The sequence below is a fragment of the Pseudoalteromonas holothuriae genome, from assembly GCF_945859825.1.
Lineage (GTDB): Bacteria > Pseudomonadota > Gammaproteobacteria > Enterobacterales > Alteromonadaceae > Pseudoalteromonas > Pseudoalteromonas holothuriae.
Genome location: NZ_CAMAPC010000007.1, coordinates 115,344 through 173,014 on the forward strand (window position 1 = coordinate 115,344; position 57,671 = coordinate 173,014).

General features: G+C 40.4%; 45 protein-coding genes (2 of these 45 cut by a window edge). 26 read left to right on the forward strand and 19 right to left on the reverse strand.

What is annotated here, in order from left to right; translation table 11 throughout:
* Nucleotides 1-1,346: the 3' portion of a 16S rRNA (cytosine(1407)-C(5))-methyltransferase RsmF gene (rsmF, locus tag OCI93_RS11105; RefSeq protein ID WP_261626421.1), read on the forward strand. Its footprint begins 94 nt before the window's first position; 1,346 of the gene's 1,440 nt are visible here — the last part of the coding sequence; its start codon lies off the left edge, out of view; it ends in the stop codon at nucleotides 1,344-1,346.
* A 252-nt stretch (nucleotides 1,347-1,598) separates the two neighbouring features.
* Here the strand turns inward: rsmF and OCI93_RS11110 are convergent, their stop codons facing one another.
* From OCI93_RS11110 to OCI93_RS11120, 3 genes are read right to left on the reverse strand one after another with little or no spacing between them, the layout of a single operon-like run.
* Nucleotides 1,599-3,101, reverse strand: coding sequence for an aldehyde dehydrogenase (NADP(+)) (locus OCI93_RS11110; RefSeq protein ID WP_261626422.1), 1,503 nt, complete (start codon nucleotides 3,099-3,101; stop codon nucleotides 1,599-1,601).
* A 23-nt stretch (nucleotides 3,102-3,124) separates the two neighbouring features.
* Nucleotides 3,125-4,126 carry a 4-hydroxyproline epimerase gene (locus tag OCI93_RS11115; RefSeq protein WP_261626423.1) on the reverse strand — a complete coding sequence of 334 codons (1,002 nt, stop codon included), beginning with the start codon at nucleotides 4,124-4,126 and terminating at the stop codon, nucleotides 3,125-3,127.
* Nucleotides 4,127-4,130: 4 nt separating this feature from the next.
* The gene (locus OCI93_RS11120) at nucleotides 4,131-5,042 is read right to left on the reverse strand and encodes a dihydrodipicolinate synthase family protein (RefSeq protein WP_261592960.1); all 912 of its coding nucleotides are present in this window, start codon (nucleotides 5,040-5,042) and stop codon (nucleotides 4,131-4,133) included.
* 252 nt (nucleotides 5,043-5,294) lie between these two features.
* Between OCI93_RS11120 and OCI93_RS11125 the strand changes: the two genes are divergently transcribed.
* The 4 genes from OCI93_RS11125 to map all read left to right on the forward strand — a co-directional run bounded on the left by OCI93_RS11125 (nucleotide 5,295) and on the right by map (nucleotide 8,830).
* Nucleotides 5,295-6,536: an NAD(P)/FAD-dependent oxidoreductase gene (locus OCI93_RS11125; protein ID WP_261592959.1), complete on the forward strand. Its 1,242-nt coding sequence runs from the start codon at nucleotides 5,295-5,297 to the stop codon at nucleotides 6,534-6,536.
* Nucleotides 6,537-6,544: 8 nt separating this feature from the next.
* Complete coding sequence (locus tag OCI93_RS11130) at nucleotides 6,545-7,768, forward strand: M24 family metallopeptidase (protein ID WP_261592958.1); 1,224 nt, start codon at nucleotides 6,545-6,547, stop codon at nucleotides 7,766-7,768.
* Nucleotides 7,769-7,833: 65 nt separating this feature from the next.
* A complete protein-coding gene (locus OCI93_RS11135; RefSeq protein ID WP_261592957.1) occupies nucleotides 7,834-8,046 on the forward strand; it encodes a ParD-like family protein in 213 nt (70 codons plus the stop codon).
* On the forward strand, nucleotides 8,039-8,830 hold the full coding sequence (gene map, locus OCI93_RS11140; RefSeq protein WP_261626424.1) for a type I methionyl aminopeptidase: 792 nt from the start codon (nucleotides 8,039-8,041) through the stop codon (nucleotides 8,828-8,830). The genes OCI93_RS11135 and map overlap by 8 nt, the downstream gene beginning before the upstream one ends.
* Before the next feature lie 86 nt (nucleotides 8,831-8,916).
* Here map and OCI93_RS11145 read toward each other — a convergent pair whose 3' ends face one another.
* Entirely contained in the window at nucleotides 8,917-11,580 is a 2,664-nt protein-coding gene (locus OCI93_RS11145; RefSeq protein ID WP_261592955.1) for a TonB-dependent receptor plug domain-containing protein, read from the reverse strand.
* A gap of 703 nt (nucleotides 11,581-12,283) precedes the next feature.
* Between OCI93_RS11145 and OCI93_RS11150 the strand changes: the two genes are divergently transcribed.
* The 3 genes from OCI93_RS11150 to OCI93_RS11160 all read left to right on the forward strand — a co-directional run bounded on the left by OCI93_RS11150 (nucleotide 12,284) and on the right by OCI93_RS11160 (nucleotide 17,931).
* On the forward strand, nucleotides 12,284-14,812 hold the full coding sequence (locus tag OCI93_RS11150; protein ID WP_410007631.1) for a TonB-dependent receptor plug domain-containing protein: 2,529 nt from the start codon (nucleotides 12,284-12,286) through the stop codon (nucleotides 14,810-14,812).
* Nucleotides 14,813-15,399: 587 nt separating this feature from the next.
* Nucleotides 15,400-17,436, forward strand: coding sequence for an LruC domain-containing protein (locus OCI93_RS11155; RefSeq protein ID WP_261626425.1), 2,037 nt, complete (start codon nucleotides 15,400-15,402; stop codon nucleotides 17,434-17,436).
* A 9-nt stretch (nucleotides 17,437-17,445) separates the two neighbouring features.
* Nucleotides 17,446-17,931, forward strand: a complete 486-nt coding sequence (locus OCI93_RS11160) for a hypothetical protein (RefSeq protein ID WP_261626426.1) — start codon at nucleotides 17,446-17,448, stop codon at nucleotides 17,929-17,931.
* A 305-nt stretch (nucleotides 17,932-18,236) separates the two neighbouring features.
* Here the strand turns inward: OCI93_RS11160 and OCI93_RS11165 are convergent, their stop codons facing one another.
* The 4 genes from OCI93_RS11165 to OCI93_RS11180 form a co-directional block, all read right to left on the reverse strand.
* Nucleotides 18,237-19,046, reverse strand: a complete 810-nt coding sequence (locus tag OCI93_RS11165; protein ID WP_261626427.1) for an ISAs1 family transposase — start codon at nucleotides 19,044-19,046, stop codon at nucleotides 18,237-18,239.
* Nucleotides 19,025-19,315, reverse strand: a complete 291-nt coding sequence (locus tag OCI93_RS11170; protein ID WP_261626428.1) for a transposase family protein — start codon at nucleotides 19,313-19,315, stop codon at nucleotides 19,025-19,027. Before OCI93_RS11170 ends, OCI93_RS11165 begins: the two co-directional genes overlap by 22 nt.
* 272 nt (nucleotides 19,316-19,587) lie before the next feature.
* Nucleotides 19,588-19,782, reverse strand: a complete 195-nt coding sequence (locus tag OCI93_RS11175) for a hypothetical protein (protein ID WP_261592950.1) — start codon at nucleotides 19,780-19,782, stop codon at nucleotides 19,588-19,590.
* A gap of 1,303 nt (nucleotides 19,783-21,085) precedes the next feature.
* On the reverse strand, nucleotides 21,086-22,102 hold the full coding sequence (locus tag OCI93_RS11180) for a transposase (RefSeq protein ID WP_261626429.1): 1,017 nt from the start codon (nucleotides 22,100-22,102) through the stop codon (nucleotides 21,086-21,088).
* Between the two features lie 384 nt (nucleotides 22,103-22,486).
* On the opposite strand from OCI93_RS11180, the gene OCI93_RS11185 reads away from it, so the two are divergent.
* Nucleotides 22,487-22,660: a hypothetical protein gene (locus OCI93_RS11185; protein ID WP_261592948.1), complete on the forward strand. Its 174-nt coding sequence runs from the start codon at nucleotides 22,487-22,489 to the stop codon at nucleotides 22,658-22,660.
* A 939-nt stretch (nucleotides 22,661-23,599) separates the two neighbouring features.
* On the opposite strand, the gene OCI93_RS11190 is transcribed toward OCI93_RS11185, so the two are convergent.
* From OCI93_RS11190 to OCI93_RS11205, 4 genes are all read right to left on the reverse strand, one after another.
* Nucleotides 23,600-23,800, reverse strand: coding sequence for a hypothetical protein (locus OCI93_RS11190; RefSeq protein ID WP_261626430.1), 201 nt, complete (start codon nucleotides 23,798-23,800; stop codon nucleotides 23,600-23,602).
* A gap of 168 nt (nucleotides 23,801-23,968) precedes the next feature.
* Nucleotides 23,969-24,184, reverse strand: coding sequence for a TIGR02450 family Trp-rich protein (locus OCI93_RS11195; RefSeq protein ID WP_261592946.1), 216 nt, complete (start codon nucleotides 24,182-24,184; stop codon nucleotides 23,969-23,971).
* A 103-nt stretch (nucleotides 24,185-24,287) separates the two neighbouring features.
* Nucleotides 24,288-24,764 (reverse strand): GreA/GreB family elongation factor, encoded by a 477-nt coding sequence (locus OCI93_RS11200; RefSeq protein WP_261592945.1) that lies wholly within the window; start codon nucleotides 24,762-24,764, stop codon nucleotides 24,288-24,290.
* 16 nt (nucleotides 24,765-24,780) lie between these two features.
* Nucleotides 24,781-25,224, reverse strand: coding sequence for a hypothetical protein (locus tag OCI93_RS11205; protein WP_261626431.1), 444 nt, complete (start codon nucleotides 25,222-25,224; stop codon nucleotides 24,781-24,783).
* A gap of 312 nt (nucleotides 25,225-25,536) precedes the next feature.
* Here OCI93_RS11205 and ccoN point away from each other — a divergent pair, with 312 nt between their 5' ends.
* From ccoN to OCI93_RS11290, 17 genes are all read left to right on the forward strand, one after another.
* The gene (ccoN, locus tag OCI93_RS11210) at nucleotides 25,537-26,970 is read left to right on the forward strand and encodes a cytochrome-c oxidase, cbb3-type subunit I (protein WP_261592943.1); all 1,434 of its coding nucleotides are present in this window, start codon (nucleotides 25,537-25,539) and stop codon (nucleotides 26,968-26,970) included.
* A 12-nt stretch (nucleotides 26,971-26,982) separates the two neighbouring features.
* Nucleotides 26,983-27,603, forward strand: a complete 621-nt coding sequence (ccoO, locus tag OCI93_RS11215; RefSeq protein WP_261592942.1) for a cytochrome-c oxidase, cbb3-type subunit II — start codon at nucleotides 26,983-26,985, stop codon at nucleotides 27,601-27,603.
* A 5-nt stretch (nucleotides 27,604-27,608) separates the two neighbouring features.
* Nucleotides 27,609-27,794 carry a cbb3-type cytochrome oxidase subunit 3 gene (locus tag OCI93_RS11220; RefSeq protein ID WP_261592941.1) on the forward strand — a complete coding sequence of 62 codons (186 nt, stop codon included), beginning with the start codon at nucleotides 27,609-27,611 and terminating at the stop codon, nucleotides 27,792-27,794.
* On the forward strand, nucleotides 27,791-28,756 hold the full coding sequence (ccoP, locus tag OCI93_RS11225; RefSeq protein ID WP_261592940.1) for a cytochrome-c oxidase, cbb3-type subunit III: 966 nt from the start codon (nucleotides 27,791-27,793) through the stop codon (nucleotides 28,754-28,756). Before OCI93_RS11220 ends, ccoP begins: the two co-directional genes overlap by 4 nt.
* A gap of 116 nt (nucleotides 28,757-28,872) precedes the next feature.
* The gene (locus OCI93_RS11230) at nucleotides 28,873-29,364 is read left to right on the forward strand and encodes a FixH family protein (RefSeq protein WP_261626432.1); all 492 of its coding nucleotides are present in this window, start codon (nucleotides 28,873-28,875) and stop codon (nucleotides 29,362-29,364) included.
* A 5-nt stretch (nucleotides 29,365-29,369) separates the two neighbouring features.
* On the forward strand, nucleotides 29,370-31,745 hold the full coding sequence (locus OCI93_RS11235; RefSeq protein WP_261626433.1) for a heavy metal translocating P-type ATPase: 2,376 nt from the start codon (nucleotides 29,370-29,372) through the stop codon (nucleotides 31,743-31,745).
* Complete coding sequence (gene ccoS / locus OCI93_RS11240; protein WP_070990262.1) at nucleotides 31,742-31,915, forward strand: cbb3-type cytochrome oxidase assembly protein CcoS; 174 nt, start codon at nucleotides 31,742-31,744, stop codon at nucleotides 31,913-31,915. The genes OCI93_RS11235 and ccoS overlap by 4 nt, the downstream gene beginning before the upstream one ends.
* On the forward strand, nucleotides 31,902-32,573 hold the full coding sequence (locus OCI93_RS11245; RefSeq protein WP_261592935.1) for a sulfite exporter TauE/SafE family protein: 672 nt from the start codon (nucleotides 31,902-31,904) through the stop codon (nucleotides 32,571-32,573). Before ccoS ends, OCI93_RS11245 begins: the two co-directional genes overlap by 14 nt.
* A gap of 33 nt (nucleotides 32,574-32,606) precedes the next feature.
* Entirely contained in the window at nucleotides 32,607-33,341 is a 735-nt protein-coding gene (locus tag OCI93_RS11250) for an FNR family transcription factor (protein ID WP_261592933.1), read from the forward strand.
* Between the two features lie 101 nt (nucleotides 33,342-33,442).
* Complete coding sequence (gene uspE / locus OCI93_RS11255; protein WP_261592932.1) at nucleotides 33,443-34,366, forward strand: universal stress protein UspE; 924 nt, start codon at nucleotides 33,443-33,445, stop codon at nucleotides 34,364-34,366.
* A 160-nt stretch (nucleotides 34,367-34,526) separates the two neighbouring features.
* Nucleotides 34,527-35,198, forward strand: a complete 672-nt coding sequence (locus OCI93_RS11260; protein ID WP_261626434.1) for a response regulator transcription factor — start codon at nucleotides 34,527-34,529, stop codon at nucleotides 35,196-35,198.
* 3 nt (nucleotides 35,199-35,201) lie between these two features.
* Nucleotides 35,202-36,581 (forward strand): sensor histidine kinase, encoded by a 1,380-nt coding sequence (locus OCI93_RS11265; RefSeq protein ID WP_261592930.1) that lies wholly within the window; start codon nucleotides 35,202-35,204, stop codon nucleotides 36,579-36,581.
* Nucleotides 36,582-36,936: 355 nt separating this feature from the next.
* Complete coding sequence (locus OCI93_RS11270; RefSeq protein WP_261626435.1) at nucleotides 36,937-38,766, forward strand: DUF1800 domain-containing protein; 1,830 nt, start codon at nucleotides 36,937-36,939, stop codon at nucleotides 38,764-38,766.
* A gap of 11 nt (nucleotides 38,767-38,777) precedes the next feature.
* Nucleotides 38,778-40,133, forward strand: a complete 1,356-nt coding sequence (locus tag OCI93_RS11275; RefSeq protein ID WP_261626436.1) for a DUF1501 domain-containing protein — start codon at nucleotides 38,778-38,780, stop codon at nucleotides 40,131-40,133.
* 305 nt (nucleotides 40,134-40,438) lie between these two features.
* Nucleotides 40,439-42,520 carry a two-component system response regulator gene (locus OCI93_RS11280; RefSeq protein WP_261626437.1) on the forward strand — a complete coding sequence of 694 codons (2,082 nt, stop codon included), beginning with the start codon at nucleotides 40,439-40,441 and terminating at the stop codon, nucleotides 42,518-42,520.
* Nucleotides 42,517-47,304 (forward strand): CHASE domain-containing protein, encoded by a 4,788-nt coding sequence (locus OCI93_RS11285; RefSeq protein ID WP_261626438.1) that lies wholly within the window; start codon nucleotides 42,517-42,519, stop codon nucleotides 47,302-47,304. Before OCI93_RS11280 ends, OCI93_RS11285 begins: the two co-directional genes overlap by 4 nt.
* Entirely contained in the window at nucleotides 47,301-48,266 is a 966-nt protein-coding gene (locus OCI93_RS11290) for a diguanylate cyclase (RefSeq protein ID WP_261626439.1), read from the forward strand. Before OCI93_RS11285 ends, OCI93_RS11290 begins: the two co-directional genes overlap by 4 nt.
* A gap of 688 nt (nucleotides 48,267-48,954) precedes the next feature.
* Here the strand turns inward: OCI93_RS11290 and OCI93_RS11295 are convergent.
* The 7 genes in view from OCI93_RS11295 to OCI93_RS11325 are tightly spaced (at most 56 nt apart) and all read right to left on the reverse strand, a layout consistent with a single transcriptional unit that may run on beyond the window.
* The gene (locus OCI93_RS11295; RefSeq protein ID WP_261592923.1) at nucleotides 48,955-49,902 is read right to left on the reverse strand and encodes an alpha/beta hydrolase; all 948 of its coding nucleotides are present in this window, start codon (nucleotides 49,900-49,902) and stop codon (nucleotides 48,955-48,957) included.
* 54 nt (nucleotides 49,903-49,956) lie between these two features.
* Nucleotides 49,957-51,015, reverse strand: a complete 1,059-nt coding sequence (locus tag OCI93_RS11300) for a hypothetical protein (RefSeq protein ID WP_261592921.1) — start codon at nucleotides 51,013-51,015, stop codon at nucleotides 49,957-49,959.
* A 56-nt stretch (nucleotides 51,016-51,071) separates the two neighbouring features.
* Nucleotides 51,072-51,449, reverse strand: a complete 378-nt coding sequence (locus OCI93_RS11305; RefSeq protein WP_261592920.1) for an ACT domain-containing protein — start codon at nucleotides 51,447-51,449, stop codon at nucleotides 51,072-51,074.
* A 17-nt stretch (nucleotides 51,450-51,466) separates the two neighbouring features.
* Complete coding sequence (locus OCI93_RS11310) at nucleotides 51,467-52,639, reverse strand: dipeptidase (protein WP_261592919.1); 1,173 nt, start codon at nucleotides 52,637-52,639, stop codon at nucleotides 51,467-51,469.
* On the reverse strand, nucleotides 52,636-53,673 hold the full coding sequence (locus OCI93_RS11315; RefSeq protein WP_261626440.1) for a DUF1015 family protein: 1,038 nt from the start codon (nucleotides 53,671-53,673) through the stop codon (nucleotides 52,636-52,638). The genes OCI93_RS11310 and OCI93_RS11315 overlap by 4 nt, the downstream gene beginning before the upstream one ends.
* Before the next feature lie 29 nt (nucleotides 53,674-53,702).
* A complete protein-coding gene (locus OCI93_RS11320; protein ID WP_261626441.1) occupies nucleotides 53,703-57,011 on the reverse strand; it encodes an efflux RND transporter permease subunit in 3,309 nt (1,102 codons plus the stop codon).
* 23 nt (nucleotides 57,012-57,034) lie between these two features.
* On the reverse strand, nucleotides 57,035-57,671 hold the 3' portion of the coding sequence (locus OCI93_RS11325) for an efflux RND transporter periplasmic adaptor subunit (RefSeq protein WP_261626442.1). Its footprint extends 554 nt past the window's final position; 637 of the gene's 1,191 nt are visible here — the last part of the coding sequence; its start codon lies off the right edge, out of view; its stop codon occupies nucleotides 57,035-57,037.

The window sequence follows — 57,671 nt, forward strand, 5'->3', positions numbered from 1 at the left end:
GTCAGCGTCCTCTTCGTCGTTCAATAAGGGTTAACACCCTAAAAATGTCAGTTGATGACTTTATACAATATTGTAGTAAGAACAATTGGCATATTGAGCCGATACCATGGTGCAGCAATGGTTTTTGGCTTACCCGCTCACAAGACGAAGAACAAAACCTACCAATCGGTAATACAGATCTTCATTTAAGCGGCTGTATTTATGTACAAGAAGCCAGCTCAATGTTACCACCGCAAGCGTTAATCAATGCACTTACTACGAGTGATTGCGTACTCGATATGGCTGCCGCTCCGGGGTCAAAAACATCGCAACTGGCTGCATTAATGAATAATCAAGGACTACTAATAGCCAATGAGTTATCGTCGTCACGAGTTAAAATACTCGCCGCTAATATGAAGCGAATGGGTGTTGCAAACTGTGCCCTTTCGCATTTTAATGGCACCATCTTTGGCGACTACATGTTTGAATGCTTTGACAGTATTTTGCTTGATGCCCCTTGCTCTGGGGAAGGCACAGTTAGAAAAGATGAAAATGCCTTAAAAAACTGGTCGATTGAATCTAATATTGAGATTGCTCAGGTACAAAAGAACCTGATCCGAAGTGCGTTTTTAGCTTTAAAACCTGGCGGAACATTAGTTTACTCAACTTGCACCCTCACACCACTAGAAAATCAAGAGGTGTGTTATGCTTTATTAGAAGAGTTTGTAAACAACATTGAAATTGAACCACTCGATCGCTTATTTCCCGGCGCTGAAAAGGCGACTACGGAGCAAGGTTTCCTACACGTATGGCCACAAATTTATGATAGCGAAGGTTTTTTTATCGCTCGATTTAAAAAGTTAAGTTCAGTAGAGCACTCAGCACAAAAAGTTAAAAAAGGCGAGTTTCCTTTTTCACCAACACCGAGCAAACTTCAAGACAACTTTAATGCACATATTAAAAAGCAATTTGGCATTCAAGCACTGCAAGGTAAGCTTATGAGCCGAGATAAAGAGTTGTGGCTATTCCCTGATGCGATAGAAAAGGTTCAAAATAAAATAAAGTATTCAAGACTTGGCATACAACTAGGGACAACACATAAAAATGGCGTGCGCATTGAGCATGAATTTGCAACCGCACTTGGCAAGCTTGCTACAAAAAATACCTTTTCAATGAACCAACAACAAGCTCAAGATTACTTTCACGGCAAAGATATTCGCCTTGCGCAACCTACAACAAACACGCATGAAGTTATTTTAACGCTATGTGGTGCACCAGTAGGTTTAGGGAAGTGGCAAAAAAATAAAATTAAAAACAACTTGTCACGAGATTTAGTGAGTAATGCTCAGTTGATAACTTGGGTATAACTTGAAGATATCCTTTGTGTATTTTTAGACCAAATAAGCATATGCAATACAACCCTTTGTTTTATATTAGTTTTAAATATACTGCATATGTTTGTAGTTTTTATGAATAATTAGCTACACTTAAATTACTTTCTACTTCTCCCTAATGTATGAAGGTGTTTTTTAAGTAACGCATTGGCTCCTCAGAGCCATACCCTAAGCCCAGAGTACTCCTTTGCTCTGGGCCTTTTTTTGCTTAATTTTTAGCAACAATTAGCCAGCGCGCTGTCGGCATATTGGTCTTAAGAATCGCAACATTGCATTTAAACCAACCGACGTACTTTTGACATCTGTACTAGAGGGAAAGGGGCCCCCATGATTCATAGAAGCACACACTTCAACTCCTGTAGGCATTTGATTTTCAATGAGTCGTCCAACTTTATACTGCAATGCCTCAATAACCACGTTTTGACTTATAAAATCAGACTCTGTACCGTGAATTGACGCGGTTAGCTGCCCATCCAAATTATCTACAATTTGTGCCAGCTCAGTATCATTTTCATACGTTACTATCAATGCAGCAGGGCCAAACACTTCTTCATGCAATGAGGTGTTAGCTAAATAGGTTGTAGCATCAGTACTGAAAAGATGGGCATTCGCATGAAACTCGGCTTGTAATTGCCCATGAGCAATCAAACTGACGCCATACGTTGCTTTTAACCTTTCAATACTACACTTAAAACTGTTAACAATATTAGGACTTAGCAAAGTATCTGATTGACTCGCGTTCAACTGCTCTTTTGCAGTCTTGATAAATGCATGATTATTCGAAGGGATCAACCAAAGGCCTGGACTCGTACAAAACTGGCCATTGCCCATCAGCAACGATTGGCATAATTGCTGAGCAAGTTCACTGCCATGCAGCTCAGCATGTCTGGCAAAAATAACCTGCGGATTTATGCTACCCAGTTCGCCATAAAATGGGATTTGTTCACTACGCTTTGAAATTGTTTCCATCAATTTTTGAGCAACGGTGAAAGAACCAGTGAAACCAACGGCTTTGATTTGTGAAGCTGCTACTAACTGATGTGAAATATCATAATTTTTAGCTTGTATCATCGAAAATACGCCTTTGGGCATCTTCGTTTCTTGAATTGCTTTATCGATTGCCTTTGTCATCATCTCACTCGTTGCTGGATGTGCAGTGTGGCTTTTCATAATTACTGGACAACCAGCTGCAAGCGCTGAGGCAGTATCACCTCCCAAAGTAGAGAAAGCGTAAGGAAAATTGGATGCTCCAAACACCGCGACTACTCCAACAGGCAAATGGCTTAGCTGAGTACTCGGTTTCGCCAGTGGTATTCTTTGGGGATCTGCTTGATCATGAACATTTAGATTCAATAAACCATTGTGACTTTGTTCCAATGCTTGCGCAAATGCACGCAACTGATTAATTGTACGCCCTCGCTCCCCTTGTAATCGTGCGATTGGCAAATTAGTTTCTTCATGAGTGATATCAAGCAAGGCATCACCTAGTGCTTCAATCTCCTGTGCAATTGCAAATAAGAATGTTGCCCGCTGTGCAAAGCTTGTTTGTCGATATTCAATAAACGCTTGTGCTGAACTGCTAAGCGCATCTTCCAGCATCTGTGAAGTTGCCTCATAAATAGGCGTAGTTAAAGACTGATTTTGTCTTGGCGAAAAGCCAAAAAAGACCTGCGTACTATCGCTTTGTTGCCACTGTCCTGCAATATAACTTGCACCACTAATTTCCATGGTTCGCTCCTATAAATTTCTGTTCAAATCACTTGAAAGCCAAATGCATATGGATCACTGTCATCCACACAAATATTGCTTGTGCCCGTCACTTTTGACCACCCCCTAATACTGGGTAAAATCGCCGTTTTACCCGCTACTTCCGTTACTGCTTCAATACAACCAACGAACTGGCTACCGATATAGCTTTCATGTACAAATTGTTGCCCGACTGCAAGTAAACCTTTGGCATATAACTGTGCCATTCGAGCACTAGTACCTGTGCCACATGGAGAACGGTCTATCGCTTTATCACCATAAAATACGGCATTTGCTGCACTAGAACTGCTATGTTTTGGTTGGCCTGTCCAAAGCACATGGGATGCACCTTTAACCGTTGCATCTAAAGGGTGAACACACTCTAGAGTTTGATTTACAACCTTGCGAATCTGTGGGCTAAATTTTAAAATGTCACATGCACTCCACTTATCGATGCCAGGGAAATTCGTCTGTGGTTCAACAATAATGTAAAAATTACCACCATATGATATATCTACATTCAACAGACCAAGTTCTGGCACATCAATGATTATATTTTCATAGGCTAAATAAGCGGCTACATTGAATAACTTTACCCATTGGACTTTGTCATCTTGCAGTAAATATTCAACATCGACTCGACCTGCAGGTGTATCTAACTTGAGTTTGTGATTATGAGTGGGTTGAATTAGTCCATTTTCAAGGGCAAAAGTAACAGTCCCTATTGTGCCATGGCCACACATAGGCAAACTACCTGAAGTCTCAACAAATAGAATACTCGCGTCCCCATCAGCCGTCGTTGGTGGATAAATGAAAGAACCGGACATCATGTCATGTCCTCTAGGCTCAAACATAAGAGCTTGACGGATCCAGTCATATTCAGACATGAAATGCTGGCGCTTTTCACTCATAGTGTCACCCCGCAAATTGGGGTGACCACTGGTGATCAAGCGCACAGGGTTGCCACAAGTATGGCCGTCAATACATGCAAATGTCCCCTTGCGCATATGCTTAATCCAAATTAAATTTGCTTAAGTCGATACGGTTAGACACCGCCTCATCATACAAGCGACTGACCATCTCTTTATCATTGTGCTCCAAACTTAAACGCGGCGCACGAGTTACTTCAGAGCCTCGACCTGCTAGTTGTTCTGCATATTTAATACACTGCACTAACGTTGGAATAGTATCTAAGCGCAATAACGGCAAGAACCAACGCCATATTTCTTTTGCTTCTTCATAGCGACCTTGACGCGCAAGCTCGTAAATCGCGACAGACTCTTTTGGAAATACATTAGTAAGCCCAGAAATCCAGCCTGTAGCACCCAACATCAAGCTCTCTAGCGCAATATCATCGACACCACCGAAAATAGTGAATCGTTCACCAAAGGCGCTTTGTAACTCTGTGATACGGCGTGTATCTTCTGTTGCTTCTTTTACAGCAACAATGTTGTCCTCATTCGCCAGTACTTTCATACCCTCAAGTGATACATCAACGCCATAGGTAATGGGATTGTTGTATATCATCACTGGTAATGACATGCTGCGCGCAACTTGTTGATAGTGGTAAATGGCTTCACGTTCAGTTGAACGATAAACCATACCCGGAAGTACCATTAAACCATCAATACCGATTTGTTCTGCATCTTGGCAAAATTCAACAGCAAATTGAGTTGTTGTTTCAGCCACGCCACTTAACAAAGGGACACGACCTGCGACGACATCTTTAGCCGCTTTTAACACTTCACGTTTTTCCTCAATACGAAGTGAGCAATTTTCACCCACAGTACCTAACACGATAATGCCATGGACACCCTCGTTAATAAGTGCATCAATCATCCCTTTTGTTGTCTCAAAATTGATGCTGCCGTCATTATTAAACTGAGTGGTTACTGCTGGGTAAACCCCTTGCCAATCGATCATATTATTACTTCCTTACTGGTTTTTGTGTTTACCATTCTAGGTATATTGTATACAATAATCAATATGCAAATAAAATAATTATTTTTGTTCATGCTTAAACACTCAACAAAAAACATTCAATATATTGTTTTATAAGTGATATATCATTTTTGATATCGCTTAAATAAATACTTTAAACACTGAAAAGTACACATGCAATTTGAACATTTATTGAGTTAAATATCCCAAAATTTGATGGCGCAGGAAAAGTGCATGATAAAAAACAAACAGAAAATTGCCGTGATCGGCGCAGGTATTATCGGGCTTTGCAATGCAAAAAAGCTGCAAGATTTAGGCTACCATGTCACCCTATTTGATGATAAAGGCATAGCTGAATGTTGCTCTAAAGGTAATGCCGGCCACTTTGCTACTGAGCAGGTTTTTCCACTGGCAAATAAAAACTTGTTACCCAAACTACCAAGTATGTTGTTAAACCCTAATAGTGCACTGGCTATCCATTGGCGATACCTGTTTAAAATACTGCCTTGGTTTGGGCGCTTTGTATTCAACATGCGTAGTAAATCGTTTGATGCACACACCCAAGCAATTAGAGCGCTCAATGAAAATGCCTTATCAGCGTATGAAGATCTGCTCACTGATAGTGACTATCAATCATTGATCATTAAAAAAGGCTCTTTACTAACTTTCGAGAGAACCAAAAAGGCAGAAATAGAAAAGATCTATACTCGCTACCAAGAACAGAATATTGCGGTTCGTTGGCTTAGCAAAAAAGAACTGCATAAACTCGAACCAAACCTCAATGAACTGATCACTGATGCACTCTACTTTACTGATGTGGGTCACAGCGTGGAACCTCATAAATTATGTCTACATATTTTTGACTTGTTCAAAGCCGGTGGTGGTGAATTTTTACAAACAGCTATTAAAACCTTGTCACCTCAAACCGTCATACACGCAACAACTGATGCAGACGAAACGTATCAATTTGATAAAGTAGTTATTTGTACAGGAGCTTGGAGTAAACCCCTTGCCAAGCAGCTTGGATTTAAAGTACCGTTAGATACTGAACGGGGTTACCATGCAATGCTTAATAAGCACCATATTTTATCTCGCCCAATTGCATCCGCTGAAAGGCAATTTATTATCACCCCTATGCAGCAAGGTTTGCGTTTGGCAGGAACGGTTGAATTTGCAGGATTACATGCCCCTGAGCACACTCAGCGCGCAACTATGCTACTAGAACACGCAAAAAAGTTACTTCCTGATGTTGAAAAGTGTCAGGTGCAACATACTTGGATGGGTTGCAGGCCATCTTTACCTGATTCACTGCCTGTGATCAGTTCGCACCCAAATTGTGAAAATATATTTTTCGCGTTTGGCCACCAGCATCTAGGCCTAACTCAAGCAGCTATTACAGCAAAATTAATCGCTCAGCTATGTCAAGGCGAGTCACCCTGCCTCGATTTAACCCCATATAGAATTGATAGATTTTAGGAGTCAACATGACAACACATGGCATTGGTACACAAACACAACAACAAGCTCTCGATACACTTGGAAATATGAGCGAAAATGTGCAACCTATTAATTATAATGAATATTTACAACGTATTGCAAACGCACAATGCTATATGCAACAAAATGGTATTGCTGCAATTTACTTAAATGCCGGCACTAATCTAAAGTACTTTACCGGCATGCAATGGTATGCAAGTGAACGTATGGTTGGCGCTATTTTACCTGCTGTAGGTAACATTGAGTTCATTGCTCCGACATTTGAAATTGGTTCATTGTTAGATTATCAAATCGTTGCAGGTCCAATAAATGATTGGCAGGAACATCAAAGTCCTTACACACTTTTTGCGCATGTTTTAAAAAAAATGGGGATCGCCGATAATGCAACCATTGGAGTCGATGAAAGCACCGCCTTTTTTGTTGTCGATGGTATTCGACAAGCAGCGCCAGCATTGGGGCTTATCAACGCTCAACCTGTAACCGCACATTGTCGAATGCACAAGTCAGACAATGAAATCGCCTTAATTCAACGAGCGATGGATATGACTCTAGCGGTACACAAAGCGACAGCAAGCATGCTTTGTGAAGGTATAACCACAACAGAAGTTGAAACGTTTATTAATCAGGCTCACCAAAAAGTAGGTGCAACTGGCAACTACTTTTGCATTGTTTTATTTGGTCATGCAAGTTCATTCCCACATGGTGTCAAAGAGCCACAAGTACTAAAGCAAGGTGACATAGTGCTGGTTGATACCGGTTGTAAGGTAGAAGGTTATCTGTCTGATATTACCAGAACGTATGTGTTTGGCGAAGCCAATGAGCGCCAGCGCACTATTTGGCAGCATGAAAAAAATGCGCAATTGGCCGCTTTTTCAGCCGCTAAAGTAGGTAAAACATGTGGTGATGTAGATGATGCCGCACGCAGCTATTTAGCATCGCAAGGGCTTGGCCCTGACTATGACTTACCTGGCTGCCCGCACAGAACCGGTCACGGTATTGGATTAGATATTCATGAGTGGCCTTATTTAGTCAAAGATAATCCGCAAATACTCTCACCAGGTATGTGTTTTAGCAATGAACCGATGCTAGTAGTACCAAATGAGTTTGGGGTTCGCCTTGAAGATCACTTTTACATCACTGAGCAAGGGCCAAAGTGGTTTACTCAGCCAAGTCATAGCCTTGAAGACCCATTTGGGTTAAATCAACTTTAATTTCTTTACATGTACACTGCCCAAAATATACAATTCATATATAAAACATATATAAGGGGTATACTTTGGGTATCGTGAAAATTTCTGATGAGTTACACGAAGAATTACGTGCAACATGTCAGGTGATGTCTCGCTCCATAAACTCTCAAGCTGAGTTTTGGATAAAAATGGGCCGTTTAGCTGAACTAAACCCTGATAAAACTTTTACTCAGTTAATTCAGGCACAGTTAGCAAAAAAGGCCAAACAACACCCTTCACAAGAGTCCTCGCATGAATGACGTTATAATTAAAACCCCTGAGCAAATCGAATTAATGCAAGAGTCTGGAAGGTTGCTAGCCCAAGTGTTTTTGATGTTAGATGACATTATTAAGCCCGGCATTACAACAATGACAGTGAACAACCTAGTTGAGCAATATATTGTTAATGAGCTTAATGCTCGACCCGCGTCTAAAGGGCAATATGGCTACCCGTTTGTGCTTAATAGCTCAATAAATGAAGTGGTGTGCCATGGTATGCCTAGTGACTCTGACGTATTAACCGACACAGATATTATTAACTTTGATATCACGTTAGAGAAAAATGGTTTTATCGCCGATTCAAGTAAAATGTATATAATGCCAAATGCCAGCAAAGAAGCGAAAAAACTTGTAACAGTAACCCAGCAAGCTATGTGGCAAGCTATAAAACTTGTTAAACCTGGTGCTCGCCTTGGTGATATAGGTCATATTATTGCCCAGATTGCTCATCAAAATGGTTATAGTATAGTTCGCGAGTATTGCGGACACGGCATAGGTGAACAAATGCACGAAGCACCAAACGTGCTGCACTATGGTAAACCCAACACAGGATTAAAATTGCAAGCTGGTATGACATTCACCATTGAGCCCATGCTCAATCAAGGTAGTGCAAAGGTCAAAACTAACAAAGATGGTTGGACTGTGGTTACCAAAGATAAGCAATTATCAGCGCAAACTGAACACACTATTTTAGTTACTAACACGGGTTATGAAGTATTAACGTTGCGAGCAGAAGAAGCAGCTCAATTATCGGCACTATTATAGCAAGCACTTCAAATTTAAAATTGATTCATAATAAAAAGCCCAGTAAATAATAAACTGAGCTTTTTATCATCTATTTTTAATTAAAATTAGAACTTATAGTCAAACTTTAAATAAGCTTGACGACCAAGTGATGTATGGGTTTTAGCATCTATTCCCATTGAATCTGAAGGCATTTGTGGTGCTTCTTCATTAAACAAGTTTGCAGCCCCTACCGTCAACGTTAAATCTTTAAAGCCTATGTAACTGACAGTTGCATCGTACGTTGTCCAAGAGTCAACCTCGAACTTATTGCCAGCACTATCTGCTAAGTCATTATACGAATCAATAAAGTTAATATTTAAAGTGGCTAACCAATCATTATTTGCCCAATCAACACCCGCAGTCCAACGATATTGAGGGTGCTCGTGCTCACCGTTTAAATCTTCACGCACTGTAGTTGTATTACCGTTTTCATCACTTTCAAACGACTGTTCTTCAAAGTTTAATGCATAAGTTAAATTGTAGTGAAACTTAAACTCACCCATATCTTGAGTGTTAAGCGCATAGGCTAAGTTAACATCAAAACCATCTGTCTCACGTCCACCGATATTAACGAATGTGTCATTAATTCTTAAAATACGCCCAATTGTGCTGCCTTGATTAGGTGCCCGTACAACAAAGTTAGGATCGGTACCACAGCAGTCAACGAGCTTTTGCGCGCCGATTTTTTTGATCAAATCTTCTTGGTCATAATTCCAATAGTCTACACCAATGCTAAAATCATCCGTTGCTTGCCAAACAACACCTAAGTTATAGTTTTCAGACTCTTCCGGCTGTAGTTTTTTGTTACCCGCAACAACTGCTGTATACTCTGTCGGTTCACAATCGGCTTCTGCACCTGTTTGACGACAGCGTTCTTTATCAATAACTGACGGTGACTCATCCGTACGACCTAAATGAAGCTGCACTAAAGAAGGTGCTCTAAATGCAGTCCCCCATGAACCACGAAGTACTAGCGAGTCGATGGGTGCCCAACGAAATGCTACTTTAGGGTCGGTAGTTGTTCCAAAGTCACTATAATCTTCGTGACGTATCGCCAGTTGCAGCTCTAAAGTATCAAGGACAGGAACACTAAACTCAGCAAATACCGCAGTGTTATCTCTGTCACCATTGGCTTGAGTTGCCTCTGTACCAAAAATTTCGCCTCTTAAGTATTGCGCATCAGGGTTATCTTCAATTTTCTCGCGACGTGATTCAAAACCAAATGCTGCAGACACATAGCCTGCACCCAGTTCAAATAGTTCACCAGAGACCGTGCCATCTAAAGACTGCATGGTTGATGAACCGTAACGTGTTGTGGTGGTCTCAAAGTACGCTAAACCTTGAGCTGTATTTGTACTTGGTTCAAACGGGTTCCATAAGCCCATATCAATGGCTTCTTGCGCTAAACGCTTATTCGGGAACCCATCAAAGCCTTTCTCAACCGCACTTGAGCGAATTGTTGAAAAAGCAACTTCCCAGTCCCAATCTTTATAGTTACCACGTGCGCCAAGCACTGCTCGGTAATATTCTGAATCTACATCTTTTTTACGATTGCCAATATCAACTGTACGACGGCGCATGGAAATATCGACACCATGTAAAAAGTGATTAGGATCTGATGCTAACGGATGGTTTGGGTTGTCACCAAGCATTGTGAGTTCAGTAAAACTTGGACTACCTGCACCTTGAATAAATGTTGATGCATGCTGCGCCGAAAATTCAGCAAATCCTTCTACATCATCAGAGATTTCCTGAACCCCATTGTAGCTAAAGCTAAATCGCTCTGTTGAAGGTATTAAAGACATATGTGGTGCATAGTCATAACGACAAATATCACCAATATTTAGATTATCCGCACAGGTATCATTACCCCATACATCAGCAAATATAGTTTGTCGAATTTGCGTCCCATCATCTGCTACACCTGTGACAGGTAGCCTTTCCCATTGAGCGTCGCTAAGCATGCTTCTTACAACTTCAACACTACCAGGAAAACCTGATGAACTTAATGAATTATTACCGCCTCTAAAACGTTGATCCGCTGTCGCTGTATAATCTCTGTCTCCGAAAAATACATCACCACGCTTGAAATAATCTAGTGCAAAGTTATGCTGGCCTTTGTCTGTTGATGACCCCCATAAAATGGTAAAATTTTGCTCTTCACCACCACCATCAGCAGTATCAGAAACCTTGCCTGAAACTTCAAAGCCATCAATGTCATTTCGTAAAATAATATTGATTACCCCAGCAACTGCATCAGAGCCATAAGTAGCCGATGCGCCATCTTTTAAAATGTCGATACGTTTTACAGATGAGACAGGAATGGTATTTAAATCAACGAAAGATGTTTCTATGTCTTTTGCAAATGGGCTAACAGCCACACGACGCCCATTTATCAATACCAGTGTAGAAGATGCACCTAAGCCTCTAAGCGCAACACTCGATCCTCCGTTTGCAGTATCATCACTTGAGTTACCTTGTGTACTAAATGTACCAGCACCTGCAACGGGTAGTTTTTGTAGCGCACCAATCAAGTCCGTAGAACCAGTAGCAGCCAAATCACCTGCAGAGATTGATTGAATTGGAGATGGCCCTTCCATATCTGTTCGCTTAATATGAGAACCAGTCACTTCGATACGTTCAACTTTCTCTTCGGCTGCAACAGCAAGCTGAGTTTGACCGAGTAACATTGCTGCTGACAATGCACTTAATGTAAATATAGGTTTCATGACTTTCTTTTCCCTGTTGTTGTGTAAGTTATTGTTTTAATTAACTCGTATTGTTCTACCATATATTTAAGCAACGTACAATTCGGTACTTTTCTCACATGTTTGCTAAATATAATTCTCATTATCGCAAGTAACGTAAAAATAAAATATTCAAATCAATAAGTTATTAACTGTGCGCCCTTAAACAGCACAAATAGTTGCACTGCCAAACTTGTAACTACAAAGTAAATTTTTTAGATTAAACTGTTACAGTTAGTGTCTATTTCATGCAAACAACGTACAATGAAAGCCCATATTTTGAACACCACTCACTGAATAACAAAAGAGTTACAATCAAATTATTTACATTAAAGCAATAAATGCGTTTTATTAATAAACGCCTATAGCATGAAATTTCAGTGTCGATAGCAACCTGCTGCTACCCACAATCAATTATATCGACTGCTTAGACTCTATATATGAAGTACGCCAGTCATAGAACTTTTAAACCAAATCACAAAGTATGACAGGTCAAAACACATACTTGAATCGTCGCGATAAAAGCGACTAGGTTCAAGTCAGCTTAAAATGAGGAAATGACCCGGCATCTGTATTTACGTAAACTTTTCATTCTAAAGTCATTGCACTGAGGTTTTTTTTATGCCAATTTCAAGCCTGCGCTCAGCCAGTTAAATAAATAATAATCAACAGAGTAGTAAAAATTATGACAGGATCTATTAAACTATCGCCAGTAGCACTGGCACTTCTTGCAAGTACTGCAGCCATGGCACAGCAGACCAATGAACAGAGTATCGAAACAATCTCTGTGCTCGGCTCAAAAGTCTCTAACCGAACAGCGACGGAATCAACTTCACCTATTGATATTTTAGATACTGAGCAACTTAATAAAGGCGGCTTTACCGAGCTTGGCCAAAGCCTACAATCAATAGCCCCTTCTTTTAACTTTAGCCGAACTCAGGTATCTGACGGCTCTGATTTATTTCGTCCAGCTACGCTTCGGGGCTTGCAACCCGATCAAACACTGGTGCTTATCAATGGTAAACGTCGCCACACCCAAGCTATATTTGGTTTATCTGGCACTGTTGGTGCCGGTGCTGCGGGCACTGATATGAACTCGATTCCATTAATGGCATTAAAAAATGTAGAAATACTCAGAGATGGTGCTGCAGCAAGGTACGGTTCTGATGCCATTGCGGGAGTTATAAACCTATCCTTAAATGACAGTACCGGCGTTACGACTGGCTTTGTGCAAGGCGGTTCAACAGGCGAAGGTGATGGTGATACCTATTCATTTGGCTTAAACCGAGGCTTTGACCTTGGTAATGAAGGTGGCTTTGTCAATTTATCAGTCGAGTACCGAGATGCTGAAGGCACCAATAGAGCGCAACGAGATACCGGTGGTTCATCAACCACTGCACCAGGGGATCTTTCACAAAGCGTTCGCTGGCGACAAGGTAACTCTGACAGTGAATTTATTTCTCTATTTTACAATGCGGCTTTACCTATTGGTCAAAATGAGCTGTATTCCTTTGCCGGTTTTTCAAACCGCAGCGCATTTGGTAACGGCTTTTATCGTGACTTTAACCGTGCAGAAAGAAACGTGCCACAAGTATACCCAGATGGTTTTTTACCCCGAATAGATAACGAAGCTGAAGATTTATCTTTTGCTGTAGGTTTTAAAGGTGAGTTTACACCTGATTGGACATTCGATTTATCAACTGTTTATGGTGAAAACCAATATGATTATTCATCATCTAACACCATAAATTCATCTTACGCGGCACAATTTCTTGCTCAAAACCCTAATGCTTCAGCCCAAGACATCGCGGATAATGCAGGTCCCAAAGGCGGCTATTCTGGCGGCTTCAGATTTGACCAATGGACCACTAATTTAGACATAAATGGTATTGTAGACGTCTCAGGTAGCGAGCCAATTTACTTCTCTATTGGCGCTGAGTATCGTAAAGAGAACTACGAAATTGTACCGGGTGAAGTTGCTTCATATGCCTGTGGCGCATCTAATGCTAGAAGTTCTTTTGCATCGGTTATTGACCCTGATGTATTTGCCGATTGCGGCTTTCAAGCTTATCAAGGGCTAAGACCCGATGCCGCTAACCAAGCTGACCGTTCAAGCTACGCCATTTATCTTGAAGCTGAGACCTTGCTCAATGAAGACTGGTTAGTCAGCGCTGCGCTGCGCTATGAAGATGTCTCTAACTCAAATGATGATACTATCTGGAAATTGGCAACACGTTACGAAGTCACAGAAAACTTAGCAATACGTGCAGCCGCATCGACTGGCTTCAGAGCACCATCTCTACAGCAATCTGGCTATACAGCTTTCACCACTACATTAGGCGGCGATGGCTCATTAGCCACGTCTTATACCGCCACAGCAGGTGCCCCCTTTCCAGCTGCATTAGGGGTAGATGGCCTAAACCTAGAATCATCTGATAACTACAACCTTGGCTTCGCATGGGATGTTAGTAATGATTTGTCAGTCACTTTAGATTTTTATCAAATTAAAATTTACGACAGAATTAATCTCGGCAGCTTTATTGGTGTCAACAGTGACGAGTTAACTGGATTTCCTGCCGCTAATGCTGCGCTCAATGCAACAGGTGCTGTACAAGGTAACTTCTTCTCAAACTCACTGGACTCGACAACTAAGGGGGTAGATTTAATCGCATCGTACTCAGTAGGGATGGCCAGTGGTGAGCTTGATATCACCTTTGCAGCAAATAAAAATAAAACGCAGATTGATAGAGTAAACACACCTCAAGGTATTCCTCAAAGCATTGTGCTAGATGAACAACGACGTTCATTTTTAACCCATGGACAGCCACAAGAACGCGCAACGCTCACTTTTGACTATCAACAAGATAAGTGGAGTTCACTCATCAGGTTTAACTATTTTGGCAAAACTGAGGTGAGCTACTTTGCAGGTAAGCACATAGTGATACCTGACTTCTTATCGCCAACTAATGATTGGCAAGATAATAGTACAGTTGAAGCTGCTGTTTTGGTTGATGTAAACTTTGCTTACCAATTATCTGAAAACTTAAACCTCTCGGTAGGCATAGACAACCTATTTGACGAAACTCCCGATGAATTAGGAGAGGACGAAGTACTTAACTTTATCACTAATGGTGCCATGCGCTACCCACTGCGCGCCCTACCATATGGCTTCGATGGTATGACTTATTATGCTAAAGTAAGTTTTAGTTTTTAAATTGGCTACGAGATATAAAGGTGAAGCTGACGCTTCTCTCTTATATTTGCTCTTCTCATCATTAAAAAATATCCGACTTAAAAACTGACTATAGCTAGGGTCTGTTGATCTTTGAGGTATGAATTTTGTTCAAATCAAAGGTTTTCATTACGCGAAATGAGTAATGCAGCATAATAATTTATGTCAGTTGCGAATGACAAAGTAGTGGAAGCCTTTGGTTGAACCCTTTGGGCAGCGCCATTCGAGCATTTTTTCTACGTTATCACCTGACTTACATAGAATAACTATGCGACGCAGGTTCTGCCTTGCCAAAATACCCGAATGACTGCTGCAAAAACACACAGCAAAGATCAACATACCCTAATACTGTCAGTGCCTCCTAACAACACAATCATCATACAGCAAGGCTGCTTTGTCAGTAGTGCCTATGATTAGGTACAATCGTAGACTTGGCAGTTCCTTTAGCAATTTGCAACGCAAATTAATTCAGCTAACACAGAATAAATTAATTTACATACAAATCAAAAGCTTAAACTTGGCCTTTGTATTGCAGGATTATGCTGTCTATTCACTTTAGGGGTTACAGCATGAAAGCTTACCTATTAAGTTCTGTTCTATGGAGTGTAGCTTCATTTGCCACTCCTTTTGATACCTGTCCATCCAAAGCTTTTTTAATCCAAGGTAATACCGCTACGGTTTATGGCGTTAACTTGGTATCAGGAAGTTACAACACATTAGCAAATGACATGGGGACCAATAATAAAGTTAATGCTGTCGGCTTTAGTGTTCATGATCGCTACCTATATGGCTGGGATTATGAAAGCGGTAATTTGGCCAAAATCGGTAAAGACTATCAACTTGAATCACTTTCCGTAAGTGGATTTGCCAAGACTAGTTTTTATGTTGGTGATGTCTCTGTGCAAACAAATCATTACTATGCATATCGCCGCGGTGCGAGCTTTGGCCTATACAAAGTAAGCCTAGACCCAAACAACGAAGACTATCTAAATGCAAACCGTGTGGTTGATGGCGCAAAGTTAAATCTGCAAATTTTTGATTTGGCATTTCATCCTGATGAAGACTTTGCTTACTCAGTAGATAAAAACGGTGTATTACATCGCATTGATGTGTTGAATGGCACATCATCTGCTCTAGGCAACACTGGCATTACCGGCACATTTGGTGCCGTATATTTTGATGTTGATGGCAACTTTTACATCAGCCGCAATAGCGATGGCAACGTCTTTTTAATTGACCTTGATAACCCTTCAAACAATCAATTATTTGCTTATGGGCCTGACTCATCTAGCAACGACGGCGCTCGTTGTGCGATAGCTCCCATTATTGATGATTCAGAACCCGCTTATATCGACTTTGGTGATGCACCAAATAGCTATTTAACAAAATTAGCTGATAATGGACCTCGTCATGAAACCGGCGACTTGTTTCTCGGTACTCAAGTTACACCAGAATATCAACCTAAAGACAATGATGAAGATGACGGCATTGATTTCGTGACTGGGTTTGAAATTGGCTTAGATACGCTCATACTCGCCAACTCATCACGTTCTGGGTATTTGAATGCTTGGATTGATTGGGATCAAAGCGGTACTTTTGATAACAATGAACGTGTAGTCCAAGATTACGCCACTTCAACAGGACAAAACCGGTTATTGTTAGCCGTACCTGAAAATGCAGCCGATGGCACAACATGGGCAAGGTTTAGACTATCTGATCAACCAGGTATTTCATTCACAGGGGGTGTGGCTAATGGAGAAGTTGAAGACTATGCCATTACAGTCAGTAATAGCGGTATCGCAACCGTATCAACAGATTGGATGACAATTGCATTCGAGGATTTTTGGCCCGAGCAAGGTGACTATGACTTCAATGATGTAGTCGTAACATACAAGGTACAAATGAGTAAGGTTGGTGAACAACTTAAACGCTATAAAATTGATGGTTCACTCAAAGCAATTGGTGCAAGTCACCGTAATGGTTTTGCATTTAGATTTCAAAATATTGCAGCTTCATCGGTAAATCAAGCTTTAATTCGATACGAAATCAACGGGCAACTGCAAACAAACTCACCACTTGAAAACGGTCGCAATGAAGCAATTTTAATTTTATTTGCAGACACCAAGGCAGTAGCCCCTGTGCTGTCTGGGTGTAAGTACTTTAGAACTGAGCGCCACTGTCAATCACAAGAGAGCATTTCATTTTCTATTACTTTACCTTTTAACGAAGCCCAATCACCCAATAACGTTGGTTTTAGCAACCTTGATCCGTTTATCTTTGGCGTAAATGGTTTTGACCATGGCCCACTTGTGAGTGTAGCCAACGCCAGAGGCTGGGAAGTGCATCTAAAAAACCAAGCACCCACTGAAGCATTTGACCCAAGCTATCTAAATCAAGCAGATGATGCCTCATCTAGCAACGGCTTCTATCAAACGAGTAGCGGTTTACCCTTTGCTATAAAGGTTGGTACACAATGGCGCCATCCGATAGAACACACAGATATATTGCAAGCTTATCCACAGTTAGCATCTTTTGCTGAATCTCGTGGCGCAGAAAACACCGCTTGGTTTCTCACCCCCAGTGATGAAAGCTTAGTCAGCTATTAGGAGACGATTATGAAATCACTAACTATCTCAATCATTATGTTATCAACCTTAAGTGCATGCGGTGGTGGCAGTGAACAAGGTCAGAGCCAAGTTCAAAATACCCAAATAAGTAATGAAGCGACAGCACCTTCGAGCGCAGCTCAAGATGACAATAATAGCGAAAATCATAGCTCAATATCATTAGCTAACTTGAGCATTGCACCTAACTTTAACCTAGAAACAAATGTACAAGTAAATATTCAAGTTGCAAGTAATTTAGTCATGCAACGTGCTTATATCAATGTATGTAAAGCCACCGCTCAAGAGATAAGCTATTCAGATTGCTATTACCAAGGCCCACTTACGCAAGATGGACTAAATACAATGATTGAACTGCCCTATCAAAATATAGAATTGACGGCCGCTATTTGGGTGTATGACCCCCTAACATCTCCGCAAATTTACCAATGGCAGTTTGACACTAATACGGCGTCTCAAGTATTTACGATTAAATAAGGTAAATTTATAACTGGTTGACATGCGGTATAACCACCTAGGCTATACCGCTTTAACAACTTGCGCTGTTCACTTCATTCTTAAGTAACACAAGTAGATAAACCTAAAGAGCTATTGTTAAAAGCTACAGCTAATAAAACCTCTAATCCAGTACCACCAAAAAGCCACAACTGCTATTTAAAATTTTATAAGCAGGGTAATATTTCTATTAGAGATTACGTCGTAATGCAACAATATGTGCTTGCTGTAAGTGAATTTAATAGCAGGGTAAGAGCATGAAAAATCACTTGCTATTCAATACCTTTTTAAATAGCTCTCGTTTTTAGCTGTTTAGCGCGCACACCTTTGTTAAAGGATGTCTCTTTCTTTAATAAATTCAATGCAATATGCCTTACACCAGCAAACACTTCTGCTATGCCTTCTCGGCGTATACGGCAGCCATCTTCATTCATTGCTACATCTAAACACCAATGAAGACGGTTCTCAATATGCCAATGCGCCCGTGTAGTTTCGGCTAGCCTCTGTGCACTCAAGTTCGCAGAGCTGATGTAATATCGGTATGTTAATTCACCTTGCTTTTGATTATTCGATTTACGGTAAGATACTATCACGCCTATGCTACGTAGATGGGCCCAGCCATGACTCGCTGGGAGTTGGGCCATATCATGGCATACAACAGCTGCTCTGAATTCTTCTCGACCTCGTTGGTAATCTACTTCACTCAACAGGCCATTAGAGGCTATCTGGCGTGTTATTTCTGGCTGTAGGAGCCGTATCACTTGCTCAAATAAGCTGCCCTGATTGGCTTTTAGTGCCAACAAATAATCCGCTTCTTTTCCTATAATTCTCTTTGCTATCTCCTTTTGGCAACCCATAGCATCAATGGTCACTATGCAACCTTTTAGCTCTAGCAACTGAAGTAACTCAGGGATAGCTTTGATTTCATTGGACTTCGAGTCGACCTTACATTGACCTAACGTCACGCCATTTTCACAGGCAAACGCACTGACAATGTGGATAGCATCTTTTCTATCTGACTGTTTAAATGAATTTTTTAGCCTTTTTCCATCAATGGCAACAACACTGCCGTCTGTTAGCTCACTACAGCTTTGCATCCATTGAGAGAAACTGGCTTGAAGTCGATGCGGCTTACAACCCGTGCAATCGTGTCGTGCCGCGGTACGCCGTTAGCTAACGCAATAAACTTACGTAACCAAGTTAGTTTGTCATGGGCAAAATCTTCAATTTCCTCCCAACCTTGGCAACCTGCGATTACTGCACTGATTGTTAGAAACAAGATATCGAATAATGGATGTTGTACTTTGCCTTGCTGGCGTGGGTCATCAATGGAAGAAAAGTGTTTGAACAACGTATTGGCTGACATAATTGGGCTGCTTAATTTAAAAAGCAGTATAAGATCATAAATTTATGTCAAGGTAAAGTTCATGATCTTGCCCTGCCATATATGTCTACTTTAGTTTTATTAACAGAGTTTATCTGCAAATATTTCAAGCTCCTATCAATGAGCTAGAATTAGACATTAAGTATATTATCTATTCTTAATGTCTAACATTTATTTAATGCAATTGATATAATATCAATTAAAAAAAGCTTCATAAGTGATTAACTCTTGCCAATCACTTAAAGATAAAAAAATTACAACTTGTTAGTATTATCTGCTGGAACTATATTATTCTCTGTTGGATTTTGACAGCGCCACCAGCTTCCACAGCCAAATTGACCTCTGCGGCTGTAAAACCCCCCAGCAACTTGAGGCGTCATATCTTTTGGTAATTCATTAACATCATTAGTTAAGTTCTTTATTTTTTTTTTGTTTAATTTCAATTTCACTTTTATTTCCTTTTAAAATAATTTGATAAACCATGATGGCTCATCAGTTAATGATACTAATCAATTCAAGGAGTAAAAGTCAACGTATGAATGTTACTAGGTGTGGTTCAGTCAACAGACATATTGTTCAGGTAATAAATGGGTTTATTTTTAATATCCTCTAAATTACTAGAATAAACTCATTCATAGGTCAACATTTCAATATAAACTACAAGCATAACGCCTATCTCACCCTACTATTTTAGAGCATGCTTGTGCATTAGCCCATTGTCAGCGTCAATTGAGTGAGAAAATGGCCATTTAACTATAACCTGATTATATTCCTAACGGCCTAAACCACTTGGCTTGATTAGACGCTCAGTACGTGTGCATTAATACAATAAGCAAAGTCGCTTACACCTGACTTGATAACTGCGTTACGCACCTTAAACTAACTAGATCACAATAATGAAACTTGCCACCTTGAATAGCGCCATTATGAGGTTAACCGAAGAATACCTAGTGCCCCCTGCGAACCCATAAGAAAGAGCAAAGTAACAGGCTGCGATGAGATCGCAATAAGAGAGTACGGCGTGACGCACCTTATATTTGTTTGCCGTAGCAACTCGCTTAACAGCCACATCGACAAACGAAGTAAACGAGTTTGTTTATTGATTTAGAATTTGACCGTCACTGGATAAAAACGGTCAAAAAGACTACGAATGCCTATTGACAGAGTTAAGGTTTATATGTATTAAACTGTACCTTAGCCAGCTCGGTGTAACAGAGTTGGTGCCATTTATGCTATAGAAATTTGCTTTAAAAGGTGTAACTGATAGTCACATTGAAAGGCGTTCTCCTTCAATGTACTACTAAAAACTAACTTAAAAGATAGCTTTATCCTTTTTCTCATCCGCTAATTCAGCATCTATATTTTTATGAATAGCAACATAGGACAGGCACATAATTGTAGCAACATAGGACAGACATGTTAGGACAACATAGGACAGGCACATAATTGAGCAACATAGGACAACATAGGACAGGCACATAATTGTAGCAACATAGGACAGACATGTAGCAACATAGGACAGACACATAATTGTACATTCATCATTGCAAGCCACGTTCAACCTGGAAGTGTATCAGTAATTTCATTAACAGCATCAATATATGTTCACGGTGAAATACATTACAAATATTACTTTCTGTCACTCTGGCTATTACAGCGCGAATTTATCGAGTTCAAGGAAAGCAAAACAGCAGGCTGATATGCTCTAGCTACGTTTTGATGGTTTTTATATTATACAGAGGACGTGCTGTGTTACCCTGCCCCTTTATACCATTTAACGTCATTCTTTGCCGCCTGTCGGCTTAAAGCTTGTTTACTCCCTGCAAAGTTTGCGTATTGTCGCCTAAACCTTATTACCTGCCTTAACCATACCGTTTCTTCTATATTGAGAGCCACTAATACTCTTGGTATCGAGTGGCTTATATAGCCTTTCTTTTTTGGATGTACATGTCGGCCACTCCAATCTACCAATTCCAAATAATCTAGTAGGCTAAATGGGATGCTGCCTGCTATGTACTCTCCACCAAATGGCTTTAATTCCGCAGGTTGGCTTATATCGGCTCGGTCACCTTTCTGAGGGATGTTTTGGGAAGGGTTTAATTGTGCTTTTTTACTGTTCTTTATCTGAGCTTTAAAGTGCAGCAACCGTTCTTGAATTGACGTAAAATTGCTCTCTTCAAGCGTATTTGCCATATTCGCTCTGATTGGATTTAAATCTACATACGCCATGCAACTCAATAATGTACTTTCATCTAACAAAGCTTGGGACTTATAGCGGCCCTCCCAGTATTTACCTGTGCAATTATCTTCTTTATTCGCTTCTTTGGCTATGAACTCGTTCAAATTCTTCATATACCAGCTAATGTCATACAACCTCAAACGCCACTTTGCCACTATTTCATTGAAGAAATTCATCTTTGCATCATCAAGTACTTCTCCGCTGATATATCTATCTACCAATGAATCACCATTGTAAAGTTGATACCAACGCCTAATAACCTCATCATCTGACCAATCAAGCGCGGTTTGCTTATTTACTTTCACAACAAGGTGATAATGGTTACTCATAATCGCATAAGCCGCTATTTCTATCGAAAATACACTACTGAGTAACTTCATTCTCTCAACCAACCACTCCCTTCTGTGGTCAAAGTTCTTTCCTGAATACTTATCTTCCCCACACAAAAAAGCACGACGAACACACCGTGCTATTAAATGGTAATAAGGCGTTGCTGACAAATCAATTAAAGCATTCCTTGCTCTTGTCATCTGAATTGCTCACACAAACTGGATATATCAACAGTAGTTAACCTACCAAATTATGCAAGAAATTTGTGCCTGTCCCACCTCTCTTGTTCCTCACCTCACCTTCTCACCTTGTTCCTTAAAGTCATACTATCACTTAGCCAAAGGTTCATGTTACCTCGCTGTATTAAAGCTCAATTGTATTGTGACCAATTTCTGATTTTCTTTTTCATGTTAGCCGTTGGGCTAGTGAATTTGATGTTCAGATCGCACTAAGCCTGAGAAGTTCAATTATTTAGGAAACAACTCCCCCAGAATGAGAACCCATAAAAGATAATATATATTGATTTTTTTGAGTCTAACTGAAATAATCAGTGAGGTTATTATATTTTTAATTAAGGATTAAAAATGAAAATTAAGTTAAAGAAAAAAAATTTAAAAACACTTAGTTCTGCAAAGGAAATTAATAGTTTAGAAACCAATAAAATTGCTGGTGGTGATGAACAAGCTAATTCTATTTCTTGGACGTCAAGGCATGTCCTTTGCTACACAACATCTTTGAATTGTCCACACCTTCGATAATAAGAAAGGGGCCAAATCACTTGCTTAATATCACTTTATAAAAAATAAAGTAATATTAAGCAAGCATAAATGGACAGTCACTTTAAAAAGAGCAAACCACACTTGCTACGTATTAATTGTACACCAATGTTACCTAATTGTGCCTATAGGATATTTGCATTTTTAGTGCCTACCTATGGTAATTAATTTTCCAGTCAACCAGTGTTTAAATTTCAACCCCCTTGTGACCTTATTTGCACCGCATATTTTTCAGATATTTCTATGATTGATAACATCCCAGCTGAACCACTTACGCACACTTACCTGAATTACCATCACAAATTTAATTTGTACCAACTTGCATAGCGACAAAAGCAATAATAAGAAATAAACACCACTTAAGTTTGAGTGCCTGTGTAATACACCCATTTTACGTAAAAACTCTTTAAGCCGCTATAAATAGTTATATTAAAGCTGTTGACATCGATTTAGCCAAACTAGTACTTTTTGATCATACTATTAATAAGGATGGCAAGAGAGTTTTCGTCAAACAATTAAATGAAACTCCCTGTTGGACTACTTTATATTATTGGGGGAGATGCTTTTTCTTGTGCTCATTACTCCTGAATTGAAGTTGCAACTGCAATGGTCAAAAATTGCAACTGACACGTTGAAAAAAACCAACCAAGACTTGGCATAAACCTTCATATCTTTAAACTGGCTTAATGCTACTGTAAACGATACTTTATTGTCACATAGCAAACGATGTAAAATACTTTTTAATTAATAAATCAATTAACTATGATCAGACAACAATATGAGTGCTATTTAGTAAAGCCTATCGCGGTAATTTATATAGCTGGATTGCAGCGACATAAAAATGGAGTTAACCAAGGAAAGCATCCAAACATTAGTTTATTCTTAAGCGCTTGGGCTATATGTCCAAGCTTAAATCTGTCATTATGATTGGCAAGTTATACAGCCTGCACTGCAATCACGCACAGTGGGAGCCACAGTTCCACAACCACCACCATGACTGTATGTCACGCAAAGCGACTCTGTCAAAATACCACCACCAATCGCAGGTGTTTGGGCAAGTGGTATCGAGTTTTTGTCTTTAGATAAAGTTTTCATTTTCTTTTTATTAAGTCTCAACTGCATTACCATCTCCTTTAACAAGTTATTTTTAATGCATGGTTAATTTATGGTAAACTTAATGTTTTTTCCAGCTTTTTTGAAATATGCAGAATGAACAAAAACAACGCTTGTTACCAAGTGTTCATAGAACACAATACCTGAGCTTATAGTTATATCATTGTTAGCAGTGAGCTACTTCCAACCCTGCACCCATTTATCTTGATTTTTAAGTTCGGCCCAGTTAATTGAATACTCGTTCCTTGAAGTAACCGCTTCTAGCTTACATAAAATAACAACCCCTTCTTCATCAAACTCCACTTCCGATACTAAGAAATGCTTCTCCCTATTTACCGATTTAATTGCTGTCCATTTGCTATTATGCAATTTAGTAGGGTTTATTTTGTTCATACTTGTCTCGTAATTGTTTAGCTATATTAAAAACACGATTTATATTACGAAGGTTGCAAAATTTAAGTTCAATCACTCAACACGTAATGCTTATTTTATTGCACTATAAAATTTCTCTTATTTCATAATTGTAAAGTTCGCTGCCAACTTTATATTCGCATTCATCGCCCAGCGCTTTTTCATACATTGCCTGTCCAATTGGTGAATCTTTGGTAATAATAAGAATACCGTGTTGCTGAATGGTTACTTTGAGCCCCCCTTCACAAGGTCCAAAATAAAACCAATGCACCTTGTCAGCTAGATCGACTGCTTTTATTAAGCTACCAACAATAATGTACCTTGCTTGATTTAAGTCGTAGCTCTGTTCAAAAAGCACAATTGATTTATGAATTTCATTAACGCGCTCACTTTGCCCATGTGCTAAGTACCCTGATTCAATACTCAATGAATCATATTGCGTTTCTGCAGCACTTTGCTCATGGGTTGCATCTTGTAAAGCGCTATCAGCAGCTTGCTTTGCTTCGCTTAGTTTTGCCTCTAACGCAAATTTAATATGTTCTAAAACATGTATTTTATTCATTTTCATTCTCAAACTTTTACTGACTTACATATAAAGGGAACACTTGTTCATACTTTTTAGAGTTTACGTCTAACATGGTCACCGTTAAACGCCACTGCATAAGCGCTTGGGTACATAGCCCTACCATTGCTTGAGCACTGTAGCGCATATCTAAATTCTGTTTAAAAAATACGGGGATATAACCCATATTCATTTGCTCACCAGATAGTACGGCAGACACAATTTGAGTACCTTGAGGCACGCTTAACTCAATTGTAAATGCTTCTTCTCCAACAATAGTGGCTTGGTCATACCAAAGCGCAATACCTTTTTGCCCTGCACATGGGCTAGCCAAAGTGCAATTATCTATTTGTAAGGAACTTTCACTTTTTTCTGAACTTTCATGTATAATGTTTGAAGGGTCTGAGCATGCGCTCAATAAACTCACAGCAACAAGTGCGTAAAGCCAGCATTTGGTCATTATTTATCCTAATATGCTTTTGCAAAACACCGATATGGTAATGCAGAATTTGTATATAATCTATATTGATGAATAATCGAGCAGGTTCTCACCCAAAATTTGATTGATGTCATAATTTTAGGTGATTGAGGTATCTTTTCTTTTGCAAAAAAATTATCATTTCCTTGCAAAAATAAGGGTTTCTCGAGTTGGTTTTAAATAGATTTGTAAAATTAGATCTATTTTTAAACGAACTTGTTGAAATAATAAGCAGGGCCTGTTTTTTACAGGTAATTCATTTCTAATCGCATTAATTGCAGCGGAATCCAGAAAATGAGCCAAACAGTAGCATCACAAACTGAGTACAATTATAAAGTTGTACGCCAATTCGCTATCATGACAGTGATTTGGGGCATCGTTGGCATGGGCGTTGGTGTTCTTATTGCAGCCCAACTAGCTTGGCCAGCATTGAACTTCGACACTCCATGGTTAACTTACTCTCGACTTCGTCCGTTACACACGAACGCAGTAATCTTTGCATTTGGTACTAGTGCCCTTTTCGCAACATCTTATTATGTTGTGCAGCGCACTTGTCAAACGCGTCTTTTCTCAGACAAATTAGCCGCCTTCACCTTCTGGGGTTGGCAAGCTATTATTGTTTCAGCTGCCATCACACTGCCTTTAGGTATTACAACATCTAAAGAATATGCAGAGCTTGAGTGGCCTATCGATATCGCAATCGCGGTAGTATGGGTAACTTATGCAGTGGTATTCTTTGGTACGCTTATCAAGCGCAAAGTGTCTCATATCTATGTAGCCAACTGGTTCTATGCTGGTTTCATTATTACTGTTGCGGTACTTCATATTGTAAACAGCATGGCTGTGCCAGTATCACTTACTAAGTCATACTCAATCTACGCAGGTGCAGTAGATGCGATGGTTCAGTGGTGGTATGGTCACAATGCTGTAGGTTTCCTTCTTACTGCAGGTTTCTTAGGTATGATGTATTATTTTGTACCTAAGCAAGCAGGTCGTCCAGTTTATTCATACCGTTTATCGGTTGTTCACTTTTGGGCACTTGTTTCTCTTTATATTTGGGCAGGCCCACATCACCTTCACTACACAGCACTACCTGACTGGACTCAGTCTCTTGGTATGGTAATGTCAGTAATCTTATTCGTACCGTCTTGGGGTGGTATGATCAACGGTATCATGACGTTATCTGGTGCATGGCATAAACTACGTACTGACCCAGTACTTCGTTTCTTAGTTGTTTCATTATCTTTCTACGGTATGTCTACGTTTGAAGGCCCAATGATGGCAATTAAATCAGTTAATGCACTATCTCACTATACAGACTGGACCATTGGCCACGTTCACTCAGGTGCGCTAGGTTGGGTTGCTATGATCTCTATCGGTGCGATTTACCACTTAATCCCAGCGCTGTTTGGTCACGGTAATATGTACAGCGTTAAACTCGTTAATACGCACTTTTGGCTACATACTGTAGGTGTTGTACTGTATATCGTTGCAATGTGGATCTCTGGTGTAATGCAAGGTCTTATGTGGCGCGCAGTTAATGCAGACGGTACATTGATGTACAGCTTTGTACAATCTTTAGAAGCGTCTAAGCCTTTCTACATAATGCGTTTCTTAGGCGGTGTGTTCATTGTTATTGGTATGCTTGTTATGGCCTATAACGTATATCGCACTGTATCTGCAAAAAGTGGTTCATTAACCACAGATGCAAACACGCAAATGGCTTAGGGGGTGTAGATTATGAGCAATAATAATTCAGCCAATAAACATGAAATCGTTGAAAAGAACGTTGGCCTAATGGCTATACTGACTGTTTTTGCGATTAGCTTTGGTGCACTGGTAGAAATTACACCACTTATGTTCCAAGAAGATACAACTAAACCTGTTGATGGCCTGCGTCCATTAACTGCATTAGAAATGGAAGGTCGTGATATTTATGTACGTGAAGGGTGTTATAACTGTCACTCACAGATGATCCGTCCATTTCGTGATGAAGTCGAGCGCTATGGTCACTACTCTGTCGCCGGTGAATCAGTATGGGATCATCCATTTCAATGGGGGTCAAAGCGAACTGGTCCTGACTTAGCCCGAGTAGGTGAGCGTTACTCAGATGACTGGCATTATGCACATTTAATGGACCCGCGTTCAGTGGTTCCTGAGTCGAACATGCCAGCTTATCCTTGGTTAGATGAAAACGTACTAGACGGTAAGTTAACCGCCAAAAAGCTTGAAGTATTCAAAGGCTTCGGTGTGCCTTACACCGAGCAAGATATCCAAGGCGCTGAAGCCGCAGTAAAGGGTAAAACAGAAATGCAAGCCCTTATTGCTTACCTTCAGCAACTTGGCACACACTTGAAGTAACTATTATGGATTACGGCACATACAGAGGCATTTTAACTCTGGTAATTTTGGTACTATTTATTGTGATTGTTGCTTGGGCATATAGCAAACGCACTAGAAATCGTTTTGATAATGCGGCTAATGCTATCTTTGAAGATGAAAAAGAGCACAAGAAAACAATCTCTAACGAGGAAAAGGAGTCTGAAAAATGACTAGCTTTTGGAGTATTTGGGTCATTGTATTGACCCTTGCATGTCTTGCTCTGATCTTAGGCTTATTGCTTTGGAACCTAAAGAACTACGTAGGTGTTGAAGAAGGCGAAAGTTGTGGTCATGAATTTGACGGAATTGAAGAAATAAATAATCCACTCCCTAAGTGGTGGACTTATATGTTCTTCGCAACATTTGTTTGGGCTGTTTATTACCTAGCAGCTTATCCTGGCCTAGGTAACTGGCAAGGTCTTGCTAAATGGACAAGTTCAAATCAGGGTGTTACATCACTTGCAGAATCTAAAAGAGCAACTGAAGAGGCACTCGCAAATGGTGAGAAAGTACAATTAGACCAAGAAATCATCGCAGCTGATGAACGTTTTGGTCCAATCTTTGAAGCCTTTGCTAAGCAAGATATCGAAACATTAGCAAAAGATGAAAAAGCACTTGAGATTGGTCAGCGTTTATTCTCACAAAACTGTGCTCAGTGTCATGGCTCGGATGCTCGTGGTGGTATTGGTTTCCCTAACTTGACAGACAAAGACTGGCTTTACGGCGGGTCACCTGACAAAATCAAAGAAACCTTACTGATTGGTCGTGTAGCAGCAATGCCACCTTGGAAAGCCGCTTTAGGTGAGCAAGGTGTAAAAGAAATGACAGCCTATGTGTTGAGCCTTTCTGGTCGTAAAGTAAATCAAAAAGATGCCGATGCTGGTAAAGCAAAATTTGCGATGTGTGCGGCATGTCATGGTATGGACGGTAAGGGCTCTGTTGCCCACAACCTGCCATTTGGTGCACCAAACCTGACCGATAATATCTGGCTATATGGTGGCTCTCAACGTGCTGTTGAAGAAACACTTAACAATGGCCGTGCTGGCGTGATGCCTGCTTGGAAAGATATTTTAGGTGAAGAAAAAGTTCACCTGTTAACTGCATATGTATATAGCTTGTCACAAGATAAGTAAAATGCACAACAAGGTTAATTAAGATCAAAAAAAGCCTCCTTTTGGAGGCTTTTTTTTAGGTGTTTTTGCGCAAATAAGATAAAATATCACCACACTTTTCAAGCATTAGAGTCGTTATGAACCCTACTCCGTGGTATAAGAATTTTTGGCCTTGGTTTTTAATGTTTTTCCCCGTAGTAACTATTATCGCTTGCGTATTTTTGGTAATTTTTGCCGTGGGCAATGGCCCAGATATGGTTGTTGATGATTACTATAAAAAAGGCAAAGCAATTAATTTAGAACTTTCTAAATTTGATAAAGCTAAAGCACTTTATCTACATGGAGATTTGCAAGTTGAAAATGACTATGTCAAGTTCGCGTTTACCAAAGGTGATCATAGTAACGTGAAAGCATTAAAAGCGTCATTTTACCACAGAACCATTAAAAAATTTGATTTTGATACGACCTTGCTACCTAATGCAAATGATGAATTCACTGCTATTTTAGAGCCAATACAACAAGGTGCTTATACCGTGTTTTTAGAGCCGATGGATGGTAGTTGGAAGCTCAAAGAAAATATTCAACTACCGACAAAACATAACATTCAAATATCTCCAGAATATAAGTAGTTGTTATGGCAAATACTTGCTTTCATTGTTTAGAGCCTATTCCTAAAGGCTTCGTTGGTGAAATTGTTTACCAAAACCAAACTCAAGGTGTTTGTTGTATTGGTTGCCAAGCCGTTGCTGAAACCATTCTTGCGCAAGGCATGAGCGACTATTATAAATTTAGGACAACATCAGCAGGTAAAGTAGACGAGCTTGTACCTGAACAATTGTCTCTTATAAAAAGCTACGACAACGCTGATGTTCAACAAGACTTTGTCACTCATCAAGGTGAGCTCTCTGAGGTGTTACTCAGTGTTGAAGGCATTAGCTGCGCAGCTTGTGCATGGCTCATAGAAAAACAGCTATTAGCGCTAACAGGCGTTAATCGAGTTGATGTAAATACATCAACTCACCGAGCAATGATCATATGGGATGCTAAACAAGTATTACTCAGTGATATTATTCAATCACTTATGCAAATTGGTTACAAAGCTTACCCTTTTCAAGCTGATGATGAAGCAACCCAAAAGCAAGCTGTTGCAAAAGCTTATATTCGACGCTTAGGGGTTGCGGGTCTTATGACCATGCAAGTAATGATGTTTGCTTTTGCGATGTACTTTGGCATGTTCTCCGGTATGGAAGAAGATTTTGAGCAATACTTTCGCTGGATAAGCCTAATACTCGCCTCCCCTGTTATTTTATATTCCGCATTACCATTTTTAACCAATGCAATAAAGGGCTTAAAAGCCAAACAGCTTAATATGGACTTACCCGTCTCCTTAGCTATATTTGGCGCCTATGGTGCAAGCTGCTATGCAACTGTAATGGAGGTGGGTGAAGTTTATTTTGAATCTATTTGTATGTTTACGTTCTTACTGTTACTGGGTAAGTATCTAGAATTTAGAGCACGACTTAAAGCCAGTGAATTTACCGCTAACTTACAAAAGCTATTGCCTCTGACCGCCCGTAAAGTTACCGAGCATGATCAAGAGCATATTGTTGCTGCAAAAAACCTCAAACTTGCAGATAAGATATTAGTAAAGCCCGGTGAGACCATACCCGCTGATGGTTTAGTCATAGAAGGAAGCACCAGCGTTGATGAGTCCATGATGACCGGTGAACATTTACCTGTAGCCAAACATCATGGTCATCAAGTATTTGCAGGTACAGTCAATCATGATGGGGTGATAAGCCTTGAAATAAATAAAATTGGCCAAAACACCCTCTTAAATCAAATTATTCGCCTGCAACATTCAGCTTTAAGTAAACGACCTAAACTGGTGGAGATCACAGACAAAGTAGCGCAGTGGTTTGTTGCTTGCTTATTAGTTTTTGCTTCTCTTACCGCCTTTGGTTGGTATTCAGTTTCTCCTGAACAAGCTTTTTGGGTAACTATTTCGGTATTGGTTGCTACCTGCCCGTGTGCATTGAGTTTGGCCATTCCAACGGCGCTTACTTGTGCAGTCGCAACACTCACCAAAAAAGGCGTGTTAATCAAAGAAGGTCATGTTTTAGAAACATTAACAAAGCTCACCCGCGTTGCCTTTGACAAAACAGGCACTTTAACTGAAGGTCGATTTTCAATCGACCATACCGTGCTTATTGATAACAATTATAGTAAACATGATGCTCTGGCTTTGGCAGCAAGCCTTGAAAGGTACTCTGAGCACCCTATTAGCGAGGCATTTAGTGAACATCTGATGCACCATCACACTCTAACTGATGTGCAAGTACATCCAGGGGTCGGTATTAGTGCAAAATTAAATACCGACACTATTGCCATAGGTAAAAGCAGTTGGTTTAACGGGCATCAAAGTCAAGCACAGGCAACTTTGTTTGTTAACGAGCAAGCAGTGGCAGATTTTCACTTAAACGACAAAGTTCGAGATAATGCACATAGTGTTGTTAAGTCACTACAAAAAAATGGTTTAACGTGCCACCTACTCACGGGTGATAGCAGCAAAGCAGGCGAGCAATTAGCCCTGCAACTGTCTTTAGATTCACAGCAAAGTAGCTGTTCACCCAAGGACAAACTCCACACAGTTGAGTCTTGGTCACGCCAAGGAGAGGTAGTTGCTATGGTAGGTGATGGCGTAAACGACAGCCCTGTTTTTAACAGTGCGCATTTATCTATTGCAATGGAAACAGGTGCTGATATTTCTAAAAATGTTGCTGATGTCGTACTGCTAAAAAGTAATCTCAATGCGATTTTAAGCTTACAACAAATAGCACTAAAAACACGCCGTATTGTTAAACAAAATTTAGCAATATCGTTAGTTTATAATGCTTCAATACTACCACTGGCTGCGCTCGGATTAGTACCTCCGTGGATTGCTGTTATCGGTATGTCAGCAAGCTCTATAATAGTCATAGGTAATTCACTGAGGTTATTAAAATTATGAGTATCATCTATGTGTTAATCCCTATTGCTATTTTATTTGTTATCATCGCCATTGGGATCTTTTTTTGGGCAGTGAGAAGCGAGCAATTTTCTGACCTTGAAAAACAAGGGCATAGTATTTTGTTTGAAGATGACAAAGAGCAACATAAAAACGCCAATGAACGAGATTAACCTATTTAGCGCGTTTATAATGGGCCTAATTGGTAGCGGCCACTGCCTAGTTATGTGCGGTGGTATTGCATCTAGTTTACAACTTGCGTCTAATTCGCTTAAACCATGGCGTGTTAGCATACTTTATAATATTGGCCGTGCGTCTAGTTACATGTTTGCAGGTGCGCTGGTCGCCACTTTAGGCAGTTCATTTGCCAAGCAAAATACCACTTTTTCGGTAAGTTTAAAGTTATTAAGTGGTGTATTCATGCTATTAGTCGGCGTTTATGTTATGCGTTTGGCAAGTAGTTTAAAGTGGCTAGAAAGCGTTGCTAAAATGGCAGTATGGCAACATCTAATCAAGCTCAATAAATACTTATTACCTGTTAAGAATTACCCCCGTGTACTTGGCTATGGCATGTTGTGGGGTTGGTTGCCTTGTGGGCTGGTGTATTCAGCCTTGATCTGGACTTTACAAGCACAATCCGCTGCACACGGAGCCTTGATCATGCTGTGTTTTGCACTTGGCACAGTGCCAGCCATGCTATTGGTAGGACAATCCGCCGCGCAACTTAGCCGCTTTTTAAATCACAACCTGGTGAGATTAGGGTTTGGAAGTATTTTTATCTGGTATGGTATTTATCTCCTAATCATTGCAACCGATAAGCTAGTACATTAATCTAAGTAAAACGTATTAAAGAATGGACTTATTATGGATTTGAACAATCAACAGCGTGGCAAAAGCCAGTGCACAATCAGTTGTAATAACTGCAGTATTAGTCAGCTGTGTTTGCCATTTACTCTTAATGGCACTGAAATGGACAAACTTGATGAAATTATCGAGCGTAAAAAACCATTGCACAAAGGCGATTACCTGTTTGAATCTGGTGCAAAGCTCAATGCTATTTTTGCTGTACGATCCGGTTCATTTAAGTCATATACCTTATCAGAACAAGGCGATGAGCAAATCACTGGTTTCCATTTAGCTGGTGACTTGGTTGGGTTTGATGCTATCAATAAAATGCAACATCAAAGCTTTTCACAGGCATTGGAGACTTCTATGGTGTGTGAAATTCCTTTTGACACACTAGACGAATTAGCGGGTAAACTACCCAAATTACGTCAACAAATCATGCGTTTAATGAGTAATGAAATAAACTACGATCAAGAAATGCTGCTGCTACTGAATAAAAAAACTGCAGAAGAACGATTAGCTACGTTTATTTATAACCTTTCAAATCGCTTTGGGGAACGAGGTTTTTCTCGTAAAGAGTTCCGCTTTACCATGACACGCGGTGAAATAGGAAACTACTTAGGTTTAACTGTTGAAACCATTAGTCGCTTGTTGAGCCGTTTTCAAAAAGCTGACATTATCAAAGTAGAAGGTAAATTCATTACCATCTTAGATATCACAGCACTGGCGCGTACCGCCGCTATTTCTGTTTGATCTAAAACAAAAAATTACTTGTAAACTCTTTAACCTTGGGCTAAATCAGTTACACTTAAATCTAGTTGATTTAGCTAACAAAGCACGTTAAGGAATTTGCGATGGATAAGATTAAACGCATTTTAGCCGTTATAGACCCAACCAAAGCGCAACAACACAGCTTACAGCGCGCCATTACACTTGCCAAAAAAACTGGCGCAGAAGTAACCGCATTCTTATCAATATATGATTTTTCTTATGAAATGACGACCATGCTTTCTAAAGATGAACGCGAGGCGATGCGTGATGCCGTTGTCAAAGATAGAGAAGCATGGATTGATGAATTGCTGAAAAACGTTGATGGCATTAGCATTCATAGCCAAGTCTTGTGGCATAATCGCCCGTATGAAGCAATCATCAAAACTGTTATAAAAGATGACTATGACCTTGTAGTAAAAGGCACACATCAGCACGACACGTTAAAATCCGTGATATTCACCCCAACTGACTGGCACCTAATACGTAAATGCCCGGCTCCTGTGCTATTAGTAAAAGATCAAGACTGGCCTGCACACGGGCATATACTTGCCGCAGTTAATGCCGTCAGTGACAATGAACAGCATTTAGAGCTTAATAAACGCATTATTAGCGACGCACAATTTATTTGCCAATTGGCTAACGCAAAATTAAGCTTGGTCAATACCTATCCTGCTACCCCAGTTAATATAGCAATTGAGATCCCAGAATTTAACCCAACGCAATATAATGAAGCTGTAAAAAAACACCATGAAGAAGAAACTTTTGCTCTGGGTGCTGCATTTTCTATTGCCCGAAGTGAGTGCCTTGTCAAAGAAGGCTTACCAGAAGATATTATTCCCATGGTTGCAAAAGATAAAAAATCTGAGTTGGTCGTCATTGGTACGGTTGGCAGAACGGGGATCAGCGCTGCGCTTATTGGTAATACCGCAGAACATGTTATAGACAGTTTAGACTGTGATGTTTTAGCCCTTAAACCAGATGGATATACCAGTCCACTCGCCGATTAAGCTTTACTGAACCATCAAAACCCTAATTTAGAGGTTTTGATGGTTATAAAACACCATAGAATAATTACCTCTTCACCTAAGAAATATCATACAAAATTGTATGATGCCCTTTTCCTCATTTAAGATTAAGATAGTGTTTTATGTCGTCTTTGAGGTGTGAATGAAAATATTATTAGTGGAAGATGACATAGATACAGCACAGTTTATTATCAAATGCCTTGAGCAAAACGGTGACAGTGTTACACACTGTACAGATGCAGAGCAAGGTATGCTAAATGCGTCAATTCATTCCTTTGATGTCATTATTTTTGACCGTTTACTACCCGGTATGGATGGCCTTGATGCCGTGCGCATATTACGCAAAAGTAATGTACTTACGCCGATTATTATGCTCACTGCCCTAAGTGAAACAGCGCATAGAGTAGCTGGCCTAAATGTGGGTGCTGATGATTACTTAGTAAAGCCATTCGCCTTCTCCGAGCTGTACGCAAGACTTACTGCATTAGCACGTCGCCAACCCCTTTTACAACAAAGTAGTGATCTCAGATTAAAAGACTTAACAATATGTCGTACAACCAGAAAAGTTACTCGGGGTAAGACACAAATAGAATTGCTTCCAAAAGAATATCAAATCCTAGAATATCTTATACTCAATAAAACACAGCTAGTCACTAAAACGATGTTACTAGAGAATGTATGGGGGTTTCATTTTGACCCAAAAACCAGTTTAGTACAAACGCATGTGAGTCGGCTTAGGAACAAAATTGATAAACCATTTAGTTGTGAACTTATCAAAACAGTGCGTGGTCATGGTTACATCATATCAGAGTAAACTATGAAGCAACTTCTTAACTCAATGAGTTTCACTAACCTATTTAAACATACACTGCTTTGCTGGCTAAGTGCGTGTGTTGTTTTGCTACTGATGATAGTCAATGAGAAAAGCCAATTAAAAAAGCACCAGACACTAGCCTTCTCTGAACTTGTTTCTGAAATAGTCACGCTATATGAGGATGATCAAGTGAATGGCTTAATTGATGAGTTTGACGTTGAAAAGGGCTTGATTTGGGACAAAGTACAAAGCGATACACATCTAGACGAAGAAGGTTTTTTATTTGCCCTGACTAGCAACAAACACCTCATCGCAGGCAGTGCATCCTTAAAATATACGACAGAACACTTCGCTAATTGGCATTCGTATTTTTATAACGATAACTCAAGTGTTCAAGTTATTAGTATCGCCCTTCCTTTGGATGAGCATAATCATGTTCATTTAGTCCAACGTATCAATGATGAATACGTAATTACTGCAAAGCACCTAGATAAAGTTTTGTTATGGTTTTCACTTTTAAGCCTGCCACTTTTCTTTTTGGCTATGACATTTACTCACGTTGCTCGCGCAAGAGAGTTAATCAAACTGCAAAGTGCACTTGCAGCTATTCCCAAAGAACCTGACTCACGGCGCATAGCAACCGATAAATCAGCCAAAGAGCTATTTAGCTTAATCGGTTCAATTAATCAAATGCTGGATGAGGTTACTCAATTACACTCCACCATGAAAACCATGTCTGTTGGTATTGCCCATGACCTCAAAACGCCTCTTTCGAGAGTGGCAAATAGACTGCAAAGCATGCAACTAGATGTTGAACAACCAACGTTACTCCAAGATCACCTTGATCGTGCAAGCACTGACCTTACCAGTGTAATCACAACTTTCAACAACTTGGTTCAATTAAACTCAATCGAGTCTGGGCAATGTAAACAAAGTTTTAAGCAATTAAACATTTCGCTATTGATATTAGACCTTGCGCAAAGTTTTGAGCCAGTATTTGCCGATTCAGGTAAAAGCCTCGAAATATCAATTGCTGATAACGTGTATTGTAACGGTGACAAAGATCTTATCAATCAACTCGTATCAAATTTATTAGAAAACGCCTTAGAGCACAGTGAGTCTAACGCTAAAGTTTGGATCCGTTTACAAAACCACGTAAATGGCGCACTCCTGCAAGTAGGCGATAGTGGCCCTGGGATCGCTTCGATAGATAAAGATCAAGTATTTAATAAGTTTTACCGTGCAGATAAAAGTCGATCAAAGCAAGGAAATGGGCTTGGTTTGAGTATCGTAGAAGCAATTTGTACTGTACATGGCGCAACTATTCACTTGCTAGAAGCCCAAGATGGCGCGGTATTCAACATTGAACTATCGCGTGTATAAAATCTTAATCATACAAATATGTAAGGTTTCATACCTGATTTGTAAAACACCGCAAAGTTAAAGCGCCTTATACTTAGGGTCTGTTGATCTTTGCTGTGTGTTTTTGCAGCAGTCATTCGGGTATTTTGGCAAGGCAGAACCTACGTCGCATAGTTATTCTATGCCAGCTAGGTGATAACGCAGAAAAAATACCCGAATGGCGCTGCCCAAAGGCTTCCACTACTTTGTCATTCGCAACTGACATAAACTATTATGCTGCATTGCTCATTTCGCGTAATGAAAGCCTTTGATTTGAACAAAATTCATACCTCAAAGTTCAACAGACCCTAGACATTCAAACAGACAAGAGGATGCTATGACTATAAAAATAACATTTCGCGATACGCTCATTGCAACGCTAATCACCGTCGCAATTGGCTGTGGCGGTTCAGCTAATTCAGAACAACAACAGCCCATAAAAATACCGCAAACTGCAACACCATTACCCGATGATGTAGGCAATGGCAGTATCGTAATTAATGACAGCACTTTTTCAAGCCCACAAAAAACAGCTCGATTTTTGCACCAAGCCACATTTGGTGCAACTTTAACACAAATAGAACAACTCACACATACACCTGCAGCTGACTGGTTTAAAGCACAATTAACACAACCAGCAAGCTTTTTGCTGCCAATCGTAAAAAAGCATCAATTACTTTATCGTATGGAAGATATCAATGCTTATAGCCCTTTTTATTTAGAATCAACGAGTATCGCTTTTTGGCAAAATGCGATTCTCGGTGAAGATCAGCTACGTCAACGCATGGCATATGCATTGTCGCAAATATTGGTCGTATCAAATGGGGCCGGTGATGAACTGAGCGAGCACCCTGAAATGGTGGCAAGCTTTCAAGACATATTAATCAGACATGCATTTGGTAACTACCGAACACTTTTAGAAGATATCACCTACTCTCCAGCGATGGGCTATTATCTCACTTATCTGGGCAACCAAAAAGGTAATGCTGAAAAAGGCACTGTACCCGATGAAAATTATGCCCGAGAGTTACTACAATTGTTTACATTAGGTTTAGTTGCATTAAACCAAGATGGTTCGCCAGTGCTTGATAGTAGCGGGCATGCTCAAGAACTTTATAGCAACAAAGATATCACCGGACTTGCACGAGTATTCACAGGCCTCAACTATGATGAAGATAGCGCTGAACAGGACGATATGTTTTACAATGCCGTATTTTCATTACCCATGACCACCTTACCTGAACAACACTCCACTAAAGAAAAACCTTTTTTAGGCTTAACTATTCCCGCGAATACGGATGCTACAACTTCCATTGATATGGCACTGGATCACATATTCGCGCACCCTAGTTTAGGCCCTTTTATTGCAAAACAGCTCATTCAGCGCTTTACAAGTTCTAACCCTACACCAAAATATATTGCACGCGCAGCAACGGCATTTAATACGGGTAAATTCCAATTACCAGATGGTGCTATCATTGGTAATGGCCAACGTGGCTCTCTAAGTGCAACACTAGCTGCTATTTTGTTTGATAGCGAAGCGCGAAATGTGGCTACAGCTCAAGGAGCAAAGATCAGAGAGCCAATTTTGCGCTTCACTCAGTGGGCGCGCACTTTTAAAATACAAAATATTACGCCACAATTTCAACCACAGTTATGGGATACCAGCTATGTAAGCCGCTTAGCTCAACACCCTTATCGCGCACCTAGCGTATTTAACTTCTACCGCCCAGGATACAAAGCCCCAGGCTCAATCACGGCAAGTAATAATCTTGTGGCGCCAGAACTTGAAATAACTAACGCAAGTACCATTGCAGGCTATACCAATTTTATGACGCATTATATTTTTGGCTTTCAACAAGAGCCTGACTTAGAAGAGATGATTGAACTGCTTGAAGAAACCAATATTGAAGTAAATCCAGATGATGTAATAAATAGCTTTTTAGCCACTTATCAAGATGAGTTAAATATTGCCCATGATCTAGATAAGCTCATAGCACACCTTGATTTTTTGTTAACTGCCAACCAAATGTCAGCATCAAGCAAATCGCTAATGAAAAAAATATTGCGTGAAGTGCCCATTGACGAAGAAGACGATTACTTACCTCGTGTACAAATGGCAATATTGTTAACTATGACCAGCCCCGATTATCTGGTGCAAAAGTAGGAGTAGAACCCATGAATAGACGTTCTTTTATAAAGGCAAGCAGCGCTTCTTTTGCTGCCACTTCATTTTTAAGTTTGGGTCAAGCATTGGCTAATACAAAAATTAATAATAATGAGGACTATAAAGCTATTGTTTGTGTCTTTTTATACGGTGGAATGGATAATCACGACACACTGATCCCGTTTGATGAACCTAGCTACAGTAAATGGGCTGGTATTAGAAGCGAACTATTGCAGCATTACACTATAAAGCGAAACAGAGAAAACTTACTTGCACTGAATACTCCTGCGCGTTTTGCCCCTAGAAAGTTTGCTTTGCCCCCAGAGTTTAAACAAGTTGCTAGCCTCTATCAACAGGGTAAGTTGTCAATTATTGGCAATGTCGGGCCACTGCTAGAACCAACCAATGCCAACGCAATTGAGTCAGATTTAGCTAAGTTACCTCTGAGATTATTTTCGCATAACGATCAGCAATCAACTTGGATGTCTGGCTCAACTGAAGGCGCACAGTTTGGCTGGGCTGGTAAGCTTAACGATGCGCTCATAAATCAAACTGGACTAGCACCTACTACTTTCTCGGCGATTACAACTACTGGCTCTGGGCTGCTGATCACCGGAGATAAAACGCAGCCTTATCATGTGAGTAATGGGCAAGCTGCCAACATCAATATCTACGAAGAATTTGATAATTCAACATTGTTAAAACAACACTTTAGCGCAATGCCAAATCAAAGTGACAATTTACTTGAACAAGATATTGCCATTAAAATGAAGCACTCGTTTGAGAGTAATGAACAATTTAATGACGCTTTAGCCAGTAGCTCAATAAACCTTCCTCCTTTCCCTGCAACTGCAATTGCAAAACAGTTAGAAACGGTGAGTAAAACTATTGCCATACGTGAACAGCTGGGTGAAAAACGGCAAGTATTTGTCGTCGCAATGGGCGGTTTTGACACGCATTCAGGACAGGCTAAAACGTTACCCCAGTTACAATCTGCAATGGATGGCGCTATGTCAGCTTTTGACAGTGCAATGCAAAGTCTAGGGTTATCCGACAACGTGACGTTGTTCACAGCATCAGATTTTGGCCGTACATTAACGGTTAATGGTGATGGTACCGATCATGGTTGGGGAGCACACCATTTTATCATGGGCGGCGCTGTAAACGGCGGTACAATTTTTGGAGACGTACCTGAGCCGACATTAAACCATGCTTTAGATGCAGGCCATGGACGCTTAATTCCCACCTTGTCCGTTGATCAGTACGCTGCGAGTTTAGGCGCTTGGCTGGGTGTTGAGCAAAGCACACTGAGTAACATTTTTCCCAGTTTGAACAAATTTGGGGCTCTACCCAACTTGTTCAAGTAACTGCACTCTAGTGCAAAATTGTTAGCGAACCAAACCACCATCATGGTGGTTTTTTGTTCATCCACAAACGCTATCATATGCACGCTCCTGTGTTCACAAAACTATCGTATTTAACCAGAAATTAAGCAAACAAGCCAAAATAAGAAAGTGCAGTAAATTGCTGATCTGTGTAATTAGTCTACGCTTTACATAAAGCTGAGCATGTCTAATCAAAATGGCTCGCTGTTCAGGTTAATTGTAGTTTGTAATGTGCTAGGTAAAAATAAAAATAACCGCCTCGTATTGCATGTTTATAAGGAATAACCATGTTTTCAGTTAGTGAAGCACCTATCAGAATTTTACTGGTTGATGATGACGCAAATCAAATTACTGTACTACATCAAGTACTTAAGCCATTAGGTCAAGTTTTCTTTGAGCAAAACGGTGTTAAAGCTTGTGAGCAAGCCTTAAAAATTATCCCCGATGTCATTTTACTTGATATTGAAATGCCTGGCTTTAATGGCTATCAAGTACTCGAAAAACTCAAATGTGATCACAAAACTGCCAATATTCCTGTTATTTTTATTACTGCATATAACTCTGTTGACGATCAACTTCGCTGTTTAAGAAGCGGTGCAGTTGATTTTATTATAAAACCTTTGCAGCCAGAGCTAGTAGCTGCAAGAGTTAGCACGCAACTAAAATTAAAAGATAGAGAACGAAAGCTACTCGAAGTAAGCCAGCATGCGCGTGTTACTTTAGAATCGATTGGTGATGCCGTTATTACTACTAATATCGATGGCCAAGTCACATACATGAACCCTACTGCAGAATTAATTACCGGCATTACACTCAATGAGGCTAAACATAAACCAATAGAACAGGTGATGCCCCTGCGCCTTGGTAATGATGGACCTGCGCATATCAACCCAATACGAGTGGCTATTGCTGAGCACCGCATTGTAGGCATGGTACTCAACTGCCAAATGAAATCTCAAAATAACCAGTGGATTCACGTAGAAGACAGTGCTGCACCACTGATTTCACAAGCGGGTAAAACTATTGGCGCAGTCATTGTATTTAATGACGTGAACGAGTCGCAAGCAATGGCATTAAAGATGTCACATGCACTGCAATACGATCAACTCACCAAGCTCCCCAATCGTTTCTTACTGATGGATAAGCTAAAAGATAAAATATCCGAATCACAAAACAGTGGCTCTATGTTAGGCTTAATGCTGCTTGATATTGACCGCTTTAAATTAATTAACGAAGAGTTTGGCTTTGATTTTGGCGATATACTGCTTAAAAAATTAGCTCAACAAATTAAATCTCAGCTAACTAAACATGAAACACTCAGTAGACATACCGCTGACGAGTTTATTGTGTTAGTGCCAAATTTAGAAACTCCCAGTCATCTTGCAAGTTTAGCGATTCAAATTCAAGAACATATATTGAAATTTATGACGCGTCACCCTGAAGTGCATAATTTTTCCATTAGTATTGGCTTAAGTATTTTTCCCGAGGATGCATGCGATGCGCAGTCACTTATGTTGCACGCTGACGCGGCATTACATCGAGCTAAAAAAGACGCCTCACACGGTCGGCTCTGCTTTTATTCTCAAGAAATGGAATCTGTTTATACGTCACGACGCAAACGATACATTCAGTTAAAAAATGCGATTGCCAAACACTTAGTTGTCCCCTTGTATCAACCCATTATTTGTGCCAAAACTGGGCACTTACAAGCTGTTGAAGCACTGATGAGAATTAAAGATGAAAATGGCAATATGATCCCCCCAAGTGAGTTTATTACGCTAGCTGAAGAAACCGAGCTTATTATACCGCTGGGTGAACTTATGATAAACCTTGTCTTTGATCAGCAGATAAGGTGGCTAAATCAAGGGTTACATATTCGGGTTTGTATTAATATTTCGCCGATTCAGTTCCTTGACCCGAGTTTTTTACCTTTTATTCTCAGTGTAATGGACCAAAAGGCAATAAACCCCAATATGGTTGAGCTCGAACTGACCGAAAGCTTAATGCTAGAAAATTTAACTCAGATAAAGAGCGATATGGACCGACTCAGAAAACTGGGCACTTCAATTTCAATCGATGATTTTGGTACTGGGTATAGCTGTTTAAGCTATTTGAGAGACCTACCCGTCGACTCACTTAAAATTGATAAGTCATTTGTTGCTCAATTAAACATAGACAACCCCGATGAAGTACTTGTAAAAACAATCTCTACTCTTGCCCAAAGTATGAAACTATCTTCTATTGCTGAAGGCGTAGAATCGCAGTTTCAAGCTCAACGCCTTCAAGAATTGGGCGTGCCTTTATTGCAAGGCTACTATTTTTCAAAGCCGGTTACAGCCGATCAAATTCAAACTAGGTACTTGATATGACGATAAAGTGGCAAATGCTTTTAAGTCGAACAACTTGGTGGTTGCCTTTTACCATCGGTTTTTTTATTACAGTAAGTGCCGCATGGCTATTACATAAGCAAAATGAATATGAACTCACGGCCTACTCCCAAACAATAGCAAGCGAGATCACAGATAATATTAACAAACGGTTTCGGTACTATGAATATGGATTAAGTGGCACTCGAGCAGCAATACTTGCCGTGGGTGTAAATAATCTCTCTCGAGAACAGTTTGAAAACTACATTAATAGCCGAGATATTGAGCTAGAGTTTCCTGGCTTATTGGGCTTGGGCTTTATTGAGCGTGTACCCAAATCGCAAGAGCGTCAATTTTTAATACAAGCAAGGGCTGACGGCGCACCTAATTTTACAATTAAAACACTCAATGCGCATAGCAAAGATAGATTTATCATCAAATATATCTACCCAGAATACAATAACGTTCAAGCAGTTGGCCTTGATATTGGCTCTGAGCGTAACCGCAGGGAGGCTGCATTAGCGGCCGCTAGAAATAACCAACCTCATTTGACACTACCGATTACTCTGGTGCAAGCAAATAATAAGCCTCAAAAGGGCGTACTCATTATGCTGCCTATCTACAATAAACTAGAGACAATGTTGACACCTAATTCGCAAGAGGCGTCTACGATAGGTTGGGTATACTCCCCTTTGGTTATCGATCAAGTCTTAGCGCCAATTAGTCAAACTGTGCCTGAGGTCCTCTTTACCCTAACAGATACCCGCTCTAACACTGCTTTTTACGAGTCTAATGACCAAGACGTTACGCCATACTCAAAGCACACCATAACATCGACTATTTCAATTATGGGCCAGCACTGGGCTTTGTCGGTAACGCCAAACGCAAAAGCACTCAAAGCAATCGATAATTGGAATATTCAGCAAGTACTTATTATCGGTTTAAGCGCCACTTTGCTCTTTAGCTTAATTTTGAGCTTAGTACATCCGCAAATTATAGCCGAACAAAACAGCCCCGAGAGGCTCACTGGGCTTGCTAGCATTACTGCCTACATAAAAAGCTCGGTGTTTTGTAAAACATGGCCGCCAACATTAATACTAATAGTCCTATTGTTTATGACGTCTTGTTGGTTTATTACTGAGCGACAATTAAGTGATGTTAAACAACAGTTGGTACAAGTCAATAAACAAGCACTCAATTTGTTTTCTCAAGAAGCTAAAAAGTATCATCGCGGCGTGCTATTTTTAGCAAATACCGTCTCTTCTGTCATGCTCAATTTACCGCAGCCGGATGCCCAATTAAGTATCAATGCAAGGGCACGTTTAGCCGATGTGTTTAAAGCCTATATGTTAGCAACACCGAATGTTCATCAAGTACGGTTTATTGCGGCCAGTGAAATTTGGCGTGAATCGGTAAAAGTTCAGCGATTTACAGATACATTAAGAACATTCGATGGGGTTACATTACAAAGCAAAAAAGGAGAACCTTATATTACCCAGTCGGTTAAACTAGGTGCTAATAACGTTTATGTTTCAGCGATTAACTTAAATAGAGAAGTGGGCCAAATCGAATACCCCGCCAGACCTGTGTGGCGTTTTGCGACGGTTATAGAAAACGAAGACGGTGACCCACTGGGTATTGTAGTCATTAACGTCAGTGCCGCCCCTTTACTTAACATGGCCTCTAAAAACACACCTAGCGGTATTGAAACTTATATTTTGAATGCCTATAACCAATTTTTATCTCATCCAACCTCAACCCGAACTTTTGCATTTGAACTCAATGAGTCATTCAAGTGGGAAGATGAATTTAGCAGGACAGCTTGGTCTTCAGCCACTGATATACTTGGGCTGCGCACTTTAAGCGGCCAGTTTGGCAACGTATGGGCTAAAAAAAGTCACTTTCTGCATGACAAGTCACTCGAAACCCAAGCGTTAAATATTCACTCAACCGTACCTCAGTTTCCTATTATTAAAGACCTATTGTTACAATTTGTGCTCGTTCTTAGCGGTTTAACAGGCGTTGCATTAATTAGTGCGATAATACAATTTTGGGGTTGGCGCAACGCGCAATCTAAACACAGAGAACAGTGGCTAAGCAAACAACAATCTCAACGTGGCAAAGAAGTGGCGCGCTTTAAAGCTCTATTAGACTCTGCGCCTGATGCCACACTGGTCACTGATAGCAACGGAACGATACAAATGGCCAACGCTCAAGCAATCAAACTATTTGGTTATCACCGCGAAGACCTTGAAGGGTCTTCTATTAACGTGCTTATTCCAAAAAAATACCGTGATGCTCACAACCATCACCTCGCACAATTTAGTGAACAGCCACAAACACGTTCCATGGCGCAAAATAGAGAGTTGTGGGCTATTGATGCAATGGGTAACGAGCTTCCAGTAGAGGTAAGCTTAGGAGGTGTTAGGCTTGATGAACAATTGCTGATCACCGCCTCAATCAGAAGTATTAGTGAGCGTCTGGCAATTGAAGAGCAGCTTCGAAACGCATTATTAACAGCAGAAAAAGCCACAGAAGCCAAAAGTGTTTTTTTAGCTAACACCAGCCATGAAATTCGCACGCCACTCAACGCAATTATTGGCCTAACCCACTTACTTATCGAAGAGCCGCTAAGTGATGAGCACTTAAAACTGGTGGAAAAAATACAAATGTCAGGCAAGTCATTACTCGGGATTGTAAACGATGTTTTAGACTTATCTAAAATTGAAGCCAATGAGATGAAAATTGAAAGTAGCCCAGTTGCACTCACTGAGCTACTAGAAGAAATTAGCAGCATTTTCTTAGTTCAATCACAAACCAAAGGGTTAAATTTTAACCTTAACATTCACCCCGATTTACCACGCTGGGTTGTAACAGACAGTACACGGTTGCGACAAATATTAGTGAACTTACTTGGTAACGCGATTAAATTTACAGAATTAGGCGACATATCATTAACCGTTGAGCCGCTATCTAGTAGCAGTGCACATAATAGTGAGCTCATTGATGTGCAGTTTAAGGTGTGTGACACTGGTATTGGCATTTCAGAGCAAGCACAAAGCAAATTGTTCAAGCCGTTCACTCAAGCTGACGATAGCACAACGCGGCGCTTTGGTGGCACGGGATTGGGGCTGTCGATTGTTTCAAAATTGGTGTCGCTTTTAGATGGTAAAATATCGGTAACCAGCAAATCTGGGCAAGGCAGTCAATTTATGGTTTGCCTACCCTTACATGTCGCCAATGAGCATCAAATAAACGCCCTACCAAATCAAAATGAATCCTTGTTTATTATCATTGCTGAGGACAACCCTGATGACGCCAAGCGCATACAAAACATTACCAAAGCACTGGGGTGGCGCTCAGAAATAGTTAAAGATGGCGAAGCACTTATTGAGAACTATACCTACCGTAAAACTAAAAAACTGCGCTTGCCTGAAGTCATGTTAGTTGACTGGAAAATGCCCAAGCTAGACGGGATAAGTGCTTTAAAGCAACTCGCTGCAATAGTTGGGCGCGAACAATTACCTACTGTGTTAATGATTTCTGCAACATCGCCACAAGATATTCGACCTCTTGACGACTTTGACCTCATTTATAATGTGTTGCAAAAACCAATCAATGCATCAGGGTTGTTTAACGCTGTAAATGATGCCGTCACTCAAAGTACGGGTAACGCACATCAGGTTATTCAATCAACTCGCACAGATGCAATCAAAGCCAAATGGCTATCTGGAATGCATATTTTAGTTGTTGATGATAGCCAGGTAAACCTTGAAGTGGCCTCTAGTATATTAATTAAAAATGGTGCTCATGTGTATACAGCCAACAGTGGTGAGAATGCACTTTCACTGCTTAAAAGTACGCCCGAGTTATACGACACGGTATTAATGGATGTGCAAATGCCCGGTATTGATGGACTTGAGACCACCAAACTAATACGTCAATCGTTGGGCTTAACAGCACTGCCTATCATTGCACTTACCGCAGGTGCTTTAGTCGAAGAAAAAGAACGTGCTTTAGCATCGGGAATGAATGACTTTCTTAGTAAACCCTTTGAACCTTCATCGTTGATAAAAACACTTAGGAGCTCTGTCGGAGAATACCGCAGTCAATTACCCCAAATTCAGCCTTTGGACTCAAAACCAGATGCCAATATTGATAATTGGCCAAAAATCGAAGGGCTAAATCAAAGTCAAGCTAAGCAATTATTACTTGGCGATGAGCAACTTTTTCTGAAAACACTGGACCGATTATTAACCGAGCATACCAACCTTATAACGCTTCCCATTGACAATATTATGGAGGATGATCAACAACAATATCGACTTGAGATAGCAGCCCAAGTACACAAGCTCAGAAGCGTCGCAGGTACGGTAGGTGCACAACAACTGCATACTCTTGCTTCAGAAGCAGAAAATTCACTACAAAAAGACTTAACAAGTGCCAAAGCAACGCTTATACAATTAATTGCAAGCCTCAAACAATTAGAACAGGCCAGTAATGAGACACTATCTAAATGGCGTGCGTCACAGCTAGATAATATCGTCAATGCCAGTGCAAACAGTTCAGCCTCATTAACTCACGAAACTACACAACAAATATTGCTATTGCTGCAAGAACAAGACTTAGCTGCACTGGATGAAATAGAGCAACACAGTGCGTTGCTGTACGATGCATTAGGCAAAGCCCAGTTCGCACTGTTACAAAAATACCTAGAAGAATTAAACTACCAAGAATTAATCACCATTATAAGTACTTTAGCTGGTGAAATAGAGGAACCCACATGAGCGATTTAAACTGGCAGGGAAAACCGCCTGAGATACTCATTATAGATGATGACAGCTCGGTTGTTATCACGCTCAATAAGGTGTTGCGCAAGGTTGGTCGTATCCGCTTTGCACCAGACGCCGCCCATGCTTTTATATCAATGAGCAAATATCGACCCGATCTCATTTTGTTAGATATGAATCTACCTGACCTTGATGGGTTACAAATATGCGCCAAAATAAAAACTGATGCTAATACATCGGATATCCCCGTACTGTTTATTACCAGCCAAACAGGCCACAATTTTGAAGAAAAAGTATTTGATGCTGGCGGGGCTGACTTCATTGTTAAGCCACTTAATCCTAGAGTCGTCGCTTCACGCGTGCTAACACACTTAAATTATCATAATGCAATTAGATTACTTAAAAATCAGGCTAATACTGATAGCCTCACTAATTTAGCAAATAGGCGCATTTTTGACGAGCAGTTAAGTGTTGAATTTCGTCGCGCTCGTCGGCAAAACGAATCGATTACTATCGCCATGATAGACATCGATGAATTTAAAAAATACAACGACCAATATGGCCACGTTGCAGGTGATGATTGCCTAAAAAGTATTGCACTTTTAATACAAAAAAGTGCACACCGCCCTGGCGACTTAGCAGCTCGATATGGCGGAGAAGAATTCGCCCTAATTTTGCCCTGCACGGATACAAGCGCTGCCAGTGACTTTATAGCAAGGCTTATGGATAAAGTAAGAGGATTGCAACTTGCACATGCTGATGACTCCACACATCAATATGTTACTATTTCTGTTGGCTATTGCACGCTGGCTTCTCACAATGCCAATATTCTTAAGTTGAATGAATGGGTGCTGGTTGAAGCTGCCGACTCCGCCTTATATGAATCTAAACAAGCAGGCAGGAACACTGTGACATGTAAAAACCTGTGCTTACCAATTGCAATAAATGCACCTCATTAAGAGTAGATAGAAAGTTCTTAATACATACAAAGATTTTACACACCAAAATGCGAGCTAATATAAGAAAAGCACATGCAATCACAGCTCGCTATTTTATCGAATGCATGATTGCTGAGTATTCCTTCCTGAAACCAATTTAATTTTTTGAATTAATTAAAAACCTAAACAACCTGACTACGCTCAAATTGCAACCTGTTAAATCACGCAACCAAAACATTACAATTTGAGTATAAGAATAAAACCAAAACCAGCCTCTCACACACCACAAAAACGATGATTTGAGATCGAACTCATTGATATTGTTTCACCGCGTCATGAGCTAGTAAAACTTGCAAAACGCCTTGATTAGCAACGGTTAAAGGTTGAATTTAAACAGCACTATGGCAATAAAGGCGCTGGCGCAAAGCACATTCGCCTTTTCACTGAAGAACTTGGAATATATAAACCAGCCAAATAACATCCCAGCTATGCCAAATAGCACTATCATGGTTTACTGCATTTCCATCTCCTGCACTTTTTCTTGTTTTAGAGGCTAAGAAATCAACACAGTTAACAAATAATGTACTTACCATTTAGTCGTAAGTAAATGACTTCAGTCGTGAATGTGCCCATGGAGGGTCACCTGCGCGCTACAGTTATTTTTGTCATAAGGCTGACGCTACATGAGCACAATGTTGAATTTTAGAATTTAACGCAAATTGACCCAGTTAATTGCATCATGTAATTGGCCTTCAAAATCCACCGGATAAGCATGGCCTATTCCTAAGTTAACATGACTTGTACACGCTACTTTCGCTTGTTTAAGTTGCTCAGCAATTTCAAGCTCTACGCAATCTGCACCATCTTTCTCCCCTGCAAATATCACAAATTTAGTATTGTCTTGTTTGCATTGTTCGATTGCCGCTTGCGTCAAAGCTGGTGGTTTTATACTGGGACACAGCCCTATCACTCCCCGCACATGAACCGATTTTGATAAAGCCACTTCTATCGCAGCGATCGCCCCTCCAGAGAAACCTCCTAAGATCACGTTATCATCGTCTATAGAGTGCGATTGCTTAACATGTGCTACCGCTTCTGCGATTTGCGCATTGGTAATCGCAAAGTCAGGTACCCAACCATACCCATTAGTACAAATCACCTGTGATGACTGAATATACAAAGTGATATATCCCTGTCGGGTCGTATAATCCGCTGGCCATTTGCACTGGAACGCTGCAAGGTCATTGGTGTCGCCATGTAGCGCTACAAATAATGGATATTGTTTACGCGAGTCATAATTTTCTGGCAGATATACTTCCAGTTTTTGGCTCGCATTCGCTTGCAAACTTTGTCTAATCAGATGACTTTTCTCAACAACCGCTTTAAAGCGACTGTCATCTCGCAATGGATCAAACAAACCCCAATCGATGACGGTACACATACCCTCATCCACAATACGCTCATGTACATTGAGTGCACTTTCATGGTTTTCATCTAACATTAAATTAATCAATTGATTAAACAAAAGTTCATATTTTCGCTGTATAAAAATGCTTTCATGCCCAATCAACAGCTCAACTCCTTTTTGGTACTCATTATGCGTTCTTAGCTCTTCAACAGCGTGCATTAATTGCGAGTATTCACTAAACATATCCATTTTTAACCTCAACCTCACTAAGGTTTACGACTATATAGTAATAAAAATAATAAGTTAAGCTTGTTCAGGAACATGCTTAAGTAAATTGAATATATTTATTATCTCTTTAGGTATCGAATAACCTTTTTCGTCGTCATAGTCTAGCTGTGCACTCATCCAACTTTCGACAAATGCCATTTGCTCATCTTTCGTTTTTAGTTTAATGACTTCTAACCCTAATTCATGAACTTGATTAAATTGGTAAATAAGGCCATCCATTAGCTTATCTAGGTCCATATGGTACTTATCACCTGAACGAGTTACCACGCCTTGATCAAGCAATGACTTAATCATAAACACCCCGCCCCAACTATCGTTATCAAGATTGACCATGGCCTGAATTGGGTTTTCCATAAACCCTTTGCGCGCATAAAAAAACATTTTACCAACCAGATTCATAAGGCTGATTTCGAGATATTCAGGGTTACATCTTGCTATCATTAAGTCTGCGGCTAATTCACCCATAATTGCGTGATAATAAGGCTTGATCAGTAGATCATCTCTACGCTTTGGCGTCGCCTGCCAAGGCCCAATTAGGTGACCGATTTCATGGAACAGTGAAAATAAATACGTGAGGTTCTTTATTTTGTTTGAAAGCTTCTGATCGATTTCATCCGCGTTGACAAACACCTCGTATAAACTAGGCGCAACAACATTAAAATAAATCGCTTGTGAGCTCTCGATAAACTCTAAGCTAAAATGGTTGTCAGGGTTAGCATCCATCCCACCCATACAGTATGGGAAGTACATAAATACATTCCGATTACCATTCAATACCCCTTCTCTTTCGGTCATAGAAACTGGGTAGTGTTTTGGTAATACCACTTTTCGTCCATCCATTGAAAACGTTTGGTAATTACGCAAGACTTCATCTTTACAACTGGTTTTATCAAACATCCGCAAAGATGTATCCAAAACATTTCGTTCAATTTTAAATCGTGCAGCACCAAAAGACATTTTACTTTTAGTAAGTCTAAAATTACCTCTTAATAGAAAGTCTTCACTACGCTCAACCCTTTGGAGAATTTCCTTATTTATATTTTTATTCTCACGAGTATCTATTATATTTTCCATAAAATCCTTTCCTAAATTATTTTTATTAGAATAACCCACTACTATAGTTTTAATAATTAATGAACAAATATATGCCCAGCAGCCTTTAAAAGTTCTACCGCTTGTTCTAACGTATTCTCTTCAACTAGTATAAAATCTCTATCGTGAGTACAGACTGCAAACAGACTTACTCCGCCATCCGCCACTACGCTGCATAACGTAGCAGTCACACCAACGGCATCAAATGGTAATTCCCCATCGACTTTAATACATTTCCAGTTTCGACTTACCGACTCGTATTGCGAGTCAATTTCAATACTTGATATCAGTGAGTATTCATCATCTGTCACTGTTAAAGAAAAAAACTCTCGTGTCGAGGGCAATGTTATTCTCGACAAATCTCTTAATTTATATATCGAGTACAACTCGGGAAAAACTCTTAAATTAAACTTCATATACTTTTCCTTAAATATTAATTTGGTAGATTATTAATTAGAAAGTCCTTAACATTCTCACCAAAAATAAGCTTGATATCGTGCTGGCTCATACCTAGCTCTAATAGAGCATCAACTAAAGTTACTAGGCCTCTCACTTCAAATAGCGCTTTAATAGCACCATCAAAATCCGACCCCAAAGCAACATGCTTAGTGCCAATTAATTTAGCGGTATAGATAATGGCTTGCGCCGCATCTTGGACTGAATTTCCACATAGTGCGGTTTCGAAAAAGGCGATGCTGACAAGTCCGCCACTTTTAGCAATTTGTCGCAGCTGTTCATCTGATAGATTGCGGTTGTTATCACAGGTGCCTTTAACACCCGTGTGCGAAACCACAACTGGTTTTGATGCGTGTTCGATCACATCAGCAAATAGTGCAGGTGAAGCATGTGACAAATCGATAAACATGCCTTTGCCTTCCATTTTCTGCAAAGCCTGCTTGCCAAACTCTGTCAGCCCATGCTTTTCTACACCATGCGCAGAGCCTCCCACTTCGTTGTCAAAAAAGTGGGCTAAACCGATCATACGAATACCCTCATCATACAAAACATCAATATTCTCAAGGTTGCCTGATAAAGCATGCGCACCTTCAATACCTAATAATCCAGCTGTTTGTACCTTATTGTTTTGACGACTGATGAGGTAATTTACCAATTGTGCTTTATTAGTGATCACCGAAAACGTACCGCCAGATAGTTTGGCAGCCATATGTAGCTGCTTTGCCTGCACCACTGCACGCTGCGTCAGGTCAAACCAACTTTGCACCGGGCGACCAAACAAGATAAAAGGTAAAGTCAGTGAGTCAGAGTCACTAGGGTTACTATGGAAGTTTTTGTTTTTAGGTACTTTGCTAACGATAGTAAATATCTGCAGCGCCTGATTGGCTTCAATCATTCTTGGTATATCTTGATGACCATATGCATGTGACTGCAATAAATCACGTTGCCACAGTAAACTATCGCTATGCATATCAGCAATAAAAGGCAATGAGTTATATAGCGTAATCGCTGCTTGTGACGCCTGATATGGTGCTTTAGCTATGGTGGTATTAAAGCGTTTATCTATTTGTGATGGCACAAAATGGACAACCGTAAAACGCACACCAACAAGTACTAAGATGGCCAATAGGCAATACTTCATAAGCTTCATACTGTTTCCTTGTTTCTTTGTGGCTGAGCAACAAAGCCTACATAATGATGCACAAGTCCATGCGCAGCCTTAGGCTGGATCCATGTCGAATGTGGGGATAAAAAGTCGCCATTATCAGCAAGCTGCATTATTTTTTCTGCACAGACTGGCTTAAATATAAAGCCCAAACTACAGCTATGCTGAACTAGGTATTCTGCAAAGCCGAGTCCCTGATAATGTCCTGGTACAAACATCACATCAGCACTTTTACCAACGTCATCAACACCCAACACATTGTTAAAGATAAACTTTTCCAGTATATCTACAGAATAATCAGACATAGCACCGGTTGTTTGCAGCCAGGTAGATTTCAGAGTGAGCAAATACCAAGCCCCCCCCATCACCATTACAAATTGTTCGTTGGTCGCAGGTATTGCTGAGCTATCAATTACTGATACGTCAAAGTAACACGCAAGTTTGTGCATAAACTCTACTTTATTTAATGGATAAGACGCTTTTACCGCACGGTTGTATGCTGCAATATCAATACTGGTATCAGGGAATAGCGCAGATAGAACACTTACCGTAGCAATGGCCGGTAATACACTAGGCAACAGTGACTCAGATGCAGCAAGGCGATGATGTCCGTCAGCAACATATAGACCTTCTATGCCTTGTAACAAAAGCTTTAACTGGTGCTTTTTATCAACACAGGATATCCGCCAAAGCGCATGTTTAGTGGTGCGTTCAGTCGAGATAATATCTGGGTTGCGGGCCTGAGAAACCTCATCAAGAAATTGGCATATCGCTTTATTTTGTTTATAAAACAAAGTAATTGGCGCATCTTGCATACCAATACTTAACAAGCGCTCCGTATAGGCATGCACCTTAGCAGCAAGAATTTGCTCATGCTTTTTGATTTCTCGATTCACATGAACACCCGCTAGCAACCCTAACCAAGCACCAAGTTGAGACTCTACTTTGTATACATAATAACTGCCGTTCATGTCATCTTTTGATGATACTTCCCGAACTGGACTAATGTTATAGGTCATATCATTTTCTCCTCGCGATTCCTTTTGCATTACACAAACGCTCCGCTTTTTGTACGCACAACTGGGTAACCGTATTTTGCTTTTAATTTGAAACTCAAGCTAAGTAATGTGGGTGTCAAAAAGAAGGTAAATAAAGTGGCAACAAACAACCCCCCAACCACCACTGAACCAATTCCACGATAAAGTTCAGATCCGGCGCCAGGGACCAGCACTAGCGGTAACATGCCACCAATGGAAGTTAAAGCACTCATCAAAATAGGGCGTACTCGACTTTGTAAGCCAGCTAAGATTGCATCATTGTAATCCAACGTATTATTTTCTTTGAGCAGATTTGTGGTTTGATTAACAATTAAAATAGCGTTATTCACAACCACGCCAGCCAAGATCACGAATCCAATAATGCTCAACATATCTAGGTTTTGTATCGCTTGATAACGATCTGCAACACTACTGGCGTGCACCAATGAAATACCAATGAAACCACCCAAAGTGGCCAATGGCACTGTAACCATAATCAGTAATGGGCTTCCCCAGCTTTGGAAAAACACGACTAAAATGAGGTATACGAATAGCAACGCGAGGAACAGCGAACTGGAAAGTAAAGATGACAAAGAACCATCACCTAACAACGCCTCTTTTATTTCGGTAAGTTTTCCTGCCGAGCCAGAAAGCACCACTTCAACTTCGTTATCAAGACGCCCTTCCAAACGAGATGTCGTAATCAACTCAGATACTTGCTCAATAGCTTGCTCAAGTGACAATGAACTCGAAGGAGTAAACTGCAGCGTCACTGCTCTTAGCCTGTCTACATGACGAATTTCTTCTGGTGTCTGTATCTTTCTCACCTCTGTAACACTGGTTACATCAGTAACACGACCATCTGGTGTCGCTATTGGTGCAACTAACAACGCTTGTAAGCTTTCTTGTTCAAGCACCTGCTTGGTTTGAATTTTCAAATCTTTGAGCTCTCCACCAAGCTCAAAGACTCGTAACATCACAATACCGTCACCGTTAGCAGCTGTAGCTAAACCGAGTTCTTCTCTTGTTAAACCAAAAGCTTGTAAGCGTTCATCGTCTGGTACAAGCTCTATGCCCTGAATTGGCGAAGAGAAATTAGCAGGCTCTGGCGCAACGCTGTAAGGTCCAAATTTTTCGACTAACGCGCCCATCAAAGTAGCAGCATTGCGGTTGACCAAATCCAGTTGTTCTGCTTTGAGATGAATGGAAATGGCCGACCCCGTCGCCCCGCCGTTAGGGAAAAGAGGTAATTGGAATGCAAAATTTATCACATCTGGTACTTGAGCACTGCTAATTGATTGATCCAGCAAGGTCACCAGATCTACCGTTCTTTGGTCGTCCACAGGCATTGCAGCCTGAAACATCTTGCCATCGAAAGCCCCCATAAAAAAATGCTCTATGGCTGGCGCAGCTATGCTACTGTCTCCAACATTGATTGTTGGCGCATCGCCACTGATAGCACTATAGTCACGTGCTTCTGCGAGAAATTTTAAGCCCCCTTGCTGCCAAGCTGGTCGCAAGTTATCTTCAACTTGTCGGCCAATTTCATTCATCTTGTCCAATGAGTAGCCTGGTGGCGGTATAAGCAGCCCAATTGCCGCGTTAAAGTTTCCTGTTGGTAAGTAATCCAGGGGTGGCATCAAGTATTTAATCCCTGATACCGTTAATACAGCGAGTAGCAAAACCGTTGTAACAGCGCGTTGCCAATGACCAATTAAGTATGCTGCAATTCGCGTTACCTGCTCTGGTAGTGACGTAACCAAACATAAGCCATAACTTTTTGGCTGCGTTAGATTTGCATTACTTTGCCTGAATAATTTGGCGGCCAACGTTGGAATAACCACAATCGAGACAAGAAAACTTACGCTCACAGCGCCCATGATAGCCAACGCTAGATCGCGAAATAATTGTCCTGCGCTGTCTTGGATAAGTAAAATAGGAATAAATACCGTCACGGTCGTTAACGTGGAAGCAAAGATAGCAGGCGCAACTTCTTTTGTACCATCCAATGCGGCTTGCGTCGCCTGTTTACCCATTTCCTTGTGGCGATAAATATTCTCTAGCACCACAATTGCACTATCAATGACCATACCCACAGCGAATGCCATACCTGACAACGACACTATGTTGATAGAACGTCCAGAGACAATGAGCACAATCACTGAACTGACGATAGAAATAGGCACTACAACCGAAATAATCGCGATAGCGCTAATATTACGGATAAATAAAAACAATGTTGCGGTCGCAAACAAACCGCCAAGTAGGATGTTTTCTAAAACCAGTTCGATGGCATTTTCAACATAAATAGACGTATCGTATGTTTGGATCAGCTCCAGTTCGCCATTTAAACCAAGTTCTCTGGCTTTTTGCGCTAGTACGCCATTCTCTGCGTTAATGCTTTTCAGTTCAGTCTTTAATAAAGTCATCACCTCCAATACATTACCACTGTGTTCTATATCAAATGAGAACATAGGCATGGAAATGCCTCGCACTCGTACCCAATTTTTGGCTTCTTTGTAACTCAGTTGCAAATGTGCAAAGTCACTGAGTTGAATTGACCCCAGCTCAGTGCGTTTTATCACTAAGTTTTCCAGTTGAGTAAATTCCTTGAAGCGCCCAGTCGTACTCACCTGTACATCAAGTTTGCCGTTATTAATAGTACCGCCGGAAAAGCTGACATTATTTTGCCTCAGCACAGTGACCAATTGTGAATAGCTTAAACCAAGGGAAGCCATTTTCACGGTATCAACCACTATAGTAATGTCCTGCTCTTTAGCGCCCATCATACCAACTTTAGCAATACCCGGAATACGCTCTAATCTGGGACGTAACCTTCGATCCATAAAACTATACAACGTCGTGGTATCAAAATTGGGATCTGATGAAGATAAAGCAGCCCAAGCAATTGTCGCTGCTTGAGACGGGTCAAATTGCGACACAATCGGTTTAGTCACCCCTCCAGGGTAAAATGGAACTTCATCCAACTTTTGCGCAACTTGCTGCATTGCTTGTTCAAGTTCAACGTCATAGTCAAACTCCAACACAATATTGCCACGGTTGTTTCTGCTAGAACTCACCATAGAGATCAAGCCCTCTATGTTACCCAGGACTTGCTCTTGTTCAGACACCACTTCGGATTCAATTTGTTTTGGGTTAGCGTTTTCCCAAAATGTATCGATACTGAGGTACATTGAATTGACCGTCGGTGTCATTCTCACGGGTACATTTGAAAATGCCAGCACCCCAACCATAAATGCGGTGACAACAGCCACTACCACTGTCACTGGATATCTCAAAGACTTTTCAATCAATTGCATTTTCTTATTCCATTAAAAATTAACTACATCTTATGCGCATGTTTCAGTGTCAAAGTTTCTATCACAGTGACCGGAGAATTACTCAATAAACGTAAGTTACCCTCAACGACAACCTGATCACCTTGTTGCAACTGATGATCAGGAGCCAAAGCAACAAAATTTCCCTTTTGAAATAAAGGTTCTACCGCCAACGGTTTAGCTTGCCGTACGCTTCCTTCTTCGCTTGGCATTCTCTCTACTTTGTAAACCAGGGTCCCCAAATGATTTTTTACTATTGCGCTTTGCGGTACGAATAAAAAGGATTTACGCGCCCCATAATTTACCCACGCGGTCAGATTCATACCAGGGAACAGATCAGCAGCTTCCGTTGGTAGCTGTGCAACCAAATAAAACGCGCCAGATGACTTATCAATCGATTTTACAATACGGATCTGTTGCGACTCCAAACTCAGCTCGCCGATGCGTAAAGTAATCGGTTGAGACATAATCTGATCACTGTTGAGCGCAAAGCGCTCTGGTACTTCAACCCAAGCTTCTAAGTAATTTGATGAATACATTGCTATTGCCGACTCACCCACAGATAACCATTCCCCGAGTTGCGCAAAACGCTCAGTGACTCGACCATCAAATGGGGCACGAATAACACTGTCAGAAAAGCGA

Excerpts from the sequence above, each read along its gene's own strand:
- OCI93_RS11235 (WP_261626433.1), top strand. The coding sequence starts at position 29,370 with ATGGCAAATACTTGCTTTCATTGTTTAGAGCCTATTCCTAAAGGCTTC.
- OCI93_RS11195 (WP_261592946.1), bottom strand. The coding sequence starts at position 24,184 with ATGAACAAAATAAACCCTACTAAATTGCATAATAGCAAATGGACAGCA.
- ccoS (WP_070990262.1), top strand. The coding sequence starts at position 31,742 with ATGAGTATCATCTATGTGTTAATCCCTATTGCTATTTTATTTGTTATC.
- OCI93_RS11245 (WP_261592935.1), top strand. The coding sequence starts at position 31,902 with ATGAACGAGATTAACCTATTTAGCGCGTTTATAATGGGCCTAATTGGT.
- map (WP_261626424.1), top strand. The coding sequence starts at position 8,039 with ATGAATGACGTTATAATTAAAACCCCTGAGCAAATCGAATTAATGCAA.
- ccoN (WP_261592943.1), top strand. The coding sequence starts at position 25,537 with ATGAGCCAAACAGTAGCATCACAAACTGAGTACAATTATAAAGTTGTA.
- OCI93_RS11300 (WP_261592921.1), bottom strand. The coding sequence starts at position 51,015 with ATGGAAAATATAATAGATACTCGTGAGAATAAAAATATAAATAAGGAA.
- OCI93_RS11220 (WP_261592941.1), top strand. The coding sequence starts at position 27,609 with ATGGATTACGGCACATACAGAGGCATTTTAACTCTGGTAATTTTGGTA.
- OCI93_RS11250 (WP_261592933.1), top strand. The coding sequence starts at position 32,607 with ATGGATTTGAACAATCAACAGCGTGGCAAAAGCCAGTGCACAATCAGT.
- OCI93_RS11180 (WP_261626429.1), bottom strand. The coding sequence starts at position 22,102 with ATGACAAGAGCAAGGAATGCTTTAATTGATTTGTCAGCAACGCCTTAT.
- OCI93_RS11295 (WP_261592923.1), bottom strand. The coding sequence starts at position 49,902 with ATGGATATGTTTAGTGAATACTCGCAATTAATGCACGCTGTTGAAGAG.
- OCI93_RS11320 (WP_261626441.1), bottom strand. The coding sequence starts at position 57,011 with ATGCAATTGATTGAAAAGTCTTTGAGATATCCAGTGACAGTGGTAGTG.
- OCI93_RS11200 (WP_261592945.1), bottom strand. The coding sequence starts at position 24,764 with ATGAATAAAATACATGTTTTAGAACATATTAAATTTGCGTTAGAGGCA.
- OCI93_RS11205 (WP_261626431.1), bottom strand. The coding sequence starts at position 25,224 with ATGACCAAATGCTGGCTTTACGCACTTGTTGCTGTGAGTTTATTGAGC.
- OCI93_RS11315 (WP_261626440.1), bottom strand. The coding sequence starts at position 53,673 with ATGACCTATAACATTAGTCCAGTTCGGGAAGTATCATCAAAAGATGAC.
- OCI93_RS11260 (WP_261626434.1), top strand. The coding sequence starts at position 34,527 with ATGAAAATATTATTAGTGGAAGATGACATAGATACAGCACAGTTTATT.
- OCI93_RS11125 (WP_261592959.1), top strand. The coding sequence starts at position 5,295 with ATGATAAAAAACAAACAGAAAATTGCCGTGATCGGCGCAGGTATTATC.
- OCI93_RS11190 (WP_261626430.1), bottom strand. The coding sequence starts at position 23,800 with ATGCAGTTGAGACTTAATAAAAAGAAAATGAAAACTTTATCTAAAGAC.
- OCI93_RS11165 (WP_261626427.1), bottom strand. The coding sequence starts at position 19,046 with ATGCAAAGCTGTAGTGAGCTAACAGACGGCAGTGTTGTTGCCATTGAT.
- OCI93_RS11130 (WP_261592958.1), top strand. The coding sequence starts at position 6,545 with ATGACAACACATGGCATTGGTACACAAACACAACAACAAGCTCTCGAT.
- OCI93_RS11155 (WP_261626425.1), top strand. The coding sequence starts at position 15,400 with ATGAAAGCTTACCTATTAAGTTCTGTTCTATGGAGTGTAGCTTCATTT.
- OCI93_RS11270 (WP_261626435.1), top strand. The coding sequence starts at position 36,937 with ATGACTATAAAAATAACATTTCGCGATACGCTCATTGCAACGCTAATC.
- OCI93_RS11310 (WP_261592919.1), bottom strand. The coding sequence starts at position 52,639 with ATGAAGCTTATGAAGTATTGCCTATTGGCCATCTTAGTACTTGTTGGT.
- ccoP (WP_261592940.1), top strand. The coding sequence starts at position 27,791 with ATGACTAGCTTTTGGAGTATTTGGGTCATTGTATTGACCCTTGCATGT.
- OCI93_RS11115 (WP_261626423.1), bottom strand. The coding sequence starts at position 4,126 with ATGCGCAAGGGGACATTTGCATGTATTGACGGCCATACTTGTGGCAAC.
- OCI93_RS11185 (WP_261592948.1), top strand. The coding sequence starts at position 22,487 with ATGAAAATTAAGTTAAAGAAAAAAAATTTAAAAACACTTAGTTCTGCA.
- OCI93_RS11160 (WP_261626426.1), top strand. The coding sequence starts at position 17,446 with ATGAAATCACTAACTATCTCAATCATTATGTTATCAACCTTAAGTGCA.
- OCI93_RS11110 (WP_261626422.1), bottom strand. The coding sequence starts at position 3,101 with ATGGAAATTAGTGGTGCAAGTTATATTGCAGGACAGTGGCAACAAAGC.
- ccoO (WP_261592942.1), top strand. The coding sequence starts at position 26,983 with ATGAGCAATAATAATTCAGCCAATAAACATGAAATCGTTGAAAAGAAC.
- OCI93_RS11120 (WP_261592960.1), bottom strand. The coding sequence starts at position 5,042 with ATGATCGATTGGCAAGGGGTTTACCCAGCAGTAACCACTCAGTTTAAT.
- OCI93_RS11290 (WP_261626439.1), top strand. The coding sequence starts at position 47,301 with ATGAGCGATTTAAACTGGCAGGGAAAACCGCCTGAGATACTCATTATA.
- OCI93_RS11230 (WP_261626432.1), top strand. The coding sequence starts at position 28,873 with ATGAACCCTACTCCGTGGTATAAGAATTTTTGGCCTTGGTTTTTAATG.
- OCI93_RS11275 (WP_261626436.1), top strand. The coding sequence starts at position 38,778 with ATGAATAGACGTTCTTTTATAAAGGCAAGCAGCGCTTCTTTTGCTGCC.
- OCI93_RS11285 (WP_261626438.1), top strand. The coding sequence starts at position 42,517 with ATGACGATAAAGTGGCAAATGCTTTTAAGTCGAACAACTTGGTGGTTG.
- OCI93_RS11170 (WP_261626428.1), bottom strand. The coding sequence starts at position 19,315 with ATGTCAGCCAATACGTTGTTCAAACACTTTTCTTCCATTGATGACCCA.
- OCI93_RS11145 (WP_261592955.1), bottom strand. The coding sequence starts at position 11,580 with ATGAAACCTATATTTACATTAAGTGCATTGTCAGCAGCAATGTTACTC.
- OCI93_RS11280 (WP_261626437.1), top strand. The coding sequence starts at position 40,439 with ATGTTTTCAGTTAGTGAAGCACCTATCAGAATTTTACTGGTTGATGAT.
- OCI93_RS11305 (WP_261592920.1), bottom strand. The coding sequence starts at position 51,449 with ATGAAGTTTAATTTAAGAGTTTTTCCCGAGTTGTACTCGATATATAAA.
- uspE (WP_261592932.1), top strand. The coding sequence starts at position 33,443 with ATGGATAAGATTAAACGCATTTTAGCCGTTATAGACCCAACCAAAGCG.
- OCI93_RS11265 (WP_261592930.1), top strand. The coding sequence starts at position 35,202 with ATGAAGCAACTTCTTAACTCAATGAGTTTCACTAACCTATTTAAACAT.
- OCI93_RS11150 (WP_410007631.1), top strand. The coding sequence starts at position 12,284 with ATGACAGGATCTATTAAACTATCGCCAGTAGCACTGGCACTTCTTGCA.